Here is a 57,217-nt window from a genome sequence, read left to right as displayed (position 1 = left end):
TTCATGCAATCCAGCGGTGGCTTGACCGATGCGCACGTATTTCAGGGCAAGGACGCTATTTTGAGCGGCCCGGCCGGTGGCATTGTGGGTATGGCCCGCACGGCGGCGATTGCCGGTATCGACAAGGTGATTGGTTTTGACATGGGCGGTACCTCCACCGACGTGTCGCATTACGCCGGCGAGTTCGAGCGCGAGTTCGAAACCCAGGTAGCCGGTGTGCGCATGCGGGCGCCGATGATGAGCATCCACACCGTGGCCGCAGGCGGCGGCTCGCTTCTGGCGTTTGACGGCTCCCGCTTTCGCGTTGGGCCGCAGAGCGCCGGCGCCAACCCCGGGCCTGCCAGTTACCGCCGTGGTGGTCCGCTGGCCGTGACCGATGCCAATGTGATGCTGGGAAAAATCCAGCCGCGTTACTTTCCCAAAGTGTTTGGCCCCGGTGCGGATGAGGCGCTGAGTCTGGAGGTGGTGCAGGCCAAGTTCGGCGAGCTCGCCAGCCAGACCGGCCGTGCGGCAGAGGAAGTGGCGGAAGGTTTCATTGACATCGCCGTGCAGCAGATGGCCAATGCGATCAAGAAGATTTCGGTGGCACGGGGCTATGACGTCACGCGCTACACCCTGCAATGCTTTGGCGGCGCGGGCGGGCAGCATGCCTGCCTTGTGGCCGATGCGCTGGGCATGACGCGGGTGTTTGTGCACCCGCTGGCCGGTGTTCTCTCCGCCTACGGCATGGGGCTGGCCGACCAGAGCGTGATCCGCGAGCAGGCGGTGGAGCTCAAACTCAGGTCCGATGCCATTTCTCGCATCTCGGCCCAACTCGATAGCCTGGCGAAAGCGGCTGAAGAAGAGTTGACGCGCCAGCAGGTCAGTGCCGGTGTCATCACCACGCATCTGCGCGTCCATCTGCGCTACGAGGGCAGTGATGCGGCGCTGATGGTGCGTTTTCCAAGTAACCGGGGCGCAGCGCTGGATGTTGTGGCACAGATCGAGGCCGGTTTTGAGGCCGTCTACAAGCAGCGATTTGCCTTCCTGATGCAGGGCAAGGCCCTGATTGTGGAGGCGGTATCGGTAGAGGCTGTGATTGCGGGCGATGCCCCGGCCGAGCCTCGCCATACCCTGCACATGCCGCGCGACCTGCAAGCCAGTGGCGCTGTACGCGAAATGGTGCGCATGTATTCGGGCGGCCAGTGGGTGCAAGCTGCACTGGTAGCCCGCGAAGACCTGCAGCCGGGCGACCTCATTCCCGGCCCGGCCATCATCGCCGAGAAAAACGCCACCACGGTGGTGGAGCCGGGCTGGGAAGCCAGTGTGACGGTTTATGACCACCTGGCCCTCGTCAGACGGATTCCTCGTGCTATCAAATTCGCAGTTGGCACCAGCGTGGACCCGGTGTTGCTGGAGGTGTTCAACAACCTGTTCATGAACATTGCGGAACAGATGGGTTTGCAGCTGCAGAACACCGCTTACTCGGTCAACATCAAGGAGCGGCTGGACTTCAGCTGCGCGCTGTTCGATGCGGCGGGTAACCTGATTGCCAATGCGCCTCACATGCCGGTGCACCTGGGTTCCATGGGTGAGAGCATCAAGACCGTGGTGCGCGAGAACGCTGCCACCATGCAGCCCGGCGATGTGTACGTGCTCAATGACCCCTACCACGGCGGCACCCATTTGCCCGACATCACGGTCATCACGCCGGTGTACCTCGACGCGCAGACCCTGAGCGCGCCCGCAGGGGCGATGTTCTATGTCGGTTCCCGTGGTCACCATGCCGATGTGGGGGGCACCACGCCAGGCTCCATGCCGCCGTTCTCCACCCGGATTGAGGAGGAGGGCGTGCAGATCAACAACTTCAAGCTGGTGGCGCGCGGTGTATTGCGCGAAGCCGAAATGGTCGCGCTGCTCAAAAGCGGTGAGTACCCTTCGCGCAATCCGCAGCAAAACATGGCCGATCTCAAGGCGCAGATTGCAGCCAATGAAAAAGGTGTGCAGGAGTTGCGCAAGATGGTGGCGCACTTTGGCCTGGATGTGGTGCAGGCCTATATGCGCCATGTGCAGGACAATGCCGAAGAGTCGGTGCGCCGCGTCATCACGCGCCTGAAGGATGGTGCCTTCACGCTGCCGCTGGACAATGGCGCGCAGATCAGCGTGGCCGTCAGGGTGAATGCCGCAGCACGCAGCGCGGTGATTGACTTCACGGGCACCTCGCCGCAGCAGACCAACAATTTCAACGCGCCAACCGCCGTGTGCATGGCGGCGGTGCTGTATGTGTTTCGCACACTGGTCGATGACGACATCCCGCTCAACGCGGGTTGCCTCAAGCCGCTGCAGGTCATCATCCCGGCGGGTTCCATGCTGAACCCGAATCCACCGGCCTCGGTGGTGGCGGGCAACGTGGAAACCTCCAGCTGCATCACCAATGCGCTGTATGGCGCGCTGGGCGTGATGGCGGCCAGCCAGTGCACCATGAACAACTTCACCTTCGGCAACGCCCATTACCAGTACTACGAGACCATCTCGGGTGGTTCGGGCGCAGGCGATGGCTTTGACGGCACAGACCTGGTGCAGACCCACATGACCAATTCACGCCTGACCGATCCGGAAGTTTTTGAGTTCCGTTTCCCGGTGCGCCTGGAAAGTTATGAAATCCGCGCTGGCTCAGGGGGCGCGGGCCACTGGCACGGCGGCAATGGTGGTGTCCGACGCGTGAAATTTCTGGAACCCATGACCGCCAGCATCCTCTCCAATGGCCGCCTGCATGGCGCTTTTGGCATGGCCGGTGGACAGCCGGGGCAGGTGGGCATCAACCGGGTGCTGCGCGCGGATGGAAGGCAGGAAGAACTGGGGCACATCGGCCAAACCGAGATGCAACCAGGCGATGTCTTTGAGATATGGACCCCGGGTGGCGGCGGATTCGGGGGATAGCGGGAATTTGTCACACAAACCCGTTCGCAGATTTACCGCACAAACCCATCTCTGATTACTATCCTTCTCACGTTGCGCTGGGGTAGATGCGATAACCGCAACGCCCTCAATGAACTTGATGTTTGGAGAACGTTATGCTGGTTGTTTTGAATTTCCTGGTGGTCGCAGTGGTCATCTTTGGTGCTTTGGCTATTTCCTCCAGTGGCTCAGCCGCACCTAGCGTCAAAAGTGGTGACGAGCCTTCTGACGCCAGCAAACGTTAACCCATCTTCCTTCTCTCCAGCCCGACTGCCGTCAGCGCAGTCCGTCCATGCCAGATCTGTGATTTTTCTCACAAAGATGGGCCCAAATAAAAACATTTTCGACGACAAAGCGGCCTTTACAATCCCCGCAGCCTTGCTACTAGCAGCCTAGTGTCTGCGGCAAGGGCTTGCCATGATTCGACGGATTGCAGCTGTTCGCCCGGTGTGAAACAGCCGCTTGGGGACTGCTTGTCAACTTATCTGGACTAGGAGAAGGCTATGTCGGCGCTTGGGGACCACCCAAGATACAAGAATCCATCTCGACCCTACTGGCTGACTGTCAATGTCGCGCTGGTGCTGGGTTTGGGTGTGGGGGTGTACTTCTGGATTGACCATGTTCTGGCCGAGCCCGTGATGGCCGTCATGATGGCCATGGGCACCATGTTGCTGACCGCCGTCTGCCTTGTACTGGGTTCCTGCCTGCGGTCCACACGTAGGGAACTGGGCGCGATCCACAGTGAAATTGCCAACCTGCAAGCTAGGGAGAAACTGTTGAAGGCACAGGCGCATCATGATGGTTTGACCGGCCTGGCCAATCGCATCTTGCTGGCCGACCGCTTCCACTTTGCGGTGGAGCGTGCCAAACGCAGTGGCAAATCCTTTGCGCTGCTCATGATTGACCTGAATGATTTCAAAACTGTCAACGACAGGTTTGGCCACGCGGTGGGAGATACTGTGTTGATCACTATGGCTCGGCGACTGGTTGGCGCGGTGAGGGCTTCCGATACCGTTGCCCGGTTGGGGGGCGATGAGTTTGTGTTGATCATTGAATCCATCGAAAATCCGCAGGAACTCGCCCACATCAGCGAGAAGCTCTTTGATACCCTGTCGGATTCCATCAGCCTGGATTCGGGCATTGTGGTGACCACGGGTGCCAGTGTAGGCTTGGCCTTGTACCCGGAGGATGGTGCCGACATGAATGACCTGCTCAACGTCGCGGATCAGGCGATGTACGAATGCAAGGCCACCGGACTGATGGCACTTCAATAGACAGGGCGTCGTCACCACCCATAAAAAAACCCGCCGTAGCGGGTTTTTTTGATTCTCGGATTAGATTTACTTTTTGGCAGCGCTGGCAGCTGGTTTGGCAGCTTCAGCTTTGGCGTCCTTCTTGGTGTCTTTTTTCTCATCCTTCGCTTTTTTGGCAGCTTCTTTCTTTGCTTTGGCTTCGTCAGCCTTCTTCTGTTTTTCTTCAGCCTTGGCTTTCTTTTCCGCCTCTTTCTTGGCCTTGGCTTCAGCCTTTGCATCTTTCTTCTCTTCCTTCACGGCAGGCGCAGCAGGCGTGGCTGGTGTAGCGGGCGTCGCGGCTGCAGCGGGCTTGGCATCGGCTTTCTTCTCTTCAGACTTTGCCGCGGTGGGCTTCTCATCCTTCTTGGCGGCTGGTGCTGCAGCACCCTTGAAAGTGGTGCCACCGACAGTCAGGCCCTCAGCGGAGAATTTGGCTGCATTGCCTTCACCCACGCCTTTGACGCGCTCGATGAAATCGTTCCAGTCCTTGAAGTTGCCTTTCTTGCGCTCATCAAGAATCTTGGTGGAGATGCCAGGGCCGATGCCTTTGATGCCGTCCAGTTCGGCAGCAGTTGCCTTGTTCACATCCACGGCGGCAAAGCAGGCTGCGGCGTACAACATGGCCACAAGGGCCAGAATTTTCTTCAACATGAATCAACTCCTGATGGTTAAAAAACTACTTACACAAAAACCTTTGGCACCATTGATGGATGAGGCCACCCACACAACGAGGTTCAGGTGCGATACGTTGACGTCCGCGCAGACAATTCCGGATTTCCCACCCAATTGCGATGTTCAGGCCTGCTCTGCCATCCACTTGACGTATTGCGACACGCCGGTTTGCACATCTGCAAATTGATGGTTGCAGCCTGCCGCGCGCAGGGCGCTCAAATCAGCCTGGGTGTAACACTGGTACTTGCCGCGCAGGGCGTCCGGAAACGGGATGTACTCGATCAGGCCTGCCGCTACCATGACTTCCTGGGACAGTGCAGCTGCTCCTTCAAGACCCCGCATGGCATTGACCACTGAACTGGCTACGTCGTTGAATGGTTGCGCCCTGCCGGTTCCCAGGTTGAAAATCCCGGATTGACCCGGGTGATCAAAGAACCAGAGATTGACTGCCACCACATCGTCAATGAAGACGAAATCGCGCATTTGCGCACCCGGCTTGTAACCCCCGTATTCACCAAATAGCTTCACCTTCTTGTCGATGGCCAGCTGGTTGAACTGATGAAACGCAACGCTGGCCATGCGCCCTTTGTGCTGCTCGCGTGGCCCGTAGACGTTGAAGTAGCGAAAGCCCACCACCTGGCCCGTTTTACCGGCGACGGAGCGCTGAAAATCAATGCCGCACTCACGACGCATACGTTGGTCGAACAGCAGCTTCGAGTAGCCATAGACATTCAGTGGGCGCTCGAATGCGGGATCTTCCCTGAACGAATCCGAGCCGCCATACGTGGCGGCGCTGGAGGCATAAAGAAGCCGTGCCCCGCGTTTCTGGCACGCATGGAACAAGCCGCAGGACAAGGTGTAGTTGTTGTCCATCATGAACTTGCCGTTCGCCTCCATGGTGTCGCTGCAGGCGCCTTCATGGAAGACGGCCTCGATCTGACCGAAGGCGCCGTGGGCGAACATGTCATAGAAGCTGCTTGCATCGACATAGTCCGAGATCTTCAGATCAGCCAGGTTGCGAAACTTGTCGCCCTGTGTCAGGTCATCCACCGCGATGATGTCGGTGATGCCGCGTGCGTTCAGTCCCTTGACGATGTTGCTGCCAATAAAACCGGCTGCACCGGTAACGACGATTCGGGTCATGCAAACAACTCCTCATAAGAAACGGTGGCGGTGCCGAATTTGCCAACCACCAGTCCGCCGGCCCGGTTGGCCAGGGGCAGCGCGTCCCGCATGCTCACGCCGGCCGCCACAAGTGCTGCCATGGTGGCGATGACGGTATCGCCCGCACCGGTAACGTCAAATACTTCGCGGGCCTGGGCACTGACGTGCAGTTGTCCCTGGCCATCGAACAGGGTCATGCCTTCTTCGCTACGAGTCAACAGCACGGCGTCCAGCCCCAGTTGCTCGCGCAGGTTGTGGGCTTTGGTTTGCAAGTCGGATTCATCAAGCCATGGCCCGATAACCTGCTGCAATTCGGCACGGTTGGGCGTGATAAGGCTGGCATTCTTATAACGGGAATAGTCTGTGCCCTTGGGGTCAATCAGAATGGGCTTGCCTGCGGCACGTGCGCGGGCAATCATGTCGCTCACATGGGCCAAGCCGCCTTTGCCATAGTCGGAAAACAGGATGGCATCCTGCTGTGGCAGCAGGTTGGCAAACTCGGCGGTTTGCGAGGCCAGTACCTCGGTTTTGGGGGTGTTCTCGAAATCAACCCGCAGCAATTGTTGCTGACGGCCAATCACGCGCAGCTTCACAGTGGTCTTCAGTTCAGGGTCGCGGCCAAAGTAGGTGCGTATTCCGGTTCTGGCCACCAGCGCCTCCAGTTTGTGGCTGGCTTCATCGTCACCGACCACGGTGAGCAGTGAAGACTGGGCGCCCAGCGTCAACACGTTGTAAGCCACGTTGGCTGCGCCACCATTGCGTTCTTCTTCGCGGGTAATACGCACAATCGGCACAGGTGCTTCCGGTGAGATGCGATCCACTGCACCGTACCAATAGCGGTCCAGCATCACGTCTCCGACCACGAGCACGCGGGCGCTGGAAAGTTTTTCTCTGGAGATGGTCATGGCTTCAAAGTTGTCCGTCATAGTTCTTCCACCCGTCTACTCGGGTAACTGTCCCACGCCTGGCAGCCGGGACATTGCCAAAAATGTTGCTTGGCCTCAAACCCGCAGGCGGCGCAGCGATAGCGGGTTAGCGGCTTGACCGCATGGTCGAGTGCGCGTTGAACCTGGGGATGGAACTGCTCGTGTTCCAGTTTCTCACCCGCGATCCATTTGGCGGCCGCCACCAGCGAAGGCTCTCGCTCCAGATGACGCACATACCAGTCACGCGCCGTAGGTGAGGGACCTTCTGTGGAAGCCTCCAGCACCACAATGGCATCCAGGACGTCCAGTGAGGGTGTGAGTTCGTAATTGCCCTTGAGCAATGTCAGGGCCTCAAGTGAGCGGCCGCAGGCGATTGCAAAGCCAGCCAGTGGTCCCGCAATCAGGGGAATGGCAGTGGGCGCAAATTCGATACATTTCTGAAGGGCCTCATAGGCGCCCAGAGGGTTGCCTTCATTGCCTAACAACCTGGCAAGATCAATGCGGGGTCGCGGTGCGTGGGGCGCGGTTTCTATCGCATCCTGTAGCAATGCTCGGGCGTTTTCGGGTTCGTGCTGAGTGAGATGAGTGGCCGCCTGCTCGCACAGGTAGTGGGCTCTCCGGCCACTGAAACTTCCCTGGTTGGAGCGTTCCAGTTTTTGTGCGATCTGAGCGGCCTGGCTCCAGTCCCGGCTGCGTTCGTAGTTGGCCAGCAGCGCCAGTCGTGCCTGCGCCTCAAAAGGCGTTCCTTCGAGCTTGAGCAACGCATTTTCGGCCCGATCGAGCAGGCCAGCTTTGAGGTAGTCCAGTGCCAGTGCATGCTGCGCCCGTTGGCGATCGGCTTGATTCAGGTCGCCACGCGAGAGCAGGTGCTCATGTACCCGCACGGCCCGCTCGTACTCGCCCCGTCGACGAAACAGATTGCCCAGCGCAAAGTGCAACTCTGATGTATCGGGGTCGTTTTGTACCGCTTCGATAAACGCGTCGATCGCCTGATCCTGTTGTTCATTGAGCAGGAAGTTCAAACCCATGAAGTAGGCTTTTGGCGCCTGATGGTTTTCAATGCGGAGTTGGCGCAGATCAAGCCGTGAGGCCAGCCAGCCAAGTACAAACGCCAGGGGCAAACCCAGCAATATCCAGCTCAGGTCAAAGTCCATGCGGTGGCGGTGTGACTTGCAGTTTGCGCGAGTCGACAGCAGGCGAAGTCGATTGTTGTACCCGGGTGGCGACGCGGCGATGTTTCCACCAGCGTGGCACCATGCCCAAAACGCCAATGAACACGCCAACCGTGAAAACGGTCAAGACCACCAAAACCTGCGGCCCACGCCACTGCGTACCAAAGAAAAAATGCACAGTGGTGTCCTGCTGATTGTTCAGCGCAAAGGCAAACAGGGTAAAAAAAATGGCTGCTTTAAGTATCCACTTAAGCAGCCACATGAGGTGTTTCATTGATCTCCCCAGTGACGGGTTGATTCTAACGTTGCGCAGTACTAGCTCCGCGCTCCTTGCACCATATCAGACCGTGGTCTTGACTTTGGCCTGCATTTCCGCAGTGCGTTGATCCACTGCTTCGCGCAAGGCTTTGCCTGGTTTGAAATGCGGCACACGCTTTTCGGGAATAGCCACACTTTCGCCACTGCGCGGATTGCGTCCCATACGGGGCGGTCTGCGGTTGATGGAGAAACTGCCAAAACCCCGGATTTCAATCCGGTGCCCCCGCACGAGAGCGTCATTCATTGCGTCAAGAATGGCCTTGACAGCAAATTCAGCATCGCGATGGGTTAGCTGGCTAAAACGGTTGGCCAATTCTTCAACGAGGTCAGAGCGGGTCATGAGGTTCAGTATTGAGCGACAAAAAAACGACCGGTACCTGCACAGGCCACCGGTCGTTCGTTCAGATCAACAACAGACTTTAGTTGTTGTTGTCCAGCTTGGCGCGCAGCAAAGCGCCCAGGCTGGTGGTACCAGCATTTTCGCGGGCGGATTGTTGGCTCAAAGTGGACATGGCTTCGTTTTGATCGGCGGCGTCCTTGGCTTTGATGGACAACTGGATGTTGCGGGTCTTGCGATCCACATTGACCACCACAGCGGTAACTTCGTCACCTTCCTTGAGCACGTTGCGGGCATCTTCCACGCGGTCGCGGGAGATTTCGCTGGCGCGCAGGTAGCCAATGATGTCGTCGCCCAGATCGATCTCGGCGCCCTTGGCATCCACGGTCTTGACCTTGCCGGTAACAACCTGACCTTTGTCGTTGATCGACGCAAAGGTGGTGAACGGGTCGGAGTCCAACTGCTTGATACCCAGGGAGATGCGTTCGCGGTCCACGTCCACAGCCAAGACCAATGCCTCGACTTCCTGACCCTTTTTGTATTCGCGCACAGCGGTTTCGCCGGGCTCATTCCAGGACAGGTCGGACAGGTGCACCAGGCCGTCGATGCCAGCAGCCAGACCGACGAACACGCCGAAGTCGGTGATCGACTTGATCGGACCCTTGACGCGGTCGCCGCGCTTGGTGTTCTGGGCGAACTCTTGCCATGGGTTGGCCTTGCACTGCTTCATGCCCAGGGAGATGCGACGCTTGTCTTCGTCGATTTCCAGAACCATGACTTCGACTTCGTCACCCAGGGCAACGATCTTGGAAGGTGCAACGTTCTTGTTGGTCCAGTCCATTTCGGACACGTGGACCAAGCCTTCGATGCCTGGCTCGAGTTCCACAAACGCGCCGTAGTCGGCGATGTTGGTGATCTTGCCGAACATGCGGGTACCTTGGGGGTAACGGCGGTTGACGCCCATCCAGGGATCATCACCCATTTGCTTCAGACCCAGGGACACGCGGTTTTTCTCGGTGTCGAACTTGAGGATCTTGGCGGTGATTTCCTGACCAGCGGTCACCACTTCGGACGGGTGACGGACACGGCGCCATGCCATGTCGGTGATGTGCAGCAGGCCGTCGATACCGCCCAGGTCCACGAATGCACCGTATTCGGTGATGTTCTTGACCACACCGTGCACCACAGAGCCTTCTTTCAGGGTCTGCATCAGCTTGGCGCGTTCTTCGCCCATCGATGCTTCCACCACGGCGCGGCGTGACAGCACGACGTTGTTGCGCTTGCGATCGAGCTTGATGACCTTGAATTCCATGGTCTTGTTCTCGTACGGAGACAAGTCTTTGGTGGGGCGTGTATCAACCAGTGAGCCGGGCAGGAACGCGCGGATGCCATTGACCAGAACGGTCAAGCCGCCCTTGACCTTACCGCTGGTGGTGCCGGTAACGAATTCGCCGGTTTCCAGCGCTTTTTCCAGGCTCATCCAGGAAGCAAGACGCTTGGCTGTGTCGCGCGACAGGATGGTGTCGCCGTAGCCGTTTTCGATGGAGCCAATGGCCACTGACACGAAGTCGCCAACCTGGACTTCGATTTCGCCCTTGTCACTCTTGAATTCTTCGAGCGGCACGTAGGCTTCGGATTTGAGGCCAGCGTTGACAACCACAAAGCTGTGCTCGATGCGAACCACTTCAGCAGTGATAACTTCGCCCGGACGCATTTCGGTGCGTTGCAGGGACTCTTCAAACAGGGCGGCAAAAGATTCTGACATTTTTGGATGCGGCGTGAACCGCAGGTTAATTTGCGGTTTTACCCGCGGGTTAGTTTGTTGAACCACTCCAGCAGTGCGCAATGTGCTGCGCGAGAAGACTGGGGTGGACCGGTCAGTCTTTCAGATTGGACTGAAAGGCTGTTTGCCCTGCCACCAGTTCAACACCAGATCGACCGATTTTTCAACCGTCAAATCCGAGTTGTCCAGCAACCGGGCATCTTCTGCAGGCTTGAGAGGTGCGACGCTGCGGGAAGAATCCCGGGCATCGCGCGCTTCCAGATCTGCGCGAAGAGATGGGAGTGTAGCTGAAATTCCCTTTGAAATCAATTGTTTATAGCGTCTTTCCGCGCGCCGTTCGGCACTGGCGGTCAAAAACACCTTGAGTCTGGCGTCAGGAAAAATGACCGTTCCCATGTCCCGTCCGTCGGCGACCAGGCCTGGCAGTTGGCGAAAACTGTGCTGCAGGTCAATCAGGGCCAGTCGCACCTTGGGCAGTACCGACACCTTGGAGGCGTTCATTCCGGCCTCTTCGGTGCGAATGGCATCACTGACGTCGGTGCCGTCCAGCATCACCCGGTCCTGGGAAAAGCGGATGTTCAGGCGCTGAACCATGTCTGCAATGGTCTGCTCATGCAAGGCATCGAGCTGCAGGCCGGTCCGCAGGGCGGCCAGGGCGGTGATGCGGTAGAGCGAGCCGGAATCGAGGAAGTGGTAGCCCAGCTGCCTGGCCAGCACGGCCGCCAGCGTGCCTTTGCCCGATGCGGTCGGACCGTCTACGCAAATGACCGGAATGCTGTCCCTCGGGGTTTGCGCCAGTGAAAACAGCGCTTCGAAGTAGTCGGGAAAGGTCTTGGCCACGCACTTGGGGTCTTCAATGCGCACGGGAAGTCCAGCGGGGTTGAAGGCGGCGAGAGAAAAACACATCGCCATGCGGTGGTCGTCGTAGGTGTGGATACTGGCGGATTTCCAGCCGGCGGGGGAGGCGGGCGGGGTGACGCGAATGTAGTCCTTGCCTTCCTCTACCGTGGCGCCCAGCTTGCGCAATTCGATCGCCATGGCTGCCAGGCGGTCGGTTTCCTTGACTCGCCAGCTCGCAATGTTGCGCAGCGTGGTCGTGCCATCGGCATACAGGGCCATGATGGCCAGCGTCATGGCGGCATCGGGGATATGGTTGCAATCCAGATCAATGGCTTTGAGCGGCCATCCTTGGCCCGGCGCTCCGCGTGAAACTTCAAGCCAGTTGGGGCCACCGCGCACTTGTGCGCCCATCAATTGAGCCGCTTCAATGAAGCGGATGTCTCCCTGGATGGAATCAAGGCCCAGACCTTCAATTTTGATGCTATTTTGGCCGCTTCCCCTCGTCGCCAATGCACCAAGTGCTATAAAATAGCTAGCAGATGAAGCGTCCGCCTCCACATGCAGGTCACCCGGCGACTTGAACCGACTGCCGGCCGGGATCGTAAACTGGCGCCAGGCGTCGCGTCGAACCTGAATGCCAAAGCGGGCCAGCAGATTGAGCGTGATTTCAATGTACGGTCGGGAGATCAGTTCGCCCACGACTTCAATGACGATGTCTTGTTGTGCGACCAATGGCAGGGACATCAACAAGGCGGTCAGGAACTGACTGGATACATCGCCCCGCACACGAATCGGAGCGTTCATCGAAAGTCGTGGCTGTCCAATTCGCAGGGGGGGGTAGCCCTCCTGACCCAGGTAATCGATCTCACAGCCGAGTTGTCGCAAGGCATCCACCAGGTCGCCAATGGGGCGCTCGTGCATCCGGGGAACGCCGTGCAATTTAAAGTCACCCCCCATCACGGCCAGCGCAGCGGTGAGCGGGCGTATGGCTGTGCCGGCGTTGCCCATGAAAAGGTCGACCTTGTTGTTGACCAGTTTGCCGCCCAGACCATCAATCTCGACAGTGGTGCGGTTGAGACGCACGCCACAACCGAGTTGTTGCAAGGCATCCAGCATGACCCGGGTGTCGTCAGAGTCCAGCAGATCGTGCAAGATGGTCGTGCCCTCGCTCAGCGCGGACATCAACAACACACGATTGGAAATGCTTTTGGAGCCGGGAAGTACGATGGTCCCACTCGCGCTGTTGAGCGGCGGAATGTCAAGAAACGCGGTTGAAAACATTACTTCTGATTTTTGGACATGCTCCAGTTGGCACGGGTGAGGCTGGCCTGCTCAATCAGGCCTTCAAGGGCTTCGCTGTTGCCACTGTCGATCATCAGTTCCAGAGCCTGGAGATTGCGTTGAAAGATTTTTAACTGCGCAAGCAGTTCTTCGCGGTTGGAAACCATGATGTCGCGCCAGACCTTGGCGTCACTGGCTGCAATGCGGGTGAAGTCACGAAAACCGGGGCCTGCCAAAGACAAATAATCCTTGCCTTGCGGTTGGCCCGAGATCGCGTTCATCAGCGCAAATGAAATCAGGTGGGGCAGGTGGCTGACCGCTGCAAAGGCGGCGTCATGAGACTCGGGCGACATTTTGACAACGCGGCAACCGATGGCAGTCCAGACATCGACAGCCTTTTGCAGCTGATTGGTGAGCGTGCGTTCAATCGGCGTAAGGATCACTTGTCTGCCGCTGTACAGATCCGGGTCAGCATGCTCGACCCCTGATACTTCCCGACCCGCGATGGGGTGAGCTGGCACGAAGGACCCGATTTGCTCGCGCAACGCCCGTCGCCCGGCATCGATCACTTCACGCTTGGTAGATCCAACGTCCATCACCAGCATCTGGGGTGTCACCAGGTGCTTGATCGCCTTGAAGGTTGCCTCAGTAGCCGCCACGGGTACCGCAATCAGGACAATGTCAGCGCCAGACACGGCCAGCAAGGCAGAAGGCGCTTCCACGTCAATGACGCCCATCAGGCGCGCACGCTCTGTGGTGGATGGCGATTTGCTGTAGCCGACAACCCGCTTGACCAGTCCGGCACGCTTGAGCGCCAGGGCGAATGAGCCGCCCATCAGACCGCAGCCGATAAGTCCAAGTTGTTCAAACATCCTGCTTCCTTCGCGTTAGGGTCATCATTCACTCACAGGATAGGTGCCAAGCACTTTGTAGAAAGCGCAAAGTTTCTGAAGATCTTTGAGCGCGGATGCGACATTGGGTTGCGAGGGATGTCCCTGAATGTCGATGTAGAAGTAATACTCCCACTGCCCCGAACGGGCAGGGCGCGACTCAAACCGGGTCATGGAGACGCCATGGGTTTTGAGTGGCATCAGCAGGTCATGCACCGCACCGGGTTTGTTGGGTACGGACACAATCAGGCTCACACAGTCTTGCCCCGAGGCCTCGGGTGCGGGCAGGGTCTGCGGCAGGCAAACCACCGCAAACCGGGTGCGGTTGAAGGCGTCGTCCTGAATGGCATGTGAGGCCACATGCAAACCAAATTCGCTGCCTGCACGCTCGCTGGCGATGGCCGCCCAAGCCGGGTTGGTGGCCGCCAGGCGTGCACCTTCGGCATTGCTGGAAGCCGCACGCCGTTCAGCATTAGGCAGGTGTGTTGTCAGCCAATCCTGACACTGTGCAAGTGCCTGGGGGTGCGCAATAACCACCTCAATGCCCTCGAGCGAGGGGCTGAGCCGAAGCAGGTTGTGACGCACCAGAAAACTCGTTTCGCCCACGATATGCAAGGGCGAGTTCAACAGCAGATCCAGCGAGCGTGAAATCACGCCTTCAGTGGAATTTTCGACCGGAATCACACCAAACTCAGCACTGCCTGCGGCCGTGGCCCGGAATACTTCATCGAGGCTGATGCACGGAACCCGCTGAATGCTGGAGCCGAAGTACTGCAGTGCAGCCTGCTCACTGAAGGTGCCCGCCGGGCCCAGAAATGCGACCCGCTGTGCTGCCTCCAGCGCCCGGCATGCCGACATGATTTCACGCCAGATGACGGCAACATGGGAGCCTTTGAGGGGACCCGGGTTCCTGGATTGAAGCTGGCTGATTACCTGGGCCTCGCGGTCCGGCCGGAACACCGGGGAGCCGTCCACCCGTTTGATTTCTCCGACCTCGTGTGCCAGGGAAGCTCTCTGGTTCAGAAGGGTCAGCAACTCCAGATCGAGCGCATCGATTTGAATGCGCAATTCGGAAAGGGTCTTAGCCATGTGTTGGATCAAGTCGTGGAGTCGGTGTCGCCTTCACCTGTCGTGTCGTCGTCAACCGGGTTGGCGTCATTTTCGACAATACGCTGAAGACCGCTAAGCTGCGAGCCTTCGTCCAGGCCGATCAGGGTGACGCCCTGTGTGGCTCGACCAAGTTCCCGGATCTCGCTGACACGGGTGCGTACCAGCACACCCTTGTCCGTGATCAACATGATTTCATCGTCCGCATGCACCAGCGTAGCGGCAACGACTTTGCCATTTCGCTCAGACTGGGTGATGGCAATCATGCCTTTGGTGCCGCGTCCGTGACGGGTGTATTCCGTGATGCTGGTGCGTTTGCCGTAGCCGTTTTGCGTCGCCGTCAAAACACTTTGCTGTTCGTCTTCAGCCACCAGCATGGCAATCACGCTCTGGCCGTCTTCCAGCATCATGCCGCGTACACCGCGCGCCTGACGACCCATGGGTCGCACGTCGTTTTCATCAAAGCGAACGGCCTTGCCGCCGTCGCTGAACAGCATCACGTCGTGTTTGCCATCGGTGAGTGATGCGCCAATCAGGAAATCGCCTTCGTCAAGATCAACGGCAATGATGCCAGCCTTGCGCGGGTTGCTGAATTCGTCCAAAGCCGTCTTCTTGACGGTGCCCATGCTGGTTGCCATGAAGACATACTGGTCCGCAGGGAAGGTGCGCTTTTCGCCAGTAAGCGGCAACACCACAGTGATCTTTTCACCTTCGGCCAATGGGAACATGTTGACGATGGGCCGTCCGCGCGAACCACGCGAACCCTGAGGCACTTCCCATACCTTGAGCCAGTAAAGGCGGCCCCGGTTGCTGAAGCACAGGATGTAATCGTGTGTGTTGGCAATGAAAAGCTGATCAACCCAATCGTCTTCTTTGGTGGCCGTAGCCTGCTTGCCCCGACCACCGCGCTTTTGCGCCCGGTATTCACTCAGCGGTTGGCTCTTGATGTAGCCACTGTGCGACAGCGTAACCACCATGTCGGTCGGAGTGATCAGATCTTCGGTGCTGAGGTCGAACGAACTGTGCTCCACCAAACTACGACGTGCGCCCAGTTTGGTCTGACCGAATTCGGTCTTGATGACGGTGAGTTCTTCGCTGATGATGGTCGACACGCGCTCCGGTCGAGCCAGGATGTCGAGCAGGTCGTCGATCTCGGCCATCACTTCTTTGTATTCTGCAACGATCTTGTCCTGCTCCAGGCCGGTCAGGCGTTGCAGGCGCATCTGCAAAATTTCCTGGGCTTGGGTGTCGGATAGGCGGTACAGGCCGTCACTGCCCATGCCATACATTTTCTCAAGGCCGTCGGGACGGTAGTCGTCTGCGTTGACCGTTCCACCATCAGCACGGGTGCGGGTGAGCATTTCGCGTACCAGCTTGCTGTCCCAGGGACGGGTCATCAACTCGACCTTGGCAACAGGTGGCGTAGGTGCATTGCGGATGATGGCGATGAAGTCATCGATGTTCGCCAGCGCCACCGCCAGCCCTTCCAGCACATGACCGCGCTCGCGTGCCTTGCGCAGGTTAAACACTGTGCGACGGGTGACCACTTCACGCCGGTGCTGCAGAAAGACTTCAATCAGGTCCTTGAGGTTGCACAGCTTGGGCTGGCCGTTGACCAGCGCCACCATGTTCATGCCGAAGGTGTCCTGCAACTGCGTCTGCTTGTACAGGTTGTTGAGCACTACCTCGGGTACTTCGCCACGCTTGAGTTCGATCACGAGGCGCATGCCGGACTTGTCGGACTCGTCCTGGATGTGGCTGATGCCTTCGATCTTCTTCTCATGAACCAGTTCGGCCATGCGTTCCTGCAGGGTCTTTTTATTGACCTGATAGGGCAACTCGTCAACGATGATGGATTGGCGTTGACCTTTGTCGATGTCTTCGAAGTGGCACTTGGCACGCATCACCACTTTGCCACGACCTGTGCGGTAACCGTCCTTGACGCCATTGATGCCGTAAATAATGCCGGCCGTCGGGAAGTCTGGGGCCGGCACGATCTCCATCAATTCGTCAATCGATGCTTCGGGGTTGCGCAGCAGATGCAGGCAGGCATCGACCACTTCGTTCAGGTTGTGTGGCGGGATATTGGTCGCCATACCCACGGCGATACCGCCCGAACCGTTCACCAGCAAGTTAGGCAGCCGGGTCGGCATCACCAACGGCTCTTTTTCTGAACCGTCGTAATTGGGCCCGAAGTCAACCGTTTCCTTGTCCAGGTCAGCCAGCAATTCGTGAGCTATTTTTGACAGGCGGATCTCGGTGTAACGCATTGCCGCTGCGTTGTCGCCGTCTACGGAGCCGAAATTTCCCTGACCATCCACCAGCATGTGGCGCATGGAAAAATCCTGGGCCATACGAACGATGGTGTCGTAGACCGACTGGTCTCCGTGAGGGTGGTATTTACCAATGACGTCACCAACGATACGGGCAGACTTTTTGTACGGCCGGTTCCAGTCGTTGTTGAGCTCGTGCATGGCAAACAGCACACGCCGATGCACCGGCTTCAGGCCGTCTCGCGCATCGGGCAGGGCGCGGCCGACGATCACGCTCATCGCGTAGTCGAGGTAGCTCCGGCGCATTTCCTCTTCAAGACTGATGGGCAGGGTTTCTTTGGCGAACTGGGTCATGGGGAGGTCGTGAACTTGTGGCTAGGGCAGAGGCAACCCCCGATTCTAAGCGGCGGCCAATACCCCTGTTTTGTAGCTTCTCCGCAACGCTCAGATACGTTTCTTCACAGCTTTTTGACTTGAAGTGTCCTGAGCCCTGCTTGATGCCCAAGGAGGATTGCGGCTGTGGCACAATGGACTTAACGTTTTAGGTGATAGGCATTTAGAGCGTCCTGTAAATATACGCAGCGCTGCTGCGGACTTTTTCCCAAGAGGAGAACCATGAAGAAATTGAATAAAGTGGCAATGCTGATTGCTACCGCAGCACTCGCAACCGCCGCTGGCGCACAGTCGGTGGACAACTGGCGCAATGCTGATGGCACAGCCTGGAAAAACGGTACCAGCGAACTCTGCTGGCGCGATGCCAACTGGACGCCGGCAACTGCCGCTCCTGGCTGCGATGGCGCTATTGTTGCCCCTAAGGCTGCTGCTCCTGCCCCAGCTGCTGCTACTCCTAAGGCTGCTCCGGCTCCCGCTGCTGCAAAACCTGCTGCGCCTCCCCCACCTCCTGCAGCTACCAAGGTGACCTACGCCGCTGATGCATTCTTCGACTTCAACAAGTCTGTGCTCAAGCCAGAAGGTAAAGCCAAGCTGGAAGACTTGGTTGGTAAAGTCAAGGCCATCAACCTGGAAGTCATCATTGCTGTGGGTCACACTGACTCCGTCGGTAGCGATGCTTACAACCAGAAGCTGTCTGTGGCTCGTGCCGAGGCAGTCAAGGCTTTCCTGGTGTCCAAAGGCATTGAGAAAAACCGTGTTTACACAGAAGGCAAGGGCGAGAAGCAGCCCGTTGCTGATAACAAGACCAAAGAAGGTCAAGCTAAAAACCGCCGCGTCGAAATCGAAGTGGTTGGTACACGTAGCAACAAATAATTGCTGCCTGACCTGAAAGCGGATTCTTCGGAGCCGCTTGAATGAAAACCCCGCTACGGCGGGGTTTTTGCATTTTCAGGTGTCCTATCCAGACTGCAAATCAAGAATGTGCTCTGTATTTTGCAGATAATCCCCTCATGACTTCAACATTGAATGCTGACCCGGCCGAACTGGCCAAGTTTTCTGACCTCGCGCACCGTTGGTGGGACAAGGATGGTGAGTTTCGCTCACTTCATGAAATCAACCCCTTGCGGTTGGAGTGGATCAACAGCCTGTGCCCCCTGAAGGGGCTCCAGATTCTTGATGTGGGTTGCGGAGGCGGTATTCTGGCGGACGCAATGGCGCGCGAAGGCGGGCAGGTCACGGGGATCGATCTGGCATCCAAAGCTCTCCGGGTGGCGCAACTTCATGCGCTGGAGGCTGAAACCCCCAATCTGCAGTACCGCGAAATCAGTGCCGAAGCACTGGCCGAGCAGCAGGCCGGCAGTTTTGATGTGGTCACATGCATGGAAATGCTGGAGCACGTGCCAGACCCAGCTTCGGTGGTGCGTGCCTGCGCCGCATTGGTCAAGCCCGGCGGTTGGGTGTTTTTTTCTACGTTAAATCGCAGCCCCAAATCCTTCCTGTTTGCTATCGTTGGTGCCGAGTATCTGCTGAATCTGCTACCCCGCGGAACTCATGAATACGCCAAGATGATCCGCCCCAGTGAGTTGGCAAGCTACTGTCGTTCCGCCAATCTTGATTTGCGTCATACACGAGGCATGGAGCACAACCCCTTGACCCAGCGCTATTGGTTAAGCTCGGACACGAGTGTTAACTATCTTTTTGCCACCCAAAAGGCTGCTGGGGAGCGCCTGTGACGGCACATCCGGGGATGTTTGCCGACATCCATGCCGTGCTGTTCGATCTGGACGGTACCCTGATTGACAGCGCGCCAGATCTTGGCGCTGCCGCCGACAAAATGCGGGTGGACCGGGGATTGCCACCGTTGCCATTGCTTGACTATCGATCGATGGCGGGGGCCGGTGCCCGTGGGATGATTGGTGTGGCTCTGGGTCTGACCCCCGAGCACGCTGATTTTCCTGCTCTGCGGGAAGAGTTCTTCACAAATTATGAGCAATGTCTGACACAAAGGACTTATGCTTTTGAGGGGGTGCCGGAACTGCTCGACAATTTGACGGCGCAGGGTTTGCCTTGGGGGGTTGTGACCAATAAATCGGCCCGTTTTACCGATCCATTGACACGCGCGATGCCCTTGTTTATGTCGGCGCGTACCGTGGTAAGTGGTGACACCACGGCCCACGCCAAACCCCACCCGGAGCCACTGCTGGAAGCAGCCAGGCAGTTGGGTGTTGAGCCGGCACGTTGTTTGTATGTGGGAGACGACGAGCGCGACATCGTCGCCGGCCTTGCGGCCGGCATGGGAACGGTTGCTGCCACTTATGGGTATCTTGGTGAAAAAGCTGATCCGTCCCGGTGGGGCGCGCACGCCACCATTAATTTTCCTGGGGCCCTATTGCAATTGCTGGCAAAGACCTAAAATAGAACTCTTGGGGCTGCATTGGTTTCGACGTGGGTTCGGACGCGGTGTGGTGCATGTCGAGCTGAATGTGCTCGTAAAACTGATTCAAACAAACTAACTGCAAACGACGAACGTTTCGCACTCGCTGCTTAATTGCCAGTGAGCTTTACAACAGCAGGCCGATGGGCTGGGCAAGGGGTCTTTAGCGCAAGTTAAGGGCTCCCGGCTGTAAAGATAATTTCATCGGCTGGCTCCGGGCTGGGTACCTTAACCCGGGGCAAGAAAATAGGGTGCTGGCGTCCTGTGTAGCGTGTGGCTGCGCGACACAGGTGGCGAGACTCAAATCAGACCACTAAACATGTAGATCTGCCCGAACAAGGCTTGCGGACGGGGGTTCAAATCCCCCCAGCTCCACCATACCGCATGACAAAAGCCGCTAGGAATATACAACCTAGCGGCTTTTTTCTTGTGCAAATCTGGCCAAAGCCTTCAAGGCCGCTCTTGATGACTGCAGAAAAAATGCCTGGAGTTGAAACACATGCCAGCGCTGTGCATAAATTTCCAATTGACACGGGACTCCGCATTGGGACGCGTGTTCAGCCAATCTTGTGGAGTCTGACAGCAGCAGTTCGCGATCGCCTACTTGAATCAGCATGGGCGGTAATCCGCTCAGGTCGTTTTGCAATGGTTGGTGCTCCACAGCGCCTGCAGCAGCGTACCAATGAATACCCTGCTTCAGCCAACCGCGACGGATCATGGGATCGAGTTGCAGATGGGTTCTCAGGGTTGGACCTGAAAGCGTTCCATCGGTGACCGGCGACATGAGCAGAAGCGCTGCCGGCTGGCTTTCACGCATTGTGCGCAAACGCATCGCCAGCGCGATGGCCAAAGCCCCTCCCGCAGAATCACCGGCGACTACGATCTGGCTCGCGCTGTAGCCGGATTTCAGCATGTCCTGATAGCAGGCCAGCGCATCATTCAGTGCCGCAGGATATGGATGTTCGGGTGCCAGCCGGTAATTTGGCACCCAGACTTGCATGGAGGCGTAAACCGCCAATCGCGTGGTGATTGCACGATGCGTTCGCGAATTCCCCAGGCAAAACGCACCGCCATGCAGACAAAGAATGGCACCCCGATTTTTCAACAACCTGGGCGTGACGATTTCGACCGGACACCCACCGACAAGCTTCTGGGTTTTTTGCGTACCCCTTACGCCGGGCATCAAAACAGCCAGCACTTCAACCCATAGACGCTGAAACCCGATACCCAATGGCGGGCCAATCAGCGTACGGAAACTGACCCGGAGAAAACCCCGCAAAAAAGCCGCCTGAAACCGTTCCAGCAGATTGGATGGTGGGGCAATCGTTTTCGTGGATAAGGTCAATTGGGCTTCCCCACGGTTTGCGTGAATTTATAGGCACCAAGACTTGAGTACCGCGTGAGCCAGCGGTAGGTCAGGGTAAATCCAGGCCAGTTCGCGCTGCTGTGTCCATCAGCATCCACGTACCAACTCTTGCAGCCATTCCAGACGGTGTGGGCCAGGCGCTCCTGGATGCGCTGGTTGAACCTTGTGAAAGTGCTCTGGTCAACTTCAACCCGCTGGGCTTTGGCATTTTGCATGGCCTTGACAAGGCGCATCACAAGCTCCACCTGGCCCTCCAGCATGATGACGATAGAGTTGTGGCCCAAATTGGTATTGGGTCCATACAGCATGAAGAAATTGGGGAAACCCGGCAGGGTGAGGCCGAGATAGGCCTGGGCACCGTTTGCCCAGGCACGGTTGAGGTCCAGCCCCTTGAGGCCCACCATTTTCATGGGCGACAAAAACTCCGTCGCCGCAAAGCCAGTTCCATAGACAAGAACATCAGCAGGGTGTTGCTGACCGTCATCGGTTTCAATGCCGGTCTCCGTGATTCGTCGAATGCCATTGGTTATGAGGCTGACGTTGGGCCTGGCGTAGGTAGCGAGGTAATCATCCGACAAGAGAATCCTCTTGCACCCGATTTGGTATTGAGGAGTCAATTTCTCGCGAAGACCAGCATCGGGCACCTGCGCTTTGAGCATTCTGCGAAAAGGAATGCCGATGGCCAGCTTCATGAGTGACTTGACTCTCGCTATGGCCAACCCGCGGGATTCAAATTTCGCATAGATGGCAAGTCGCTTCAAGCGCATGGTCCACGGGAACGTCTGGAAGAGCGACTTTTCCCACTGCGGTATCTGTCGATCCCGGCGGGCAATCATGTAACTGGGCGATCGCTGAAATACCGTGAGGTGTTTTGCTTGTCCCGCGAGTACCGGCACAAATTGCGTTGCGGATGCGCCGGTGCCAATCACGGCAACGCGTTTTCCTTCAACGCTGAGACTCCCATCCCAACGCGCGGAATGGAAAGATGTGCCCTTGAATTCGGCTTGTCCCGGTATTTGCGGGATGACAGGTCGGCTGAGTTGTCCCGTGGCAGTGATTAAAAAGACGGTGCTGAGTTGGGTACCGTTGGTCAAGCTCAGATTCCAGCGGTTGGCCTGTTCGTCGAACTCTGCCTCTTGGACCTCCGCACCGAAGCAGATGTGGCGCATCACATCGTATTTGGCGGCGCAGTGCTGCAAGTAGGCGTGGATTTCGTCTTGCCGCGCGTAGGTGTGTGACCAGTTTGGATTGGGTTCAAATGAGAAGGAGTAGAGGTGCGAAGGCACGTCGCACGCAGCACCTGGGTAGCAGTTGTCGCGCCACACACCGCCGACATCTCGGGCTCTCTCCAAAATGACAAAGTTGTTGATGCCTTGCTTCTTGAGATGGATGGCCATTCCCAATCCGCCAAAGCCGGTACCCACGATGACAAATGTGTGGTCCGCCACTTGGCGACCAGGGTCGGATGCCTGCACTGAAAGTCTCCTTTGAATTTCTGGCCTTGTAGACAAGGCGACACGTTCTGTTTTCCGCTCGTGTTACGGTTGAATCCTTTCAATCAACAGAGGAAACAAGCATGAGTGTGCAATTGAGCAAACAGTCCATTGACTTGGGTATTGTGACCACCAACGGGGCGGCCATGCTGCCGTTTTACCGGGATGTGCTGGGTTTCAAATACCTGCGTGAGATGCCCATGCCCGGTGGCAGCGGCGTCATGCACCAAATGCTGTGCGGTGAGAGCATGATCAAACTCGTGGTGCTTGACCAGGTGCCTGCGCAAGGCGTTCCCGGTGGCATCCAGGCCGCAACCGGCTACCGCTACTGGACCATCACCGTGAGCAACCTTGCCGAGATGGTTCAGCTGTGTGCCGACAAGGGACACAAGGTCGTGATGAAAGAGCGCGAATTGCGTCCCGGTGTCAAGATCGCCATCGTGGAAGATCCGGATGGCAACTGGGTGGAGTTTCTGCAGCTGGGTTGATCTCAGGTGCGCGCCCATACGACTGACTCCTTCTGTGTAAGCCAGACGTCGTACTGGGCAGCATAGGCTTCTTCGATACGCGGGCGTTTGACCTTGAGCGTTGGTGTCACAAAACCGTTTTCCGGCGTCCAGGGCGTGATGACCACAGCAATCAAATCCAGGCGCTCATGAGGTTCCAGTCGCTCGTTCATGGTTTTCAGGTGACGTGAGAGCGATTCGGTCAGGGCTGATCGTCCTTCGGCGCTTGCGCTTCGGGTCATGGCGTCGGCCGACAGCATGACCAGCCCCATGGGTTGCACCAGGTTGGCACCGGTTACCAGGCAGGCCTCGATGTCCGAGTGCATCACGAGCAGGTCTTCGATCGGCGCTGGCGCCACGTATTTGCCTTTGCTGGTCTTGAAAATGTCTTTAACCCGACCGGTGATGCTGAGGTAGCCGTCCTGGTCAATCTTGCCTTTGTCGCCGGTACGCAGCCAGCCGTCGGCCGTCATGGTGGCGGCGGTTTGCTCCGGCTCTTTGTAATAGGCCTTCATCAACGCTGGGCAGCGCATCTGGATTTCTCCTGTTTCAGGATCAATGCGTTGCTCCACGCCTTCGTAGGGCAGGCCAACCGTGCCGGTTTTGCGCGAGCCCGGCAAGGTGGCATGCGAGACGCCGCAGTTTTCGGTCATGCCATAGACCTCTATCAAATCCAGCCCGAGGCTGCGGTACCACTGCAGCACGTCGGCTGGCATGGGTGCGGCACCTCCCGCTGCGATCTGGCATTTGTCCAGCCCGAGTCCCTTGAGGACTTTGCGCCCCACCAGGCGTCCGATAAGCGGAAGAGCCAACAGCTTCTTGAGTTTCTCGGCAGGCATCTTGGCATGCACGCCCTGCTGGAATTTGACCCACAAACGAGGGACCGAAAAAAATATGGTGGGTCGCGCGCGCTGTAGATCTTGAACAAAGGTATCCAGCGCTTCAGCAAAAAAGATCCGGCTGCCATAGCGAAGAGACGCCTGCTCCACCAGCATCCGTTCGGCCACATGGGCCAGCGGCAGGTAGGAGATGAATCGATCGGCGCTGCTCATTTGCACGCGCTTGGTGGCGCTGGAGACGCCCCATGCCATGGCATTGAAGCTGTGCACCACACCTTTGGGCTTGCCGGTGGTGCCCGAGGTGTAAATGATGGTGCAGATCGACTCTCCTTCCGGTGCGGGAGATCCCTTCATGGGCAAGTTTTGAGCGATGAGGTCGCTCCACAGTCGCCCCTCTATGGGAGGCGCCAGAGGCAAGGCAATCAAGGGCATGCCGACTGGAATGCCTGTCCTCAAATTGGAGATGTCGTCCATCTTGCCAACAAAACAGGCGCGAGCTTCGCTGTGCGCCAGGACGTAAGACAATGCTTCGCCATTGAATGTGGGGTAGATCGGGACGGACACGTAGCCCGCCATCAAAATGGCGAGGTCGGCCAGAATCCAGTGGGCGCTGTTCTTGCCGATGATGGCAACGCGGCTACCCGCTGGCCACCCCTGGGCCTGAAGCCAACTCGCCATCCGTCGAACCTGATCCGCTGCCTCGCTCCAGGTAATGTCCTGCACAGCCCCGCCACCTGTGGGCTGCGTGAGATAGACCTGATTGCCGCGCTCGCGCTCCCAGCGATAAAGACATTGCAGTGGCAGGTCGCTCGGGGATACGGAGATCGGGGCGGTCATGGTTGTTTCCTGTGAAATGTGGTGTGGCGAATCCGGATTGTTGATGGGGACCCGCTGCCTCACAATAGTGCTGACCCTAGGTGACGTTAAATTTGAAACCCGGGTGGCCGATCTCGTTCACGCGCTGCGGCGACAATCTGTTCTTTCCCAATTCCATTCAACCTGAGGATATTTCAACCCATGGCCAGTAGCTTGCTTGCGCTGATTGACGATATTGCGACCCTCTTGGACGATGTGGCGCTTCTGACCAAAGTGGCGGCCAAGAAGACGGCCGGCGTCCTGGGCGATGACCTGGCCCTGAATGCGCAACAAGTTGCTGGTGTCAACGCGGACCGCGAATTGCCGGTGGTCTGGGCCGTGTGCAAGGGCTCGTTTGTCAATAAGGCCATATTGGTTCCTGCCGCTCTTGCCATCAGTGCATTTGTTCCGTGGGCGGTGACACCACTTCTCATGGTGGGCGGGGCCTTTTTGTGCTTTGAGGGATTTGAAAAACTGGCCCACAAGTTCTTGCACAGCGGTGTCGAAGATCAGGCGCACCACGCGCAACTTGTGAAAGCGCTGGTCGATCCATCCGTCGATCTCGTTGCATTGGAGCAAGAAAAAATCAAGGGTGCCGTGCGCACGGATTTCATTTTGTCGGCGGAGATCATCGCCATCACCCTGGGGACTGTTCAGACCAACTCCCTGTCGACCCAGGTGACGGTCCTCAGTGGCATCGCCGTACTGATGACCGTGGGTGTCTATGGTCTGGTGGCCGGTATTGTCAAACTGGATGATGGTGGCCTCTACCTCAGCCGAAAATCCGGCGGCACCATGGTAGCCACGCTGCAGCGGGGCATGGGGCGAAGCATTCTTGGTGCCGCGCCTTATCTGATGAAGGGGCTTTCCATTGCCGGAACTGTGGCCATGTTTTTGGTGGGCGGTGGCATATTGACGCACGGTATCCCCATTGCGCATGCCTGGATCGAACATGTAAGCCAGGGCCAGGGACTGGCCATGCAATGGGGTATCCCCTTGATACTGGATGCCGTTGCGGGCGTTTTGGCTGGCGCGGTGGTTCTGCTGGGCGTCACATGGTTTAAACGCCTGAAGGCATCTATTTAGCAGGAAATACCTGCTCCAGCCCTCGTGGAATATGTATGGATAGCTATTGAAAATATAGCTTTCTGGTATCCGTCAGGTGTATGCTGTCGTGATAGTGCGCGTTTTCGCGTGGCCACTTGCGGGAGACCCGGATTGTGAAACTGCTGAGGCTTCCTCGTTCTAAAGTGCAGCTCGGCATTGCCTTGCCATGGAATGTGCGGGATGAGCACAGCCTGTTGCTGCTGTCCAAGGGCCATATTGTCGAAAGCGAGCAACAGCTTGAAGCATTGCTTGAGCGCGGTGCATTCGTGGACATTGAGGAGGTCAAGGCAGCGGGTACGAAGGCAACCATGGTGTCCGTTGCAGATCCTGCCAAGACCATGGGGGCTGCCGCGAACGTATTTGGCCTCTGGGATCAGACAACGGACCGTCTCGTCAAGCTCATGACGCACGTTGCACAGCAGCCCGATTTTCCAGAAAGCATCGATCAGTTCGCGTTGCACATTGTGGAACTGGTTGACCTGAATCCGGACATTGCCATTTACCGCAGTGTGCGCCAGGACAATGCCAAGAACTTCTACTATGGCTACACGCACGCGGTGTTTACGGCGGTGCTCTGCATACTGATGTCCAGGCACCTGAAATGGTCCACGGTCTACATGATGAGTCTTGTCAAGGCTGCGCTCACCATGAACATGACCATCCTGGAACTGCAGGGCCAAATGGCCGGGCAAGAGGACCCCATGAAGGAGAAGCAGCGGGCGCTTATTCAGCAGCATCCTGTGTCGGCGGTCGAGCTGCTTCAAAAAGTAGGGGTGAAAGATCCAGACTGGCTGGCTGCTGTTGCACAACACCACGAGCGCGCCGATGGCACGGGGTATCCACTCAGCTGCAAAGACATCGGCGAGATCGGCGTGGCCTTGCGCGTCGCCGATGTATTCATGGCAAAAATCAGTCCCCGCGTCTTGCGAACGGCACTGTCACCGCAAGAGGCGATCCGGCAGCTGTACCGGGAAGACAATGGTGGTCCCATTTCCACGGCCATCATCAAGGAATTGGGGATTTACCCACCCGGGGACTTTGTCAAGCTTGCCTCGGGTGAACTGGGTCTTGTGGTTCAACGAACCGCCAATGCACGGGCACCCATTGTGGCCTCTATCACCGATACTGACGGCCGCCCTGTGGCGCGGACCCTGCGGCACGACACGGCTCAACCCGGGTTTGCGATTGTGGGTAGTGCGACAGACAAGGCCATGCTGGCCCGTTTGCCGCCGGAGCGCTTGTACGGCTACTCTGCTGCACCTGCTGCTTAAAGGTTACAGATTTAAACCTCGCCGCCAAAGCGCTTGCTCAGGTTGGCGATGTATTGTTCAATCATTTTTTCGAACTCGGCCTCGACCACCGGGGCAATCACCAGCTTCATCAGGCTGGGCAGGGGAATCGTCAGTTCGCCGCTGATTTTCAGCACGATGTGCGTGGATGTTTTCTTGTCAGTGATCTTCCAGCTGCCAGACACCAGCGCGTTGCCTTCCCCCTTGATGGGCGTCCACACCACGGTGCCCTTGGCCCTGTTCGATGTGTATTTTGAGGCGTAGATCGTTTGCAGATGAATCTGGGCAATGCCAATTTTGGCCATCTCCCAGCGGTAGGCCCCGCCGCCCAGGTCGACCAGTTGTTCAACATTGGGGAAGTAACTGGCTGAAGTGGGCACGTCAGCAAGAACATCGAAAACTTCCTTGACGCTTGCCTTGACTTCAAACTCGTAGCCCAGATCGATATTGATGTTCATTGTCATGAAATGCTCCCTGCGTGCTGAGAGGCGCAATCGCCCACCGCGCAAAGTATAAAACGCATTCAAACCTTGTCCTGGATCAAGAACGCCGATGACGCGGCTGGCCATACTTGGTCCAATGATTTGAAGGAGATCGTCTTGGTTGATCCGTTGTACATAGATTCCGTGGATGCCGCTGTTGATCATGTGCTTGACAAGATCCCCGGCGATATTGTTCTGGGTATTCCATTGGGCGTCGGCAAGCCCAATCCTTTCGTCAACGCGTTGTACCGCCGGATCAAAGGCAATCCTGCGAGAAAGCTGCGCATTGTGACCGCCTTGTCGCTGGAAAAACCGGTGGGTCATAGTGAACTTGAACGACATTTCCTGGAGCCTCTGGTTGAGCGGGTATTCGCCAATTACCCTGACCTCGAATACGTGAAAGATTCCCGCGCGGGCGGGCTTCCGTCCAATATTGAAGTGCGCGAATTTTTCATGAAGACGGGCGATTACCTGGGCAACGAGGCAGCGCAGCTGGGCTATATCTCCACCAACTACACCTTTGTCGCCCGCGACATGGCGCTTCAGGGCATGAACGTCATTGCGCAGGCGGTTGCGGCCAAGGACGGCGCCGATGGCATGCGTCTGAGCCTGTCGAGCAATCCCGATGTAACCTTTGAGGTGGTCGACAAAATGCGTGCAAAGGGGCAGCCCCTGATGGCCATCGGGGTCATCAACCGTGAAATGCCTTTCATGCCCAACGGTGCCGAGGTCACACCGGGCTTTTTCGACGTCGTGGTCACGGATCCTGCCGCGACCCATGCGGTCTTCGCACCACCCAACAACAAGGTCAGTGCGGCCGACTATGCCATTGGTCTGCATGCATCCAGCCTGGTGCTTGACGGCGGAACGCTTCAGATCGGTATTGGCTCGCTGGGCGATGCGATCGGGCAGGCATTGATCGTGCGGGATCGCCACAGCGCGGAATACCAGCGCATTCTTGAATCGCTATGCCCGGAGGGTCTGATGGGGCGGGAGCTGGGTCGTTTTGACGTCGGCTTGTACGGATGTTCGGAGATGTTCGTCAATGCCTTTCTCAAGCTCATTGAGGCGGGCATCATCCGTCGTGAGGTGTTCCGCGACACGGTGCTGCAGCAGATGCTTAACGACGGTCGCATCAGGGACGAAACCGTCACGCCGGATACATTGCGGGCGCTGCTCGATGCCGGGCGAATTCGTTCGCCGCTGGGTGCGGATGATCTGGCGTTTTTGCAGCGCTTTGGCATTCTGCGTGCGGAGGTGAAGCTCAACGGCGAGCAACTGGAGTTTGAAGGCAAGCGCTGCGGCACCAATCTGCTCGATGACGCCTGCTTTGAGTGTGTCAGCAGCACCATGCTGGGGTCGCGTTTGACCGAAGGCATCTTCATGACCGGCGGCTTCTTCCTGGGACCGCGTGATTTTTACGAGCGCTTGCGCACCTTGCCACCTCAGGAGCTGGCGAAGATCGACATGACCCGCATCGACTTCATCAATCAGCTCTATGGCGAAGGCGAGCTCAAACGCGCGCAACGCCGCAAGGCGCGGTTCATGAACACCACCATGGTGGTCACTCTGCTGGGCGCTGCAGCCAGCGATGCGCTGGAGTCGGGCCAGGTCGTCAGTGGCGTGGGTGGGCAATACAACTTTGTGGCCATGTCGCATGCGCTGCCTGATGCGCGCTTGATCATGATGCTGCGTGCGACGCACGACAACAAGGATGGTCTCAAGAGCAGCATTGTCTGGAACTATGGCCACACCACCATTCCGCGTCACTTGCGGGATGTGGTGGTTACTGAATACGGCATCGCGGAGTTGCGCGGCCAGTCTGATGGCGACGTGGTGAAGCGCCTGATCGCGATTGCGGACTCACGCTTTCAGGACGAGTTGGTCAAGCAGGCTAAGGCGCATGGAAAGCTGGAGGCCGGCTACGAGGTGCCCCAGTGTTATCGGCAAAATTTACCCGAAGCACTGGAAGCCAAGCTGCATCCCTGGGCTGAAGCGGGACTGTTGCCCGACTTCCCTTTTGGCACCGACCTGACGGATGAGGAGTTGCACATGGTTCGCGCGATGAAGAAGATGAAACACGCAGGCAACCATCCTTCGGAATTGCTCACGATGGCCGTCAAGAGTTTGTGGGAGGGGAAAGAAGCGCCTCAAGCCTATCTGGAGCGACTTGGACTGGCCGATGCGCACAGCTTCAAGGATCTGCTGATCCGGCGGCTGTTTTCAGGGAGCTTGTAGCCCTTCGACGCGCCGCTCAGCTGGATTTGTTACTGACGCGTATTCGTTGCAGCGTCAGTTGCAGGAGCCGTGCATCAGCGCTGGCACGATGGCGCTGCGGTCCCCGCTCACTTGCCACGGTGGCTTTCACTTCGTGCCAGTGGTCGGCCTCGTCTTCGCGCAGCAATGCACGCAGATTTTCCAGTTTGAAGCCTGGCGACATGCCGGCGACGTCAAACAGGGCGCCCAGCCAGCTGTAGTCGTTAGCCCAGCCATCAGAATAAACGGTTTGCCCCATCAACTGCGCGTTGAGCAGGCGTGCCACTTCGACGACAGGTCGCCCTCGTTGCAGAAGCAGATCGCGGGAAATGTGGTGAATTGTTTCAGCCTTCGGATCCCAGTGTGTCCATTCCGGTTCGGGGAAGATCAGGCTGCAGAATGAGTGACCGTTCGGCAGCACGAAACCCACTTCAATCGGATAGCTGTGGCGACCAAAGCCGGACGCTTCCACATCCAGTACGGCCGGTGAATCGAGCTCTTCCGTGAGTTGATCGCGCATGCCGGCATCATATGCCGGGGCGATCAAATGTGTAAGCAATTGATTCGTTTTTGATCTGGAAATTTGAGCCGTGTAACATTCACGTCCATGAAGGTTGACCCCGCCATTGTCCAGATTCATGCCGAAAACGTTCGGGCAGAAGTGATTGACCGTACGCCGACCCTCAAGCTGGACCCGGCAATTCTTCAAAAAATCAAGCAGAAGGTTCCGATTTTCAGCGGCATGACGCCCGAATGCCTGATGAGCACACTTGCCGTTGCCGAGTATTTTCCGGTCAAGGCAGGAGAGGTGGTGTTCAACGAGCGCGATATTGGCGATTCGTTTTTTGTCCTGATTGCCGGTGAAGTCGTTGTTGAAAAAGTCAGCAATGGGAAAAAGGCTGAACTCGCCCGACTTAGCGCTGGAAACTGTTTTGGCGAGATGGCGCTGGTAGGCAACCATCTGCGATCCGCAACCGTGCGTGCCGTCGATGATGTGGTCACCATGCGGTTCTACCGGGAGCTTGTGGATTCAAACCCCGAAAGTGCGCACATCATTTACCGCAACATTGCCAGCATCCTTGCGGCCCGTCTGGATGAATCAAGCGTGATGCTGGCTGATCTGGTGGTGCAGAAGTCGCCCGGTTGAATCCGGGCCTTGGTCAGGGTTGTGCCAGCATCCGGTCTTTGGCCACGAAATACTTGCGTGCATAGGCAACAATTTGCGCATCGCTGGGGTGGCCGATGGTTTCCACCCCCACCACTTTGTCCGCCAGGCCATGGTCGTGTGCATGGATGTGCTTGATCAAGTGCAGTTTGGCTTGGGCCGGACCGACGACCAGAATCTCTTGCGCGCCCTTGAGGGCTTCGACAACGGCGTGATAATAGGTTTTGTCTTCAGCCTGACGACCGGAGCCCACCGCACCGCTTTTGGCGTGCAAATGCGCATGCGGCCGGGCAGGGTGAACGATTGATTTCTCCACATCATCCGGTGCGATATGCATGACGTGCGCTTCAGAATGATCGAGCCAGACAACTGCGTGATAGTGCGACATGGATTTCTTTCTTCAAGTAACAAAAAACACAGCTTATACCCGTGGATGTACGCCATATTGACCCAAGTCATGTTCGCCTGATTTGAACCTGATTTTCTGAACGCCATGACTATTCTTCTCGCGCCCATGGAGGGCTTGCTGGACTTCGTGCTGCGCGACATCCTGACCCGCGTCGGCGGTGTGGAGCGCTGTGTGTCCGAGTTCATCCGCGTCACCAACACACTGCTGCCTGATCGGGCCTTCGTTCGAATCGTTCCCGAATTGCTGACGGGGGGGCGGACGTTTTCCGGTGTGCCCGTGCGAGCCCAGTTGCTGGGCTCCGATCCGGTTTGTCTCGCCGAAAATGCAGCCGTCTTGGCGGCCTTGGGGCCTGCCGGCATCGATCTCAATTTTGGTTGCCCGGCCAAGGTGGTGAACCGTCATGGTGGCGGGGCCGCTTTGCTGGAAGATCCCGAGTTGCTGACAGCCATCGTGTCTGCGGTGCGCCGCGCCGTGCCAGCGCATATGCCGGTCTCAGCCAAGATGCGTCTGGGCTTCCATGATGACTCGCGTGCAGTCGAATGTGCGCTGGCCATTGAAGCCGGAGGTGCCAATGAACTGGTGGTGCATGCCCGCACCAAGGCGGATGCCTACCGACCCCCGGCCTACTGGGAACGTATCGCCGACATCCGCGCCGCAGTGCGCATCCCGGTGGTGGCCAATGGCGAGATATGGAATGTGCAGGATGCGCTGCGCTGCCGCGAGGCCTCGGGTTGTGACATGCTGATGCTGGGCCGCGGTATGGTTACCGACCCGGGGCTGGCATGGGCCATTCATGCCGCCAAAGGGGGGGTGGAAAGCCGCCCGCCAGTGGGTTGGCAGACCTTGCTACCCCTGATTGCCGATTTTTGGCAGTTGGTGTGTGCTCGGCTGGAGCGGCGTCAGCGAGCGGGGCGGCTCAAGCAATGGTTGAACTTCCTGCGGCGCCGCTATCCCGAGGCGGAACTGGCCTACATGGCATTGCGGACCATCAATGACGCAGCGCCTATTGATCAGTGGCTGGCCGCCCAACTTGATCAGCGTGCGTTGGCTTTTTGTCCACCCATGCCAAGGTAGGTTTCAATGATGCGAGGATCATTGGCCAGAGCGCTGGACTCCCCGCTGAGTGCCACGCTACCCATCTCCAGCACATAGGCGCGGTCCGCAACCGCAAGCGCCGCGCGCGCATTCTGCTCCACCAACAGGACGGAGACACCGCGTGCGCGCAGCGAGGCCACCACCTGAAGCACTTCGCGCACGATCAGCGGCGCCAATCCCAAGGATGGTTCGTCCAGCATCAGCAATTTGGGCCTGGCCATCAGCGCCCGCCCAATGGCCAGCATTTGTCGCTCTCCACCCGACAGGGTAGACGCAAGTTGGGCGCGACGTTCCTGAAGGCGCGGGAAGATGCCAAACACTTCGTCTTTGCACTCGGCCTGGTCCCGCAGCCCTTTGCGCCAGCGTGAAAAGCCACCCATCAACAGGTTGTCTTCCACCGACATTTCGCCAAACAGTTCGCGCTTTTCAGGCACCAGGCCTACACCGCAGGCCACCAGTGCTTCCACGGTCGGGCGGCGAATCAGGTTTCCGTTGAGCCACACTTCACCGGTGCTTGGCAGCAAGCCCATCGCGGCGCAGAGCAGGGTTGATTTTCCGGCGCCATTGGGTCCGATGACGGTCACGATCTCGCCCGGCTGCACGACCAGATCGACCTGGTGCACCGCCTCGACCACGCCGTAGCAAACACTGACGCCTTTGAGTTGAAGTACCGGGTGCGTCATGGTGTCAATGCTCCTTCTGCACCACCCAGGTAGGCCGCGAGCACGGCCGGATCGGCCTGCACCACGGCAGGCGACCCATGGGCGATGACCTGGCCAAACTCCAGCACCGTGATGCGGTCGGCAATATTCATCACAAACTCCATGTCGTGTTCGACCACGAGAATGGCCAACCCTTCTGCGCGCAGCTGCGTCAGTAGCTTGGCTAATGCCTGCTTCTCCAGATGGCGCAGACCCGCAGCCGGCTCGTCCAGCAACAACACGCTGGGTTGCCCGGCCAGCGCGCGGGCAATTTCCACCACACGTTGCTGCCCAAGCGCCAGTGAGCCTGCCGCTTCGTGCAAATGCGCACCCAGACCGCAGCGTTCAATCTGCCTGCGAGCCTCGGCCATCAGGGCGGCCTCCTCGGCGCGGTCCAGTCTCAGCATGGAGGCGAGCCAACCACGGTGGCCGCGTTGATGTGCGCCCAGGGCAACGTTGTCCAGAACACTGCGCGTGCCCAGCAATCGAACATGCTGGAACGTGCGCCCCAAGCCGCCGGCTGCAAAGGCGCGCGATGGCTGTCCGTTCATGCCCTTGCCCAATAACTTCACTTCGCCGGAACTGGGGTCGTCAACGCCCGAGATCATGTTGAAAAAAGTGCTTTTCCCCGCTCCGTTGGGCCCAATCAGGGCGTGCACTTCCCCGGCGCGGACATCCAGATTCACATTGTTGTTGGCCAGCAGGCCTCCGAATTTCTTGCTGACAGCGCTTGCCGCAAGGACCACACTGCCTTTTTCGGGGAGCGTGCGTTCGGCCAGACTGCGCACCGCCTGACTCGTGGCGGCAGGCGAAGGTTTGAGGTAGCGGTTGACCCGCAGCGCCAGACTGGGCCACAGACCGTCGGAGAAACGTTGCAAGACCAACAGCATGAGCAGGCCAAACACCACCACTTCGAAGTTGCCGCTGGCACCCAGCAGACTGGGAAGAATGTCTTGCAGGTACTGCTTCATCAGGGTGATGATGGCGGCACCCAACACGGCGCCCCACAAGTGGCCTGCGCCGCCCACGACGGCCATGAACAGGTATTCAATACCAATGCTGAGGTTGAATGGCGTGGGATTAACGAAGCGCTGCAGGTGCGCGTACATCCAGCCCGACAGACTGGCCAGCAGGGCGGCCAGGACAAACACCTTGATGCGGTAACGGGCCGTATCCACACCCATGCTTTCGGCCATGACGCGGCCTGTTTTCAGCGAGCGTATGGCACGCCCCTCGCGCGAATCCAGCAGATTGCTCAAGGCCCACAGAGTTAAAAGCAGCACAGTCCAGGTCACCAGGCCAAGCTCGCGCACCGAGCTCAAGGTCACCCCCCCTACGGACAGCGCGGGCAGACCCGCCATGCCGGTGTGGCCGCCCAAAAATTCGAGATTGCCAAACAGGAAGTACAGACTCAGGCCCCAGGCGATGGTACCCAAAGGCAGGTAGTGGCCAGACAGTCTGAGCGTGACTGAACCCAGAAACCAGGCGACTGCAGCGCTCAATACAAGCCCCACGACCAAGCCGATCCAGGGCAGCAAGGCAGAACCCGGTGCCAGCCCTGCCAGCGCTGCGCCGGCGGGCGCCGTGCAGAACCAGGCGGTGGCATAAGCGCCCAGGCCAACGAACGCCGCCTGGCCAAAGGAGGTCATGCCCCCCACACCCGTGAGCAACACCAGACCCAGCGCCACCAGCGCATACAGGCCGATGTAGTTCAGCATGGTGATGGTGAACTCAGGAAGAAAGCCCCAGGCGCCAAGCAGCAGCACCACGGCCACAATTGTCAGATGGCGCCGGGTCATTCTTCGTCCTCGACATGGCGGCTGTTGAGCGAACGCCACCACAGCACGGGAATGATCAGGGTAAACACGATGACTTCCTTGAAGGCACTGGCCCAAAATGATGAAAAGGATTCCAGCAGCCCCACCAGCAAGGCGCCGGCAAGCGCCAGCGGGTAGCTGGCCAGGCCGCCAATGATGGCGGCGACAAAGCCTTTGAGACCGATCAGAAAACCGGTGTCGTAATACACGGTGGTCAGTGGTGCGATCAACAGCCCTGACACCCCGCCAATCAACGCGGCCAGTGCAAAGCTCAGGTCGCCTGACAGTTCAGTGGGGATGCCCATCAAGCGGGCGCCCACCCGGTTCATGGCGGTGGCGCGCAGCGCCTTGCCGACGATGGACCGCTCAAAGAACAGGAACATCAAGGTCACCAGCACGCTGGCGACCCCCATCACCACGAGCGACTGACCGCTGACCGGAATGCCGCCCAGATCCAGGCGAAGCTCGGAAAATGCGGGTGTGCGTGAACCCTCGGCACCAAAAAAAAGCAGGCCCAGACCGACCAGTACACCATGCAGGGCGACTGACACGATCAGCAGCGTCAGCACTGTGGCATGCGCCAGAGGCCGGTAGGCCATGCGGTACAGCAGGGGGCCCAAAGGGGTAATGACCAGCAAAGTAGCGAAGGCCTGGCCCATCAATGAGGCGGGCGCCAGGACCAGGGTTGTGAGGGCGGCCAAGGCCGGCAGCACGACAGCCCATACGGCGGTCGACTTCCAGTCCACGGCAATGCCGCGTTGGTGGCGCACAGCTTCCACCAGCAGCGTGAGCGCCGCCAGAGCCAGCAACAGCCACAGGGTGCCGGGTGCGCGCCCGGCTTGCAGCGTGGCCATGGTCAATGCGCCAAAAGCGACAAATTCGCCCTGCGGGATGAAGATGACCCGGGTGACAGAAAATACCAGCACCAGGGCCAGCGCCATCAGGGCATAGACGGCACCGTTAACGATGCCGTCCTGAGCCAGCAACAGGGCGATTTGCAGGTCCATCAGGGCTGGTACTTCCAGGTGCCACCTTCAATCTTGACCATCACGCGTGCGCGCTGGTCCAGGCCCAGGTGGTCGGTAGCCGACATGTTGAAGACACCATGCGCGCCAGCCAGCTCCTTGACCGATTCCAGGGCATCACGCAGTGCAACGCGGAATTCCACTGTGCCAGGCTTGGCCTTCTTGAGTGCTGCCGTTGCAGCGGCTTCCATCAGCTTGCCAGCATCCCAGGCATGTGCGCCAAAGGTCGAGACCGAGCCAGCACCATAGGCAGCCTCATACTTGCTGATGTAGGCTTGAGCAGATTTCTTGAGCGGATGATTCGCTGGCAGTTGCGCGGCTACCAGGACCGGGCCGGCAGGCAGGAAGGTGCCTTCCACGTCCTTGCCGCCCACGCGCAGGAAGTCATTGTTGGCGACGCCATGGGTCTGGTAGAACTTGCCGTTGTAGCCGCGCTCCTTGAGTGCGCGCTGCGGCAGCACTGCAGGGGTGCCCGAGCCTGCAATCAGCACTGCATCGGGCTTGGCGGAAACGATTTTGAGCACTTGGCCTGTGACCGAGGTGTCGGTGCGGTTGTAGCGCTCATTGGCAACGATCTGAATATTCTTCAGCGCGGCAATCTTGCTGAACTCTTGGTGCCAGCCTTCGCCGTACGCGTCAGAAAAACCGATGAAACCGACGGTTTTCACGCCATTGCCGGCCATGTGGGCAACGATCGCCAGTGACATCATGATGTCGTTTTGCGGTGTCTTGAAGACCCAGCGCTTCTTGGCATCCTGGGGTTCCACAATGCGGGCCGACGCGGCCATCGACACCATGGGTGTCTGCGACTCGGCGGCAATGTCGATCATGGCCAGTGAGTTGGGTGTGATGGTGGAGCCCAGCAACACATCCACTTTATGCTCGTTGATCAACTTGCGCGTGTTGGTCACGGCGGCGGTGGTGTCCGATGCATCGTCGAGCACGATGTAGTTGACCTTTTGGCCGCCAATGCTGGTCGGCATCAACGAAATGGTGTTCTTTTCCGGAATGCCCAGTGAGGCGGCGGGGCCTGTGGCTGATACGGTGACGCCGATGTTGATATCGGCATGGGCCACCATGGCGGCCACCAGTGCGGCGACCAGGGTTAAGGTTTTCTTGAAGCTCATTTTTTGTCTCCTGTTGATAAAGTTTTGGTAGCAGGTCGCGTGCGGCGGGTTGGGGGCGGTGATACCGGGTCAAGCCGCACGGCACCCAGTCCACCCAGAAACAAGTCGGCCACGACGGGGGCCATCTCGGCGTGCGATAGCTTACCCGCAGGCTGCAGCCAGGTAAACATCCAGTTCATCATGCCGAACAGCAGCATGGCCAGTGGCTTGTTCAGGCTGGCCTCCACCAGCTCGGGCCGCGCCTGGGCTACGGCCTGGGCAAAGGCCGTGACCACTTTGCGCTGCACCGACAAGACCCGGGTCTGGTCCTGAGGATCGAGAAACTTCACGTCCTCGGTCAAGACCCGGTGTGCGTGGCGTGCTCCGGCGTATTCCTCGACGAAGCGCTCAATCAGCTGGCGCAGGCAGGCTTCGGGTTTTAGTTGCAATGCGGTGACTTCATTCACCACCGTCTGCAGGCGTGTCACGTGGCTGGTGGCGATTTCTGCCAGCAGCTGCGATTTGTCGCGCACATAGTGGTACAGCGCGGGCTTGGATACACCGCAGGCTTTAGCCACCTCGTTCATGGAAGTGCCGGGGTAGCCCTGGGTGGCAAACAGCTCGGCCGCCCGCGCCAGAATGTCTTCTCGCTGGGTGTCATAACCGGGGGCGCGTCCGCGTGCCATCGTTTCTTGACCTCTTCAGCGTTCGTCAAAGGAAATGACCACGCGCTCGGTCAGCGGATGGGACTGGCAGGTCAATACATAGCCTGCTGCCACCTCGTGCGCTTCCAATGCAAAGTTGCGCTCCATGCGCACCTTGCCTTCGATCAGCTTGGCCCGGCAGGTGCAACACACACCCGATTTGCAGGAGTAGGGCACTTCCAGTCCCGCCTGTGCGGCGGCGTCCAGGATATTGCCCTGGTCGGTCCGGAAATCAATTTCACGGCTCAGACCATCGCGAATGATCAGCACCTTGGCTTGGGGCGCATCACCGGCCAACACCGTCTGCACCGGCGCCTTGCCATCGACGTTGACAGGCACACCAAAGCGCTCGATGTGGATGCGCTCCTGGGCAATGCCTGCCGCGCGCAAGGCAGCATCCGCTTCGTCGTTGAAACCGTGGGGGCCACACACAAACACCTGATCGATGTGCTGGGGTTGCACCACGGGGCCCAGGAATTCGGCAAGCTTCTGCTGGCTCAGGCGACCACTGTTGAGGGGCGTGTCCATGAGTTCCTGCGAGAACACCAGGTGCAACTCCAGCCGCGTGAGGTAGCGGTTCTTGAGGTCTTCGATTTCTTCCTTGAACATGGTGGACTTCTGGCGGCGATTGCCATAGATCAGCGTGAAGCGCGACAAGGGCTCGCGCGCCAGCACCGTCTTCATGATCGACAGAATGGGGGTGATGCCGCTGCCGCCCGCAATGCCCAGGTAGTGTCGAGCAGCCTGTGCATCCACCGGGACAAAGAAGCGCCCTTCAGGTGGCAAGACGTCAATCGTGTCACCCGCGTGCAGTTGCTCATTGATCCAATTGGACACCAGCCCGCCAGGCACCTTGCGCACGCCGATGCGCAGGGCATCGTCATCGACGCCGGAGCAAATGGAGTAGGAGCGGCGCTGTTCCGTGCCACCGATCTGGCTGCGCAAGGTCAGGTGCTGACCTTGTGTAAAGCGGTATTGATCTTTCAACGTATCGGGGACGTCAAAAGAAACAATGACCGCCTCATCGGTATCGGCTTCTACCTGCTTGACCCGCAGGGAATGAAAATGCGTGCTCATGGCCAGGTCTTTCGTTTCATAGGGGCTTGAAATGCTCAAACGGCTCTTTGCAGGCCAGGCAGCGGTGCAGCGCCTTGCATGCGGTGGAGCCGAAGGCCGATAGGCGTTCGGTGTTGCTGCTGCCGCAGCGCGGGCAGTCCAGCGCCGGGGCTTTTTGCCGTGGCATGAACTGCATCACCACGGCTTCGTTCTGGCCTGCAGGCCCGGGTGGGGCAATGCCGTAGTTGCGCAGTTTGGTCTTGCCTTCTGCACTGATCCAGTCGGTGGTCCAGGCGGGCGCACGCTGCAAGGCCACGTTCACTGGCCCCAAGCCGGCAGCCACGAGCGCGGCCACCACGTTCGATTCAATCAGCTCAGTAGCTGGGCAGCCTGAATAAGTGGGCGTCAGCACCACATGCACGCCGTCGCCCTGCAACTGCACATCGCGCACGATGCCCAACTCGCACACCGACACCACCGGTACTTCCGGGTCGAGCACGGTTTGCAACACAGCCCAGGCTTGCGCCAGACGCGCTGCCGATGCCGTTGCTGGCGCGACGGGGGTTTCGCTCACCAGACACCGCCCGGATAGGCGCGCTGCAGGTGTTGCATCTCGGCCAGAATGAAGCCCATGTGTTCGCTGTGGCGGCCAATCTTGCCCGTGCTGCGAAAAGCGCTGGGCTTAGGGATCGCCAGCCCAGCGCTGGTCATAACGCTGTTCACCTCGCTCAGCCAGTCTTCCTGCACATCGGCCCAGCGTGGCCCCAGGCCGCTGGCGACCGCTGCATCGTCCACGGCATCGTTCTCGAACATTTCCGCCACATAGGGCCACATCAGGTTCAGCGCATCCTGCATGCGACGGCTCGACTCCTCGGTGCCATCACCCAGGCGCACCACCCAGTCGGCCGCGTGCTGCTGGTGGTAGCGCGATTCCTTGAGGGCCTTGCCCGCGATGGCTGCCAGCTCCGCATCGCTGGAGCTCAGCAGGCGCTGCCACAGCTGTTTCAGTAGCGTGGCCATCACCAAATTGCGCAGTACCGTGAAGGCAAAGTCGCCCCGGCCGGTGCGCGCACCGCGCAGGGAATTGGGCAACTCCACCAGGGTCAGGTTGAGGTAGTCGCGCTCGTCGCGCAGAAAAGCCAGTTGGTCTTCGTCCCGGCCCTGGCCCTCCAGCTGGCCAGCCCGCGTGAACAGGGCGCGTGATTGGCCAATCAGGTCCAGCGCCATGTTGGTCAGCGCAATGTCTTCTTCCAGCGCGGGGGCGTGGCCGCACCATTCGCCCAGACGCTGCGCCAGGATCAGGCAGCTGTCGGCCAGGCGCAGCACATACTGGACGTTCGGGGCGCTTGAGATCGCGATCGATGCTTGCATGAAACGATTCCCCTCAATCACATGTGGTCTACGGCTTTGGGCAGCTCGTAGAAGGTGGGATGGCGATACACCTTGTCTTCCATGGGGTCGAAGAAGCTGCTTTTCTGGCCCGGGTCGGAGGCCACGATCTGCTCCGAGCGAACTACCCAGATGCTCACGCCTTCCTGGCGGCGGGTGTAGACGTCGCGGGCCAACTGGATGGCCATGGTGGCGTCGCTGGCGTGCAGGCTGCCGCAATGTTTGTGGTCCAGGCCCGCTTTGCTGCGAACAAAAACTTCCCACAGGGGCCATTCGCCAGTGCTTGTATGGGTGGTGCTCATGTTGAATCCTTTTGAAATAGTGAAAGGCTCAAGCCGCTTTGGCTTGCACGGCATGCTTGGTGGCATGGGCCATGGCCGCTTCGCGTACCCAGGCGCCGTCTTCCCAGGCGTCTACCCTGGCAGCGAGACGTTCGCGGTTGCACGGCCCGTCGCCGCCCACCACACGCCAGAATTCGGTCCAGTCGATGGGGCCCACGTCGTAGTGCTGGCGTTCTTCATTCCAGCGCAGCGCCGGGTCGGGCAGGGTCACACCCAGCACCTTGGCTTGCTCCACCGTGGCGTCAATGAACTTCTGGCGCAGTTCGTCATTGCTGATGCGCTTGATACCCCAGCGCATGGATTGCGCACTGTTGGGCGACTCGGCGTCCGGTGGGCCGAACATCATCAGGGCCGGCCACCACCAGCGGTTCACCGAGTCCTGCACCATGTCGCGTTGGGCCTGTGTGCCCTTCATCATGGTCAGCAGCGCTTCATACCCTTGGCGCTGGTGAAAAGACTCTTCGCGGCAAATGCGAATCATGGCGCGCGCATAGGGCGCAAAGGAGCAGCGGCACAGCGGCACTTGGTTCATGATGGCGGCACCGTCCACCAGCCAGCCAATCATGCCCATGTCGGCCCAGTTCAGCGTGGGGTAGTTGAAGATGGAGCTGTATTTGGCGCGGCCGATGTGCAGCGCGTCCAGAAGCTGATCGCGTGAGGTGCCCAGGGTCTCGGCGGCTGCGTACAGGTACAAGCCGTGGCCGCCTTCGTCCTGTATCTTGGCCAGCAAAATCGCCTTGCGCTTGAGTGTGGGCGCGCGGCTGATCCAGTTGCCCTCGGGCAGCATGCCCACGATCTCGGAGTGCGCGTGCTGGCTGATCTGGCGCACCAGCGTCTTGCGGTAATGCTCGGGCATCCAGTCCTTGGCTTCGATGAAGTCGCCTGCATCAATGCGCGCCTCAAAAGCCGCCTCGGCCTGCATGTCTTCTGCGCTGCGCAGCTTCTGTTTGGCAGCGGCCTGTTCCTTGAGTTCTTCCGGGCTCATGTTGTCCATTGATTGCGTGTACATGTGCAGCTCCTGTGAAAACGTTGATGCGATGGATCGCCTTGCTTACTTCTTGCGCAGGTCAACCACGCGCCGGGCTTTGCCCACCAGCGTGCGCTCGATACTGTCCGGCGCACCCACCGTGACCTGGGTGCTGATGCCCACAAAGGCCTTGATGCGTGCCCGCACCCAGTCGCCTGCTTCTGACGCACTGACGGTGGCGGAAGGCAATAGCTCGCAGCGCACGGCCACGGCATCCAGACTGTCGTCCCGTGTTACCACCAGCTGGTACTGGCCTGACAACTGGCCGTGCTTGAGCACGATCTCTTCAATTTGTGTGGGGAATACATTGACGCCACGGATGATCAGCATGTCGTCGCTGCGGCCCACGATCTTGCCCATGCGGCGCATGCTGCGCGAAGTGGGGGGCAGCAGCCGGGTCAGGTCACGCGTGCGGTAGCGGATCACCGGCAGCGCTTCTTTCGTGAGGGAGGTAAAAACCAGTTCGCCTTCTTCGCCATCGGGCAGCACCTCACCGGTCTCGGGGTCGATCACTTCGGGGTAAAAATGGTCTTCCCAGATCACCGGGCCATCCTTGCTCTCGATGCACTCGCTGGCCACGCCCGGCCCCATCACTTCCGACAGGCCATAAATATCCACCGCGTCCAGGCCGGCATTGGTTTCGATCTCGCGGCGCAAGGCCTCGGTCCAGGGCTCGGCACCAAAGATGCCGACCTTGAGGCTGGAGGCCTTGGGGTCCAGCCCCTGCCGCACAAATTCCTCAATCACCACCTGCATGTAACTGGGTGTGACCATGATGATGTCGGGCTTGAAGTCCTGAATCAGTTGCACCTGCTTCTCGGTTTGCCCACCCGACATCGGGATCACCGTGCAGCCCGCGCGCTCGGCGCCGTAGTGCGCACCCAGGCCACCGGTAAACAGGCCATAGCCGTAGGCCACGTGAATCATGTCACCCGGGCGTCCACCAGCGGCGCGAATGGAGCGCGCCACCAGATCGGCCCAGTTGTCGATGTCCTTGGCGGTGTAGCCCACCACGGTGGGTTTGCCGGTGGTGCCGGACGAGGCGTGAATGCGGGCCACCCGATTTTTGGGCACGGCAAACATGCCAAACGGGTAGTTGGCCCGCAAGTCCTGTTTGGTGGTGAAGGGGAACTTGACCAGATCCGCCAGCGTCTTGAGATCGCTGGGGTGCACGCCCTTGGCATCGAAGGCCTGGCGGTAGTGCGGCACGTTGTCATAGGCGTGTTGCAAAGTCTTCTTCAGGCGCTCGGTCTGCAGCGCCTGTAGTTCGTCCTTGCTGGCCCTCTCAATCGGTTCCAGATCGCCTGGTGCGGGAGTCTTCACTGGCATGGTGTGTCCTTTGGGTCCGGGGCTTAGTTCGCAGCTGCTGGGAGGGTGATCACGGGCTTGCCCTTCATTCGGTAGGAGCGGCCACGGAACACGGCGATGCGCGCCCCGGTCTGGTTGCTCACCTCCACGTCATAGACGCCAGTGCGCCCGCTCAGGCTGATCTCGGTGGCGCGCGCGGTCAGCACATCGCCACCGCGCCCCGGCGCGATGAAATCCACCGCCAGCGAGGAGGCCACGGTCAGCTCGTTATAGGAATTGCAGGCAAACGCAAATGTGGAGTCTGCCAGCAGCGTGATGTAGCCGCCGTGGCAAATGTCAAAGCCGTTGAGCATGTCGTCGCGCACTGTCATTTCAAGCTGTGCCGTGCCCGGGCCGATGTGAGTCACCTTCAGGCCCAGCCCACGCGAGGCCCGGTCATTGGCCATCATGCCGACGGCCACAGCCTCGGCAATTTGTTGGGGGTTCAAGCTGGGTTCAGTCATGGGTGGCCTAGCGATTCAGCACTATCAGGGTATTGATCCAAAACAAACATTTATTACCGACCGGTCGGTAATAAATATAAACCGATCATATCCTGATCCAGGTCATGTCCACTTAGTAGAGACCCTGATGCCTGTTGGCGCGCAACCCGCAAATCGGCTTTGGGGTCAGGTGGGTAAAACGAAGTTATCGCACGTAGAACTCTGTACCAAATGATGACTTTGGGCTTGCTTGCCCAATGGCGTACAGTTAAAAATCTGAATACCAATCTTGAAGGAATGCCCTCATGCCATCCGGAAAAATACTTGTAGCCCAGGGCGGTGGCCCCACCGCCGTGATCAACCAGTCGTTGGTGGGTGTGGCGCTTGAGGCGCGTCGTTTTAGTGGGATTGAGCGCATCTACGGCGCGCGCCACGGGGTGCGGGGCATTGTGGACGAAGACTTTGTGGACCTCACGCAGGAGACGCGGCACAACCTGGAGCTGGTGGCCAACACGCCGTCATCGGCTCTGGGCTCCACGCGCGACAAGCCGGATCTGGCGTATTGCCAGGAGATTTTCAAGGTGCTGCAGGCGCACCAGATCGAGCACTTTTTCTATATCGGCGGTAACGACTCGTCCGACACGGTGCTGATCGTCAGCGAAGAGGCCCGCAAGGCCGGCTACCCGTTGCGCTGCCTGCACATTCCGAAGACGATTGACAACGATCTGGTGGGCAACGACCACACGCCCGGCTTCCCATCGGCGGCGCGCTTTGTGGCGCAGGCCTTTGCCGGGGCCAACCTGGACAATGCGGCGCTACCGGGTGTGTATGTAGGGGTGGTGATGGGGCGCCATGCCGGCTTTCTGACAGCGGCATCGGCCCTGGGCAAGAAATTTCCCGACGATGGCCCGCACCTGATTTACCTGCCCGAGCGCACCTTTGTGCTGGAACAGTTTCTGGCCGATGTGAAGCAGACCTACGAGCGCTATGGCCGCTGTGTGATTGCCGTGTCCGAGGGCATCCACGATGCGTCCGGTGCGCCGATTGCGACCCTGCTGGCCAAGGACCTGGAGCACGATGCCCACGGCAATGTGCAGCTCTCGGGCAATGGTGCGCTGGCCGATTTGCTGTGCGAAGAGATCAAGTCCAAGCTCAAGATCAAGCGGGTGCGGGGTGACACCTTTGGCTACCTGCAGCGCTCTTTCATCGGCTGTGTGTCGGATGTGGACCAGCGCGAGGCGCGTGAGGTGGGTGAGAAGGCGGTGCAGTTTGCGATGTGGGGCACGCAGGATGGCTCGGTGGCAATCAAGCGCACCGGCTTTTATTCAGTGGACTACGAGCTGCTGCCGCTGAGCGCCGTGGCCGGCAAGACGCGGGTGATGGAAGATGAATTTATTGCCGCCAACGGCAGCGATGTCACCGATGCGTTTCGGCTGTACCTGCGTCCGCTGCTGGGCTCGGGCCTGCCGGATGCGTTTCGGCTGCGCCACAACCCGGTGGCCAAGGTGTTGCACCCCGCTCGCTGATGCGCTGGCGTTTCAGGCAAACAAGCCCTCGAAGCCGCTCATCGGCTCAAAGCGTTTATTGCGGTAGATCAGCCGGGTAGGGCCCGGCAGCGCTTGTGTGCGAACCGAATGGCGCTCGTCGCCCGGATAGCAGATGACGCGGGTGCCTTCCTGCTCGAACGACTCGGGTTGAATCACGGGAGGCAAGCGGCTGCGTGCGGCCTCCAGCACGCTGCTCACACTGCCGTGGCGTGCCAGATGCGCCAGGCTCATGATTTGCGGCGGCGCCAGTTCGATCTGGCCTTCCCAGTACTGCTGTAGTGCGGTGCGCGGGGAGAGCCACACGCTCTCGGTGGCCTCATGGTTGTCGTGGCGGGCAATCTGGTCGGATGGCACGGCCGAGACAAAGAAGCGGGTGTCAAAGCGCTTGTTCATCACTGCCGACATCTTGGGTGTGATCCAGCGCGACCAGGGCAGCACGCTGCTGGTTTGCAGGCGCAGGCCCATCAGCGCCAGCATTTCGTCAAACTGATGTCCTTCGCGCAGCAGCGCAGTGGCCCGCGCTGCATGCTCGGCCGAGGCACCCTGGGCAAACAGAATGCCTGATTCTTCAAATGCCTCGCGCAAGGCCGCCACATAGAGGCCGGCTGCGGTCAGCGGGGCAATGTCGGGCTCATTCAGGGTGGCGTGCAGTGTGTCCAGGGGTAGGTCGATGTGGGTGTCCATGTCCAGCTGGGCGTCGCCCGCGTCCACTTTCCCGCCGGGAAACACGTAGGCTCCGCCCAGCACATCGGACAGGCCATGCCGCTTGAGCAGAAAAACTTCCATGCCGTGGGCGCTGTTGCGCAGCATCACCACGGTGGCGGCGGGGCGTGGCGGTGTGGTGATGACTTCAGAATGCAGTTCCATGGTCGACTTTCAGAGGTGCCTTGCGCAGTGAATTAAAGTACAGGGTTGGCTGGCTGAGACTATCAGAGTATCGGCGTTCAATTTGTCTCCAACATTTCAGGAAAAAAACATGACTATCGATTTCAAAGGCCGTGTGGCCATCGTGACCGGCGCTGGCGGCGGTTTGGGCCGCGAACACGCTCTGGCGCTGGCAGCGCGCGGTGCCAAGGTGCTGGTGAACGACCTGGGCGGCGCACGCGACGGCTCTGGTGGCTCGGCAACTGCGGCTGAAGCCGTGGTGGCTGAAATCAGGGCCGCGGGTGGCGAGGCTATTGCCAATGGCGCCTCGGTGACGGACTTTGCAGCGGTGCAGGCCATGGTGCAGCAGGCTGTTGCCGCCTGGGGTCGCGTTGACATTCTGGTGAACAACGCCGGCATTTTGCGTGACAAGAGCTTTGCCAAGATGGAACTGGCCGACTTTGAACTGGTGGTGGACGTACACCTGATGGGCGCCGTGAACTGCACCAAGGCGGTGTGGGCCCTCATGAACGAGCAGAAGTACGGCCGCATTGTGATGACCACATCGTCAAGCGGTCTGTACGGCAACTTCGGTCAGTCCAACTACGGCGCGGCCAAGATGGCGCTGGTGGGGCTGATGCAAACCCTGGCGCTGGAAGGTGCCAAGAACGACATCCGCGTCAACTGCCTGGCCCCCACGGCTGCGACCCGCATGACCGAGGGCCTGATGCCCGAGGCCGTGCTGGCTGCGCTCAAGCCCGAAGCCGTGGTTCCCGCCATGCTGGTGCTGGCCGCGCAGGATGCGCCGACACGTACCATATTGTTGGCGGGTGCCGGCACCTTTGAGGCAGCGCACATCACCATGACACAGGGCGTCTGGCTGGGCAACGATGCGCAGACACCCGAGCGCCTGGCGGAGCGTCTGGCCGAGGTGACGGATCGCACGGGCGATCAAGTGCCGCAAAGCGGCTCGGCCCAGGGCAGCAATGAAGTCACCAAGGCCATGGAAAACCTGGCACGCAAGTAATTGCGTGCAGCGCCGTGTTCCACCCATCCAATGACCTACAAGGAGTTTTGACATGACAACAACCATGGTGTTTACCTTTGTCGGCGCGGACAAGCCGGGGCTGGTGGAGCAACTGGCGCAGACTGTGAGCAAGCACGGCGGCAACTGGCTGGAAAGCCGCATGAGTGAGTTGGCCGGTCAGTTTGCCGGCATCGTTCAGGTGGCCGTGAGCGAAGCACAGCAGCCCGCTTTGCGGGCCGCCTTGACGGCGCTCTCGGGCAAGGACTTGACCATTGTCGTGGCGGTAGCCGAGCCGCGTGGCGCCGACAAGGAGGACTGCCGCAATCTGCGCCTGAGCATCATTGGCAACGACCGCCCCGGCATCGTGCGTGAGGTGGCGATGGCCTTGGCGGCGCGTCACATCAATGTGCGCGAAATGGACACCACCATCAGCAGCGCGCCGATGAGCGGCGCGCCCATGTTCGAAGCCGTCGCCAGCATCCAGGTACCGCGAACCCTGGATATGGCGGAGCTCAATGATCAGCTTGATGCAGTGGCGAATGCGCTGACGGTGGACATTGATCTGGAAGAATCACTGCGCTGATTCTGCCAACCGGACTTTGCTGCTTGCGCTCGCCGTAAATTGATTCGCATCAATGCAGGTGCGGCAGCAGCAGCTACATTTCCAACTTTCAACTGAATGGAAATTGGTTATGCGAACTCTGTCCCAATTTTTGCGCGCAACACTTCTGGCTGTGATGACTGTGCCGGGTTTTGCTACGCTGTGTGCCGCACAGGGGTCGGCTGCAGAGGCATACACCTCCGAAGAAGCCTGGCTGTGCAAACCGGGGCGACAGGACCTGTGCGCCAGCGGCAACGGCATCACCCGGCTTTCGGAAAACGGAACGGGTACGGTGGAGGCCTGGAAACCCAACCCCTTGGCCCCCGTCGACTGTTTCTATGTCTATCCAACCATCTCGGAAGACCCCGGTGGCAACAGTGGCTGGGTGCCTGGTCCAGGCGAGAAGCGAGCCGTTGAGCATCAGTTTTCCTTGTTCGCCTCGGTATGCAGACCCTTTGCACCGATGTACCGACAAGTCACCCTGGCCGGTTTGCGTAGCGTGATGTCGGGCAACCCCATGCCGATCGACCCGGGACTGGGGTATGCGGATGTGCTTGCAGCGTGGCGGCACTATCTGAAGTTTGAGAATCAGGGGCGCGGTGTTGTGTTGATCGGGCATTCACAAGGGGCACGCATGCTCGCACAGTTGCTGCAGAGGGAAATCGAAGGTTCCCCAGCACAGTCCTTGCTGGTATCAGCCTTGTTGCCCGGATTCAATATGGACGTTCCCAGTGGTCAGGATATTGGTGGAACCTTCAAAAAAGTGCCGCTGTGCAAAACGGCATCTCAAACAGGGTGTGTGATCTCGTACGTCACGTTCCGCTCAACAGTGCCTCCCCCGGCCAACACACGGTTCGGCCGGACCAAAACTCCGGGGATGGATGTGGCATGTGTCGACCCGGTAGCACTCAGTGGATCAGAAGTCAAAAGTTATCTGCCCATCAGGAGCAATCTGCTTGGGGTGCGTACAGCCCAAGCAGATTGGCTGGCAATGGCTGCCAGGACGGATACACCTTTTGCCGCGCTGCCCGGTTTGTTGAGTGCGAAATGTGTCAATGCAGAGGGCGCATCGTATCTGTCGGTGGCAAGTCAGCCTGCGTCCATGGCACAACGGCCCAATGACTTTCCCGGCGACATTCTGGTCAATGGCAAAGCCCTGGATGACTGGGGACTTCACCTGGTCGATATCAATCTCGTCGCAGGCAATTTGATGGATATTGTTCAAAAGCAGTCGGCAGCATATCTGGCGACCGCTTCGAAAAGCAAATAAATTCCTACTGGTAGTCGCTGACCGGCACGCAGGAGCAGAACAGGTTGCGGTCGCCGTAGACGTTGTCCACACGACCCACGGGCGGCCAGTACTTGACCTGTTTCAGCGTGGCCAGCGGAAAGCCGCCCAATTCGCGCGAGTAGGGGCGATTCCATTCCTCACCCATCAGCGACGCGGCCGTGTGCGGCGCATGCTTGAGCGGGTTGTTGTCCTGCGGCCACTCACCACGCTCCACTTTTCCAATCTCTTCGCGGATGGCGATCATGGCGTTGATGAAGCGGTCCAGCTCGTCCAGTGTTTCGCTCTCGGTGGGCTCCACCATCAGCGTGCCAGGCACAGGAAAGCTCAGTGTGGGCGCATGAAAGCCGTAGTCCATCAGGCGTTTGGCAACGTCTTCGGCCGAGATGCCGCTGGCGCCGCCACTGCTTTCCTTCAAGGGCCGCAGATCCAGAATGCACTCGTGCGCGACATGGCCGTTGGCACTGGCGTACAGGGTGGGGTAGTGGTTTTTGAGACGCGCGCTGATGTAGTTGGCGCTCAGGATCGCCACCTCGGTGGCGGCTTGCAGGCCTTGCGGGCCCATCATGCGGCAGTACATCCAGCTGATCGGCAACACCGCTGCATTGCCCAGAGGGGCTGCAGATACAGCGCCCACGCCCTTGGACGCAATGCCGCCGGTGGCATGGCCGGGCAGGTAGGGCACCAGGTCGGACACCACGCACACCGGTCCCACGCCGGGTCCGCCACCGCCATGGGGAATGCAGAAGGTCTTGTGCAGGTTCAGGTGGCTCACATCGCCGCCGAATTCACCGGGAGCAGCTACGCCCACCAACGCGTTCATGTTGGCGCCATCCACGTAAACGCGTCCGCCGTGCGAATGCACCAGGGCGCAGAGTTCCTTGACGCTGGTTTCGAACACGCCATGGGTGCTGGGGTAGGTGATCATCACGGCCGCCAGGTTCTTGCTGTGCAGCTCGCACTTGGCCTGGAGGTCGGCCAGGTCGACGTTGCCCTGCGCGTCGCAGGCCGTGACCACCACCGTCATGCCCACCATTTGCGCGCTGGCGGGGTTGGTGCCGTGGGCGCTGGAGGGTATCAGGCAAATGTTGCGGTGGCCCTGGCCATGGGCCTCGTGGTAGGCCTTGATGACCAGCAGCCCGGCGTACTCGCCTTGCGAGCCGGCATTGGGTTGCAGGCTGATGCCGGCATAGCCCGTGGCCTGGCACAGCCAGGTGCGCAGTTGTGCGTCCAGCTCGCGGTAGCCCTGCAACTGCTCGTGCGGTGCAAAGGGGTGCAGGGAAGCAAACTCGGGCCAGGTGATGGGAATCATCTCGCTGGTGGCATTGAGCTTCATGGTGCAGCTGCCCAACGGGATCATGCTGCGGTCCAGCGCCAGATCCTTGTCGCTCAGGCGGCGGATGTAGCGCAGCATGCCGGTCTCGGAGTGGTGCGTGTTGAACACCGGATGCGCCAGGTAGGCACTGGTGCGACGCAGCTCAGCCGGGATGAGTGGTTCGATGCCTTTTTCGCTGGCGGCAACTTTGGGCAGAACCTGGCCGCCTTTGGCAAAGAAGGCCCACAGTTGTTCAATGCCTTCGCGGGTGGTGGTTTCGTCCAGCGATATACCGAGGCATTCTTTGGAGACTAAACGCAGGTTGGCCCCCGCAGAACGTGCGCGTTCAGCTATTAAATCTGTAGCGCCAGCCGTGTTGACGGTGAGCGTGTCAAACGCGGTGCTGTTGGCCAGGCTGTAGCCCATTTCCTGCAGGCCACGCGCCAGCACGGCCGTGAACGAGGCCACACGCTGGGCGATGCGCTTGAGGCCCTGCGGGCCGTGGTACACCGCGTACATGCTGGCTACCACGGCGGGCAGGACTTGCGCGGTGCAGATGTTGGAGGTGGCTTTTTCACGGCGAATGTGTTGCTCGCGCGTCTGCAGCGCCAAGCGGTAAGTGGGGTTGCCGTGCACGTCCACGCTCACACCTACCAGACGGCCGGGCATGGAGCGTTTGAATTCGTCGCGGCAGGCCAGGTAGGCGGCATGCGGGCCGCCATTGCACAGGGGCATTCCAAAGCGCTGGGTGGTGCCTACGGCAATGTCGGCACCCAGCTCACCGGGTGGTGTCAGCAGCGTGAGCGCCAGCAGATCGGCCGCCATGATGACCACGCCGCCACGGGTCTTGTACTGCGAGATCCAGTGCCGGTCGTCGCGCACCACACCGCTCACGCCGGGGTATTGCAGCAGCACGCCAAAGCTTTCCTCGTGCAAGGCTTCATCGCCCGTGCAGACCTTGACCGTCAGCCCCAGGGGGCGGGCTCGGGTCTGGATCACCTCCAGCGTTTGCGGCAGGACTTCGCTGTCGACAAAGAAAGTGGTGGATTTGGATTTGCCCACGCGCAAGGCCAGTGTCATGGCTTCGGCCGCCGCCGTGGCTTCGTCCAGCATGGAGGCATTGGCCATAGGCATGCCGGTGAGGTCGGTGACCATGGTCTGGAAGTTCACCAGCGCTTCCATGCGCCCCTGGCTGATCTCGGCCTGGTAAGGCGTGTAAGCGGTGTACCAGGCGGGGTTTTCCAGGATATTGCGCAGAATCACGCCCGGCGTGTGCGTGTCGTAATAGCCTTGACCGATATGGCTTCTGAACACCTGGTTCTTGGATGCAATCGCTTTCAGTTCTGCCAGCGCCTGCGCTTCGGTGACCGCTTCCGGGATGGCCATGCGGCTGGTGCGCGCGATCGAGCGCGGCACGATGCCGTCGATCAACTCACGGCGCGAACTGGAACCCACGACTTTGAGCATCAATGCCTCATCGGTGGCGTCCACGCCAATGTGGCGGGCCAGAAATTCGGAGGCGTTCTCCAACTCGCTCAAGGGTTTGGCGGATTGCATCAACATGAAAATTCCCTGGTTCAGGCGTTGGCGGAAAAACTGGTGTAGCTGGTCTCGTCCATCAGGGCATCCAGCTCGGCCGGGTTGGCGAGCTTCACCTTGAAGAACCAGCCTGCGCCCATGGGATCGGAGTTGGCCAGGGCCGGGTCAGCGCGCAGGGCCTCGTTCACCTCGGTCACCTCACCGGTCACGGGCATGTAAACGTCGGCAGCGGCTTTCACCGACTCGACCACACCCGCGATGTCCTTGGCGGCAAACGTTTTGCCCACTTCGGGCAGGTCCACGAACACCACGTCGCCCAGGGCGTCCTGGGCATGCTGGGTGATGCCAACGATGGCGATGTCGCCGTCAACTTTGAGCCATTCGTGGTCGGGTGTGTATTTGATGGTCATGGGTTTCTCCAAAAAAATGTGAGGTCAATAAAACAGAACGAAAAATCAGCCGCGACAACTTAGCCGCGGTAGTAACGGGTGGGTACGAAGGGCATGGCAACCACTTCCATCGGCACCGGCTTGCCGCGCACGATGGCGTTGACGCGTGAACCCAATGCCGCGAAATCTGGTGTGACATAGCCCATGGCCACCGGCTTGTCGATCGTGGGGCCGAGCAGGCCGCTGGTGACTTCGCCAATGCGTTTGCCGTTCAGGTCTTGCAGTTCAGTGTGGTCGCGCACGGGGATGCGCTCCAGCGCCATCAGTCCCACACGTTTTCGGCCAAGAGCCCCCGTTTCGCCTGCGAGTTGCGCTAGTATTTTTGTAGTACCCGGAAAACCACCAACCCGCGCACCACCCGCGCGGCGGACCTTTTGCATCGCCCAGTTCAAACCCGCTTCGACCGGCGTGGTGCTGGTGTCAATGTCATTGCCATACAGGCACAGGCCAGCTTCCAGGCGCAGGGAATTGCGTGCGCCCAAACCGATGGGCTTGACCTCGGGCTGTGCCAGCAGGGCGTGTGCGAGCGCCTCGGCTTTCATCTCGTGCACCGAAATCTCGAAGCCGTCCTCCCCGGTGTAGCCACTGCGGGTCACAAAGCATTCGATGGTCTGGTGCGGCCCGGCGCTGTCGCAGGCAATGTTGAACTTGCCGCCGGTCATGAACACCAGTTTGTCGATGCCGGGGCACAGGCGTTGCAGCGCGGTCACGGCCTGGGGGCCCTGCAAGGCCAGCAAGGCCATCTCGGGCATGGGAATCACCTGGCAGCGCGTGCCGATCCGGGCCTGGATGTGGGCAATGTCACCCACCTTGCAGGCGCCGTTCACGATCACAAAGATATCGCCACCGTGGGCGTAATCGCGGTTGACGAACATCAGGTCGTCGATGATGCCGCCTTCGTCATTGAGCAGCAGGCCGTAGCGCTGCTTGCCCACGGGCAGGTCGATCACGTCCACCGGCATCAGGCTCTCAAACGCCGCAGCGGCATCCGGCCCGATCAGGCGCAACTGGCCCATGTGAGACACGTCAAACAGGCCGGCGGCCTTGCGTGTGTGGTGGTGCTCGGCCATCAGCCCGCTGGGGTATTGCACGGGCATGGAATAACCCGCAAAGGGCACCATGCGAGCGCCCAGCGACACATGCAGGTCGTTCAGCGGCGTATTGAGAAGATTGTCAGGCGTGGTGGTCATCAGCGAATCCAGGAGGGGCAAGTCGAATTCCATGGCCAAAGCCATGGGCTGCCCCCGCTGTCCGCTTTACCTGAGAGATTCACCCGGCGATGCGGGTTTGCTCCTTCGGTGGACTGCATTGAATGCAGCCTCTCTCCAGTGGGGAAACGTTCACGGGGTGTGCGACCCGTGAACGCCTGTCAGTCCTTTTGCCTGAGCGTTCAAACTGCTGCAATCAGCAGTCCTGCGCCTTCGGCGGCCTTCTCGGGGAAGGCTCTCTCCTGAACGTTTCGATTCTACTATTGCGCGCTTACATGCCCGCGTAGTTGGGTCCGCCGCCACCTTCCGGCGTGACCCAGACGATATTTTGGGTCGGGTCCTTGATATCACAGGTTTTGCAGTGCACGCAGTTCTGGGCGTTGATCTGCAGGCGCTGGGCATCGCCTCCCTTGGCCGTGTCGGGCACAAACTCGTAGACGCCAGCCGGGCAGTAGCGGGCCTCGGGACCTGCGTACTTGGCCAGGTTGATGCTGACAGGTACCGAAGCATCCTTCAGCGTCAAATGAGCCGGCTGCTGCTCTTCGTGGTTGGTGTTGCTGATGAACACGCTGCTCAAGCGGTCAAACGTGAGCTTGCCATCGGGCTTGGGATAGACGATGGGTTTGCATTCAGCCGCGGGCTTGAGGTAAGCGTGGTCCGGCTTGTCGCGGCGCAGGGTCCAGGGAATGTGGCCGCGCAGAACGAATTGCTCAAACCCGTTCATGAGCGTAGCAACGGTCAGGCCGTGTTTGAACCAGTTCTTGAAGTTGCGGTCTTTGTTGAGTTCGGTGTGCAGCCAGCTTGCTTCAAAGGCCTCGGGGTAGGCGCTGAGCTCATCATGCTGGCGGCCGGCAATGATGGCGTCATAGGCCGCATCGGCGGCCAGCATGCCGGTCTTGATGGCAGCGTGGCTGCCTTTGATGCGGCTGACGTTCAGGTAGCCTGCATTGCAGCCCACCAGAGCGCCGCCGGGGAACACGGTTTTGGGCAGCGAGGACAGGCCACTGGCGTTGATGGCGCGGGCGCCGTAGGACAGACGTTTGGCAGTAACTTCGCCCTTGTCGTTCTCGAAGTAGTAGCGAATGTTGGGATGGGTTTTCCAGCGCTGGAACTCTTCAAACGGGCTGAGGTAAGGGTTTGAGTAGCCCAAGCCGGTGATGAAGCCCAGGGCAACCTTGTTGCCATCCAGGTGGTACAGGAAAGCGCCGCCATAGGTGTCGGACTCCATCGGCCAGCCAGCGGTGTGCATGACAAAGCCCGGGGTGTGGCGGGACGGATCAATTTCCCAGAGTTCCTTGATGCCGATGCCAAAGCTTTGCGGGTCTTTGCCTTCATCGAGCTTGTACTTGGCAATCAGCTGCTTGCCGAGGTGGCCGCGTGCGCCTTCGGCAAACACGGTGTATTTGCCCAGCAGTTCCATGCCGAGCTGGAAGTTCTCGCCGGGTTCGCCGTCTTTGCCCACGCCCATGTTGCCGGTGGCAACACCCTTGACCGAGCCGTCGCCGTTGTAGAGCACTTCCGCGGCGGCAAAGCCAGGGAAGATTTCCACGCCCAGGCTTTCAGCCTGCTCGGCCATCCAGCGGGTCACTGCACCCAGGCTGACGATGTAGTTGCCGTGGTTTTGAGCGCATTCAGGCAGCAAAAAGTTTGGCGTGCGAAAGGAGGACTTCTCGCCCAGGAAAGTCCAGGCGTCGTCGGTCACGGGCTGGTTCAAGGGGGCGCCGAGTTCTCGCCAGTTGGGGATGAGTTCGGTCAGGGCCTTCGGGTCCATGATGGCGCCAGACAGGATGTGTGCGCCAGGCTCAGAGCCTTTTTCCAGCACGACCACCGAGACCTCCTTGCCACTTTTGGCGGAAAGTTGCTTGATGCGGATGGCCGTGGCCAAGCCGCCGGGGCCGCCGCCTACGACGACAACGTCGTATTCCATTGCTTCACGGGGGCCGAACTGGGCCAGAATTTCCTGGTTTGTCATGGTGTATCTCGCTTGATAATCGGGTTGTGGCGGGTATTCAAACCCCGGCCAATGGCTGGCGATTGCAGCGCTGATTTTATTCGGTGAATTGGCACAATCGGACGGTCGTTCTTTTTGTTTTGTGGAGACTCTCTAAATGGCCTACACCATCGATCTATCCGGCCGCGTTGCGTTTATCACAGGCGCCTCCAGTGGCCTGGGAGCGCAATTTGCCAAAACACTGTCTCGCGCCGGTGCCGCTGTGGTGCTGGCGAGTCGCCGGGTTGACAAGCTCAAGGACCTGCGCGCGCAGATCGAAGGCGAGGGTGGTGACGCCCACGTGACAGAGCTTGATGTCACCGACCACGACTCGATCAAGTCCGCCGTCGCGCATGCCGAGACCGAAGTCGGCTCGATCGACATTTTGATCAACAACTCCGGTGTCAGTACCACGCAGCGAATTCAGGATGTGACGGAAGAAGACTACGACTTCATGTTCAACACCAATGTCAAAGGCGCGTTCTTTGTGGCGCAGGAAGTTGGCAAGCGCATGCTGGCCCGGGCCCAAGGCTCGGCGCCCGGCACTTACACCGGGGGGCGCATCGTCAACATCGCCTCGATGGCGGGCCTGCGTGTGTTGCCGCAAATCGGTGTGTATTGCATGAGCAAGGCGGCCGTGGTGCAAATGACCAAGGCCATGGCGCTGGAGTGGGGCAAGTACGGCATCAACGTCAACGCCATTTGCCCGGGCTACATCGATACCGAAATCAATCACCAGCACTGGCAGACCAGGCAGGGCCAGAAGCTGATGGAGATGTTGCCACGCAAACGGGTCGGGCAGGCCAAGGATCTCGATGCCCTGCTGGTGATGCTGTGCGCGGATCAAAGCCACTTCATCAATGGTGCGGTGATTTCCGCCGACGATGGCTTTGGTACCTGACCGCGCATGTTGAAGGGCATTTTGGCGGGGCTGGCCGCTGGTGCCCTGTGGGGCGGTGTTTTTGTGGCACCCCGCATGACGCCCGGTCTGACTTCGGTGGATCTCACGGCGGGCCGCTTCGTGAGTTTTGGCATGGCGGCGGCGCTGGCGATGCTGTTCACACGCTCCAGTCACCAGCTTCCCACGGCTCGCCAGGCAGGCACCGCGGTGGGGATGAGTCTGCTGGGATTCAGCGGCTACTACCTGCTGCTGGCGCTGGCTATTCGCGATGCGGGTACCGAGGTGCCCAGCCTGATCATCGGCACCATTCCGATCTGGATGATGTTGCTGGGCAAGCCGCTGGGGCTCAAATGGTCGGCCTTGTTGCCGGGCTTGTTGTTGACGGCCGCAGGGCTGGCGCTCATGGTGTTTGCCACGGGTACGGATCTGTTCGGACGGGTCAAGCCCAGTGGCGTTCATTTTTGGCGTGGCGTGGCGTATGCGCTGATGGCCATGGTGAGCTGGACTGCTTTTGGCCTGCTCAACGCACGCTGGCTTAAGCGCCACCCGCACGTAAGCGCCAGCGAATGGGCCAACTGGCTGGGCATTGCCACCGGCGCCGGAGCGCTGCTGTTGTGGCTGCTCGCGGGTTCAAGCGCAAAAGAGCTTCTGGCCCTTGAAAATATTGGCTCTTTAGCTATTATTTGCATAGCTACTGGCATAGGGTCAGCGTGGGTGGCGACCATTTTTTGGAACGTGGCGAGCCAGCGCCTGAGTGCCAGCCTGTGCGGCCAGCTGATTGTGAGCGAGACCCTGTTTGCCCTGCTGTATTCATTCTTGCTGGATCGGGCCTGGCCGGGTTCGTTTCAGCT

The 57,217-nt window shown here is 59.3% G+C and carries 50 protein-coding genes, 1 other RNA gene, 1 pseudogene and 2 riboswitches (2 of these 54 only partly in view); of the genes and pseudogenes, 19 read left to right on the top strand and 33 right to left on the bottom strand.

Features of this window, described 5'->3' with window-relative positions; translation table 11 throughout:
* From IV109_RS13720 to IV109_RS13710, 3 genes are all read left to right on the top strand, one after another.
* Positions 1-2,919, top strand: partial view of a hydantoinase B/oxoprolinase family protein gene (locus IV109_RS13720; RefSeq protein WP_296697375.1) — the 3' portion only. The gene continues 720 nt to the left of window position 1, outside the view; only the last 2,919 of its 3,639 coding nucleotides appear in the window; its start codon lies beyond the left edge, outside the window; it ends in the stop codon at positions 2,917-2,919.
* A gap of 134 nt (positions 2,920-3,053) precedes the next feature.
* On the top strand, positions 3,054-3,182 hold the full coding sequence (locus tag IV109_RS13715) for a hypothetical protein (protein WP_296697372.1): 129 nt from the start codon (positions 3,054-3,056) through the stop codon (positions 3,180-3,182).
* A gap of 258 nt (positions 3,183-3,440) precedes the next feature.
* Positions 3,441-4,211 (top strand): GGDEF domain-containing protein, encoded by a 771-nt coding sequence (locus IV109_RS13710; protein ID WP_296697369.1) that lies wholly within the window; start codon positions 3,441-3,443, stop codon positions 4,209-4,211.
* Between the two features lie 66 nt (positions 4,212-4,277).
* Here IV109_RS13710 and IV109_RS13705 read toward each other — a convergent pair whose 3' ends face one another.
* From IV109_RS13705 to gyrA, 11 genes are all read right to left on the bottom strand, one after another.
* Positions 4,278-4,880 carry a helix-hairpin-helix domain-containing protein gene (locus IV109_RS13705; RefSeq protein WP_296697367.1) on the bottom strand — a complete coding sequence of 201 codons (603 nt, stop codon included), beginning with the start codon at positions 4,878-4,880 and terminating at the stop codon, positions 4,278-4,280.
* A 144-nt stretch (positions 4,881-5,024) separates the two neighbouring features.
* Positions 5,025-6,044, bottom strand: coding sequence for an ADP-glyceromanno-heptose 6-epimerase (rfaD, locus tag IV109_RS13700; protein ID WP_296697364.1), 1,020 nt, complete (start codon positions 6,042-6,044; stop codon positions 5,025-5,027).
* Positions 6,041-6,991 (bottom strand): D-glycero-beta-D-manno-heptose-7-phosphate kinase, encoded by a 951-nt coding sequence (gene rfaE1, locus IV109_RS13695; protein WP_296697361.1) that lies wholly within the window; start codon positions 6,989-6,991, stop codon positions 6,041-6,043. The genes rfaD and rfaE1 overlap by 4 nt, the downstream gene beginning before the upstream one ends.
* The gene (gene lapB, locus IV109_RS13690; protein WP_296697357.1) at positions 6,988-8,145 is read right to left on the bottom strand and encodes a lipopolysaccharide assembly protein LapB; all 1,158 of its coding nucleotides are present in this window, start codon (positions 8,143-8,145) and stop codon (positions 6,988-6,990) included. The genes rfaE1 and lapB overlap by 4 nt, the downstream gene beginning before the upstream one ends.
* Positions 8,135-8,437 (bottom strand): lipopolysaccharide assembly LapA domain-containing protein, encoded by a 303-nt coding sequence (locus IV109_RS13685; RefSeq protein ID WP_296697355.1) that lies wholly within the window; start codon positions 8,435-8,437, stop codon positions 8,135-8,137. The genes lapB and IV109_RS13685 overlap by 11 nt, the downstream gene beginning before the upstream one ends.
* 66 nt (positions 8,438-8,503) lie before the next feature.
* On the bottom strand, positions 8,504-8,821 hold the full coding sequence (locus tag IV109_RS13680) for an integration host factor subunit beta (RefSeq protein ID WP_296697353.1): 318 nt from the start codon (positions 8,819-8,821) through the stop codon (positions 8,504-8,506).
* Positions 8,822-8,900: 79 nt separating this feature from the next.
* A complete protein-coding gene (rpsA, locus tag IV109_RS13675) occupies positions 8,901-10,649 on the bottom strand; it encodes a 30S ribosomal protein S1 (protein WP_296697351.1) in 1,749 nt (582 codons plus the stop codon).
* A gap of 54 nt (positions 10,650-10,703) precedes the next feature.
* Positions 10,704-12,722, bottom strand: a complete 2,019-nt coding sequence (locus IV109_RS13670) for a bifunctional 3-phosphoshikimate 1-carboxyvinyltransferase/cytidylate kinase (RefSeq protein WP_296697349.1) — start codon at positions 12,720-12,722, stop codon at positions 10,704-10,706.
* Entirely contained in the window at positions 12,722-13,594 is an 873-nt protein-coding gene (locus IV109_RS13665; RefSeq protein WP_296697347.1) for a prephenate dehydrogenase/arogenate dehydrogenase family protein, read from the bottom strand. Before IV109_RS13665 ends, IV109_RS13670 begins: the two co-directional genes overlap by 1 nt.
* A gap of 24 nt (positions 13,595-13,618) precedes the next feature.
* A complete protein-coding gene (gene pheA / locus IV109_RS13660) occupies positions 13,619-14,701 on the bottom strand; it encodes a prephenate dehydratase (RefSeq protein ID WP_296697344.1) in 1,083 nt (360 codons plus the stop codon).
* Between the two features lie 8 nt (positions 14,702-14,709).
* Positions 14,710-17,346, bottom strand: coding sequence for a DNA gyrase subunit A (gene gyrA / locus IV109_RS13655; protein WP_296697342.1), 2,637 nt, complete (start codon positions 17,344-17,346; stop codon positions 14,710-14,712).
* Positions 17,347-17,607: 261 nt separating this feature from the next.
* Here gyrA and ompA point away from each other — a divergent pair, with 261 nt between their 5' ends.
* From ompA to ssrA, 4 genes are all read left to right on the top strand, one after another.
* Positions 17,608-18,258, top strand: a complete 651-nt coding sequence (gene ompA / locus IV109_RS13650) for an outer membrane protein OmpA (protein WP_296697340.1) — start codon at positions 17,608-17,610, stop codon at positions 18,256-18,258.
* Between the two features lie 137 nt (positions 18,259-18,395).
* Positions 18,396-19,118 carry a bifunctional 2-polyprenyl-6-hydroxyphenol methylase/3-demethylubiquinol 3-O-methyltransferase UbiG gene (gene ubiG, locus IV109_RS13645; RefSeq protein ID WP_296697337.1) on the top strand — a complete coding sequence of 241 codons (723 nt, stop codon included), beginning with the start codon at positions 18,396-18,398 and terminating at the stop codon, positions 19,116-19,118.
* A 14-nt stretch (positions 19,119-19,132) separates the two neighbouring features.
* Entirely contained in the window at positions 19,133-19,798 is a 666-nt protein-coding gene (locus IV109_RS13640) for an HAD-IA family hydrolase (protein WP_296697468.1), read from the top strand.
* A gap of 12 nt (positions 19,799-19,810) precedes the next feature.
* Positions 19,811-20,197: a transfer-messenger RNA gene (gene ssrA / locus IV109_RS13635) on the top strand.
* A 34-nt stretch (positions 20,198-20,231) separates the two neighbouring features.
* Here the strand turns inward: ssrA and IV109_RS13630 are convergent.
* Positions 20,232-22,660 (bottom strand): annotated as a pseudogene (locus IV109_RS13630) (alpha/beta hydrolase fold domain-containing protein).
* Between the two features lie 101 nt (positions 22,661-22,761).
* Here IV109_RS13630 and IV109_RS13625 point away from each other — a divergent pair.
* Entirely contained in the window at positions 22,762-23,166 is a 405-nt protein-coding gene (locus IV109_RS13625; RefSeq protein ID WP_296697335.1) for a VOC family protein, read from the top strand.
* A gap of 2 nt (positions 23,167-23,168) precedes the next feature.
* Here the strand turns inward: IV109_RS13625 and IV109_RS13620 are convergent, their stop codons facing one another.
* Entirely contained in the window at positions 23,169-24,860 is a 1,692-nt protein-coding gene (locus IV109_RS13620) for an AMP-binding protein (RefSeq protein ID WP_296697331.1), read from the bottom strand.
* A 180-nt stretch (positions 24,861-25,040) separates the two neighbouring features.
* On the opposite strand from IV109_RS13620, the gene IV109_RS13615 reads away from it, so the two are divergent.
* Positions 25,041-25,964, top strand: a complete 924-nt coding sequence (locus IV109_RS13615) for a DUF808 domain-containing protein (protein WP_296697329.1) — start codon at positions 25,041-25,043, stop codon at positions 25,962-25,964.
* A gap of 134 nt (positions 25,965-26,098) precedes the next feature.
* On the top strand, positions 26,099-27,256 hold the full coding sequence (locus tag IV109_RS13610) for an HD domain-containing phosphohydrolase (protein WP_296697327.1): 1,158 nt from the start codon (positions 26,099-26,101) through the stop codon (positions 27,254-27,256).
* Positions 27,257-27,267: 11 nt separating this feature from the next.
* Here IV109_RS13610 and IV109_RS13605 read toward each other — a convergent pair whose 3' ends face one another.
* The gene (locus tag IV109_RS13605) at positions 27,268-27,738 is read right to left on the bottom strand and encodes an SRPBCC family protein (protein WP_296697325.1); all 471 of its coding nucleotides are present in this window, start codon (positions 27,736-27,738) and stop codon (positions 27,268-27,270) included.
* A 135-nt stretch (positions 27,739-27,873) separates the two neighbouring features.
* Here IV109_RS13605 and IV109_RS13600 point away from each other — a divergent pair, with 135 nt between their 5' ends.
* Positions 27,874-29,994, top strand: coding sequence for an acetyl-CoA hydrolase/transferase C-terminal domain-containing protein (locus tag IV109_RS13600; protein ID WP_296697323.1), 2,121 nt, complete (start codon positions 27,874-27,876; stop codon positions 29,992-29,994).
* Positions 29,995-30,010: 16 nt separating this feature from the next.
* On the opposite strand, the gene IV109_RS13595 is transcribed toward IV109_RS13600, so the two are convergent.
* Positions 30,011-30,652, bottom strand: a complete 642-nt coding sequence (locus IV109_RS13595; RefSeq protein ID WP_296697320.1) for a hypothetical protein — start codon at positions 30,650-30,652, stop codon at positions 30,011-30,013.
* On the opposite strand from IV109_RS13595, the gene IV109_RS13590 reads away from it, so the two are divergent.
* Positions 30,620-31,159 (top strand): cyclic nucleotide-binding domain-containing protein, encoded by a 540-nt coding sequence (locus IV109_RS13590; protein WP_296697318.1) that lies wholly within the window; start codon positions 30,620-30,622, stop codon positions 31,157-31,159. The two genes, IV109_RS13595 and IV109_RS13590, sit on opposite strands and share 33 nt — an antisense overlap.
* A gap of 13 nt (positions 31,160-31,172) precedes the next feature.
* Here the strand turns inward: IV109_RS13590 and IV109_RS13585 are convergent, their stop codons facing one another.
* Positions 31,173-31,565: a translational machinery protein gene (locus tag IV109_RS13585; protein ID WP_296697316.1), complete on the bottom strand. Its 393-nt coding sequence runs from the start codon at positions 31,563-31,565 to the stop codon at positions 31,173-31,175.
* A 105-nt stretch (positions 31,566-31,670) separates the two neighbouring features.
* Here IV109_RS13585 and IV109_RS13580 point away from each other — a divergent pair, with 105 nt between their 5' ends.
* Entirely contained in the window at positions 31,671-32,660 is a 990-nt protein-coding gene (locus IV109_RS13580) for a tRNA-dihydrouridine synthase (RefSeq protein WP_296697313.1), read from the top strand.
* Here IV109_RS13580 and IV109_RS13575 read toward each other — a convergent pair.
* Genes IV109_RS13575 through paaI form a run of 12 tightly spaced genes read right to left on the bottom strand, consistent with a single transcriptional unit; the run spans position 32,621 to position 43,658 of the window.
* Complete coding sequence (locus IV109_RS13575; RefSeq protein WP_296697309.1) at positions 32,621-33,364, bottom strand: ABC transporter ATP-binding protein; 744 nt, start codon at positions 33,362-33,364, stop codon at positions 32,621-32,623. The genes IV109_RS13580 and IV109_RS13575 overlap by 40 nt on opposite strands.
* The gene (locus IV109_RS13570; RefSeq protein ID WP_296697306.1) at positions 33,361-35,181 is read right to left on the bottom strand and encodes a branched-chain amino acid ABC transporter ATP-binding protein/permease; all 1,821 of its coding nucleotides are present in this window, start codon (positions 35,179-35,181) and stop codon (positions 33,361-33,363) included. The genes IV109_RS13575 and IV109_RS13570 overlap by 4 nt, the downstream gene beginning before the upstream one ends.
* A complete protein-coding gene (locus IV109_RS13565; RefSeq protein ID WP_296697304.1) occupies positions 35,178-36,206 on the bottom strand; it encodes a branched-chain amino acid ABC transporter permease in 1,029 nt (342 codons plus the stop codon). The genes IV109_RS13570 and IV109_RS13565 overlap by 4 nt, the downstream gene beginning before the upstream one ends.
* Positions 36,206-37,351, bottom strand: a complete 1,146-nt coding sequence (locus tag IV109_RS13560) for an ABC transporter substrate-binding protein (RefSeq protein ID WP_296697301.1) — start codon at positions 37,349-37,351, stop codon at positions 36,206-36,208. The genes IV109_RS13565 and IV109_RS13560 overlap by 1 nt, the downstream gene beginning before the upstream one ends.
* Positions 37,348-38,016, bottom strand: coding sequence for a TetR/AcrR family transcriptional regulator (locus IV109_RS13555; protein ID WP_296697298.1), 669 nt, complete (start codon positions 38,014-38,016; stop codon positions 37,348-37,350). Before IV109_RS13555 ends, IV109_RS13560 begins: the two co-directional genes overlap by 4 nt.
* 15 nt (positions 38,017-38,031) lie before the next feature.
* Positions 38,032-39,111, bottom strand: a complete 1,080-nt coding sequence (gene paaE, locus IV109_RS13550; protein WP_296697296.1) for a 1,2-phenylacetyl-CoA epoxidase subunit PaaE — start codon at positions 39,109-39,111, stop codon at positions 38,032-38,034.
* Between the two features lie 16 nt (positions 39,112-39,127).
* Entirely contained in the window at positions 39,128-39,667 is a 540-nt protein-coding gene (paaD, locus tag IV109_RS13545) for a 1,2-phenylacetyl-CoA epoxidase subunit PaaD (RefSeq protein ID WP_296697465.1), read from the bottom strand.
* Entirely contained in the window at positions 39,661-40,461 is an 801-nt protein-coding gene (gene paaC, locus IV109_RS13540; protein ID WP_296697293.1) for a 1,2-phenylacetyl-CoA epoxidase subunit PaaC, read from the bottom strand. The genes paaD and paaC overlap by 7 nt, the downstream gene beginning before the upstream one ends.
* A 17-nt stretch (positions 40,462-40,478) precedes the next feature.
* The gene (paaB, locus tag IV109_RS13535) at positions 40,479-40,781 is read right to left on the bottom strand and encodes a 1,2-phenylacetyl-CoA epoxidase subunit PaaB (protein ID WP_296697291.1); all 303 of its coding nucleotides are present in this window, start codon (positions 40,779-40,781) and stop codon (positions 40,479-40,481) included.
* A 28-nt stretch (positions 40,782-40,809) separates the two neighbouring features.
* On the bottom strand, positions 40,810-41,829 hold the full coding sequence (paaA, locus tag IV109_RS13530; protein WP_296697289.1) for a 1,2-phenylacetyl-CoA epoxidase subunit PaaA: 1,020 nt from the start codon (positions 41,827-41,829) through the stop codon (positions 40,810-40,812).
* Positions 41,830-41,871: 42 nt separating this feature from the next.
* Positions 41,872-43,176 carry a phenylacetate--CoA ligase PaaK gene (paaK, locus tag IV109_RS13525; protein WP_296697287.1) on the bottom strand — a complete coding sequence of 435 codons (1,305 nt, stop codon included), beginning with the start codon at positions 43,174-43,176 and terminating at the stop codon, positions 41,872-41,874.
* A gap of 23 nt (positions 43,177-43,199) precedes the next feature.
* On the bottom strand, positions 43,200-43,658 hold the full coding sequence (gene paaI, locus IV109_RS13520; protein ID WP_296697284.1) for a hydroxyphenylacetyl-CoA thioesterase PaaI: 459 nt from the start codon (positions 43,656-43,658) through the stop codon (positions 43,200-43,202).
* 284 nt (positions 43,659-43,942) lie between these two features.
* Between paaI and IV109_RS13515 the strand changes: the two genes are divergently transcribed.
* Positions 43,943-45,163 (top strand): 6-phosphofructokinase, encoded by a 1,221-nt coding sequence (locus IV109_RS13515; RefSeq protein WP_296697282.1) that lies wholly within the window; start codon positions 43,943-43,945, stop codon positions 45,161-45,163.
* Positions 45,164-45,175: 12 nt separating this feature from the next.
* On the opposite strand, the gene IV109_RS13510 is transcribed toward IV109_RS13515, so the two are convergent.
* Positions 45,176-46,051: an NUDIX hydrolase gene (locus IV109_RS13510; protein WP_296697280.1), complete on the bottom strand. Its 876-nt coding sequence runs from the start codon at positions 46,049-46,051 to the stop codon at positions 45,176-45,178.
* A 109-nt stretch (positions 46,052-46,160) separates the two neighbouring features.
* Between IV109_RS13510 and IV109_RS13505 the strand changes: the two genes are divergently transcribed.
* The 3 genes from IV109_RS13505 to IV109_RS13495 all read left to right on the top strand — a co-directional run bounded on the left by IV109_RS13505 (position 46,161) and on the right by IV109_RS13495 (position 48,946).
* Positions 46,161-47,075 (top strand): SDR family NAD(P)-dependent oxidoreductase, encoded by a 915-nt coding sequence (locus tag IV109_RS13505; RefSeq protein WP_296697279.1) that lies wholly within the window; start codon positions 46,161-46,163, stop codon positions 47,073-47,075.
* Positions 47,076-47,127: 52 nt separating this feature from the next.
* Positions 47,128-47,658 (top strand): ACT domain-containing protein, encoded by a 531-nt coding sequence (locus tag IV109_RS13500; protein ID WP_296697278.1) that lies wholly within the window; start codon positions 47,128-47,130, stop codon positions 47,656-47,658.
* A 109-nt stretch (positions 47,659-47,767) separates the two neighbouring features.
* Complete coding sequence (locus tag IV109_RS13495; protein WP_296697276.1) at positions 47,768-48,946, top strand: DUF3089 domain-containing protein; 1,179 nt, start codon at positions 47,768-47,770, stop codon at positions 48,944-48,946.
* 4 nt (positions 48,947-48,950) lie between these two features.
* On the opposite strand, the gene gcvP is transcribed toward IV109_RS13495, so the two are convergent.
* From gcvP to IV109_RS13475, 4 genes are all read right to left on the bottom strand, one after another.
* Complete coding sequence (gcvP, locus tag IV109_RS13490) at positions 48,951-51,842, bottom strand: aminomethyl-transferring glycine dehydrogenase (RefSeq protein ID WP_296697274.1); 2,892 nt, start codon at positions 51,840-51,842, stop codon at positions 48,951-48,953.
* Between the two features lie 14 nt (positions 51,843-51,856).
* Positions 51,857-52,228: a glycine cleavage system protein GcvH gene (gene gcvH, locus IV109_RS13485; RefSeq protein WP_296697271.1), complete on the bottom strand. Its 372-nt coding sequence runs from the start codon at positions 52,226-52,228 to the stop codon at positions 51,857-51,859.
* A gap of 59 nt (positions 52,229-52,287) precedes the next feature.
* Positions 52,288-53,490, bottom strand: a complete 1,203-nt coding sequence (gene gcvT, locus IV109_RS13480; RefSeq protein ID WP_296697270.1) for a glycine cleavage system aminomethyltransferase GcvT — start codon at positions 53,488-53,490, stop codon at positions 52,288-52,290.
* 14 nt (positions 53,491-53,504) lie between these two features.
* Positions 53,505-53,606: riboswitch (glycine riboswitch) on the bottom strand.
* Between the two features lie 21 nt (positions 53,607-53,627).
* A riboswitch (glycine riboswitch) is annotated at positions 53,628-53,730 on the bottom strand.
* 16 nt (positions 53,731-53,746) lie between these two features.
* Positions 53,747-55,447 (bottom strand): electron transfer flavoprotein-ubiquinone oxidoreductase, encoded by a 1,701-nt coding sequence (locus IV109_RS13475; protein WP_296697268.1) that lies wholly within the window; start codon positions 55,445-55,447, stop codon positions 53,747-53,749.
* 136 nt (positions 55,448-55,583) lie between these two features.
* On the opposite strand from IV109_RS13475, the gene IV109_RS13470 reads away from it, so the two are divergent.
* Positions 55,584-56,366, top strand: coding sequence for an SDR family oxidoreductase (locus IV109_RS13470; protein WP_296697266.1), 783 nt, complete (start codon positions 55,584-55,586; stop codon positions 56,364-56,366).
* Positions 56,367-56,372: 6 nt separating this feature from the next.
* Positions 56,373-57,217, top strand: the 5' portion of a protein-coding gene (locus IV109_RS13465) for a DMT family transporter (RefSeq protein ID WP_296697264.1). 58 nt of this gene lie beyond the right edge of the window; the window shows 845 of its 903 coding nt (coding positions 1-845); it begins with the start codon at positions 56,373-56,375; its stop codon lies off the right edge, out of view.

Origin of the sequence: Rhodoferax sp., assembly GCF_018780565.1 — a bacterium.
Taxonomy (GTDB): domain Bacteria; phylum Pseudomonadota; class Gammaproteobacteria; order Burkholderiales; family Burkholderiaceae_C; genus Rhodoferax.
The sequence above is the reverse complement of the archived record's forward strand: the minus strand, read 5'-3'. Positions and strand labels throughout refer to the sequence as shown.

Bases quoted from the DNA above. Each gene is read 5' to 3' on its own strand.
- IV109_RS13560 (WP_296697301.1), bottom strand. From the start codon at position 37,351: ATGAGCTTCAAGAAAACCTTAACCCTGGTCGCCGCACTGGTGGCCGCC.
- gyrA (WP_296697342.1), bottom strand. From the start codon at position 17,346: ATGACCCAGTTCGCCAAAGAAACCCTGCCCATCAGTCTTGAAGAGGAA.
- IV109_RS13605 (WP_296697325.1), bottom strand. From the start codon at position 27,738: ATGACAATGAACATCAATATCGATCTGGGCTACGAGTTTGAAGTCAAG.
- IV109_RS13705 (WP_296697367.1), bottom strand. From the start codon at position 4,880: ATGTTGAAGAAAATTCTGGCCCTTGTGGCCATGTTGTACGCCGCAGCC.
- IV109_RS13575 (WP_296697309.1), bottom strand. From the start codon at position 33,364: ATGACGCACCCGGTACTTCAACTCAAAGGCGTCAGTGTTTGCTACGGC.
- pheA (WP_296697344.1), bottom strand. From the start codon at position 14,701: ATGGCTAAGACCCTTTCCGAATTGCGCATTCAAATCGATGCGCTCGAT.
- IV109_RS13670 (WP_296697349.1), bottom strand. From the start codon at position 12,722: ATGTTTTCAACCGCGTTTCTTGACATTCCGCCGCTCAACAGCGCGAGT.
- rfaE1 (WP_296697361.1), bottom strand. From the start codon at position 6,991: ATGACGGACAACTTTGAAGCCATGACCATCTCCAGAGAAAAACTTTCC.
- paaB (WP_296697291.1), bottom strand. From the start codon at position 40,781: ATGAGCACCACCCATACAAGCACTGGCGAATGGCCCCTGTGGGAAGTT.
- paaC (WP_296697293.1), bottom strand. From the start codon at position 40,461: ATGCAAGCATCGATCGCGATCTCAAGCGCCCCGAACGTCCAGTATGTG.
- gcvP (WP_296697274.1), bottom strand. From the start codon at position 51,842: ATGTTGATGCAATCCGCCAAACCCTTGAGCGAGTTGGAGAACGCCTCC.
- IV109_RS13585 (WP_296697316.1), bottom strand. From the start codon at position 31,565: ATGTCGCACTATCACGCAGTTGTCTGGCTCGATCATTCTGAAGCGCAC.
- IV109_RS13565 (WP_296697304.1), bottom strand. From the start codon at position 36,206: ATGGACCTGCAAATCGCCCTGTTGCTGGCTCAGGACGGCATCGTTAAC.
- IV109_RS13500 (WP_296697278.1), top strand. From the start codon at position 47,128: ATGACAACAACCATGGTGTTTACCTTTGTCGGCGCGGACAAGCCGGGG.
- rfaD (WP_296697364.1), bottom strand. From the start codon at position 6,044: ATGACCCGAATCGTCGTTACCGGTGCAGCCGGTTTTATTGGCAGCAAC.
- IV109_RS13715 (WP_296697372.1), top strand. From the start codon at position 3,054: ATGCTGGTTGTTTTGAATTTCCTGGTGGTCGCAGTGGTCATCTTTGGT.
- gcvH (WP_296697271.1), bottom strand. From the start codon at position 52,228: ATGACCATCAAATACACACCCGACCACGAATGGCTCAAAGTTGACGGC.
- IV109_RS13570 (WP_296697306.1), bottom strand. From the start codon at position 35,181: ATGACCCGGCGCCATCTGACAATTGTGGCCGTGGTGCTGCTGCTTGGC.
- IV109_RS13505 (WP_296697279.1), top strand. From the start codon at position 46,161: ATGACTATCGATTTCAAAGGCCGTGTGGCCATCGTGACCGGCGCTGGC.
- IV109_RS13685 (WP_296697355.1), bottom strand. From the start codon at position 8,437: ATGAAACACCTCATGTGGCTGCTTAAGTGGATACTTAAAGCAGCCATT.
- IV109_RS13510 (WP_296697280.1), bottom strand. From the start codon at position 46,051: ATGGAACTGCATTCTGAAGTCATCACCACACCGCCACGCCCCGCCGCC.
- IV109_RS13475 (WP_296697268.1), bottom strand. From the start codon at position 55,447: ATGACAAACCAGGAAATTCTGGCCCAGTTCGGCCCCCGTGAAGCAATG.
- IV109_RS13665 (WP_296697347.1), bottom strand. From the start codon at position 13,594: ATGTTTGAACAACTTGGACTTATCGGCTGCGGTCTGATGGGCGGCTCA.
- gcvT (WP_296697270.1), bottom strand. From the start codon at position 53,490: ATGGAATTCGACTTGCCCCTCCTGGATTCGCTGATGACCACCACGCCT.
- IV109_RS13680 (WP_296697353.1), bottom strand. From the start codon at position 8,821: ATGACCCGCTCTGACCTCGTTGAAGAATTGGCCAACCGTTTTAGCCAG.
- IV109_RS13495 (WP_296697276.1), top strand. From the start codon at position 47,768: ATGCGAACTCTGTCCCAATTTTTGCGCGCAACACTTCTGGCTGTGATG.
- paaK (WP_296697287.1), bottom strand. From the start codon at position 43,176: ATGCCAGTGAAGACTCCCGCACCAGGCGATCTGGAACCGATTGAGAGG.
- lapB (WP_296697357.1), bottom strand. From the start codon at position 8,145: ATGGACTTTGACCTGAGCTGGATATTGCTGGGTTTGCCCCTGGCGTTT.
- IV109_RS13590 (WP_296697318.1), top strand. From the start codon at position 30,620: ATGAAGGTTGACCCCGCCATTGTCCAGATTCATGCCGAAAACGTTCGG.
- paaE (WP_296697296.1), bottom strand. From the start codon at position 39,111: ATGAGCACGCATTTTCATTCCCTGCGGGTCAAGCAGGTAGAAGCCGAT.
- IV109_RS13710 (WP_296697369.1), top strand. From the start codon at position 3,441: ATGTCGGCGCTTGGGGACCACCCAAGATACAAGAATCCATCTCGACCC.
- paaA (WP_296697289.1), bottom strand. From the start codon at position 41,829: ATGTACACGCAATCAATGGACAACATGAGCCCGGAAGAACTCAAGGAA.
- ubiG (WP_296697337.1), top strand. From the start codon at position 18,396: ATGACTTCAACATTGAATGCTGACCCGGCCGAACTGGCCAAGTTTTCT.
- IV109_RS13595 (WP_296697320.1), bottom strand. From the start codon at position 30,652: ATGAATCTGGACAATGGCGGGGTCAACCTTCATGGACGTGAATGTTAC.
- IV109_RS13640 (WP_296697468.1), top strand. From the start codon at position 19,133: ATGTTTGCCGACATCCATGCCGTGCTGTTCGATCTGGACGGTACCCTG.
- IV109_RS13580 (WP_296697313.1), top strand. From the start codon at position 31,671: ATGACTATTCTTCTCGCGCCCATGGAGGGCTTGCTGGACTTCGTGCTG.
- IV109_RS13625 (WP_296697335.1), top strand. From the start codon at position 22,762: ATGAGTGTGCAATTGAGCAAACAGTCCATTGACTTGGGTATTGTGACC.
- ompA (WP_296697340.1), top strand. From the start codon at position 17,608: ATGAAGAAATTGAATAAAGTGGCAATGCTGATTGCTACCGCAGCACTC.
- IV109_RS13555 (WP_296697298.1), bottom strand. From the start codon at position 38,016: ATGGCACGCGGACGCGCCCCCGGTTATGACACCCAGCGAGAAGACATT.
- IV109_RS13470 (WP_296697266.1), top strand. From the start codon at position 55,584: ATGGCCTACACCATCGATCTATCCGGCCGCGTTGCGTTTATCACAGGC.
- IV109_RS13620 (WP_296697331.1), bottom strand. From the start codon at position 24,860: ATGACCGCCCCGATCTCCGTATCCCCGAGCGACCTGCCACTGCAATGT.
- IV109_RS13515 (WP_296697282.1), top strand. From the start codon at position 43,943: ATGCCATCCGGAAAAATACTTGTAGCCCAGGGCGGTGGCCCCACCGCC.
- IV109_RS13615 (WP_296697329.1), top strand. From the start codon at position 25,041: ATGGCCAGTAGCTTGCTTGCGCTGATTGACGATATTGCGACCCTCTTG.
- paaI (WP_296697284.1), bottom strand. From the start codon at position 43,658: ATGACTGAACCCAGCTTGAACCCCCAACAAATTGCCGAGGCTGTGGCC.